The following is a 49,116-nucleotide window of genomic DNA, read 5'->3' on the forward strand; positions in this document are numbered from 1 at the left end:
GGTCGGCGGCCATGGCCGAGCGCATGAACCGTGATCTGGTGTTTGACCACACCGACGCGGCGCGTGACCTGGGCTTCAAGCCCAGGGGTTTTGCGCTGACGGCAGAGGATGTGCCGCAATGAGCCAGATGGCAGTCATAATGGCCTTGATCGTGATGACCGCGCTGATAGCCTGGGGTGTGGCGGCATGGGTGTGCCACCGCGCCGAGGCGCTGGGCCTGGTGCAATTACCCAATCAGCGGTCTTCCCATGTGCAGCCGACGCCGAGTGGCGGCGGCTTGGGTATGGTGGTGGCCGGCAGCCTTGCCGGTGCGTGCTTGGTGCTGTTCTTTGGCTGGGTGCTCGGTGGCCTGGTGCTGGGGCTTGCTGCCGTGCTGGCTGCGCTGGGGCTGCGCGACGATGTTCACCCTCTGCCTGCACGGGTGCGGTTCGGTTTGCAGGTGCTGGTTTGTGCGGGGTTGCTATTGGCGCTGGGTGATGTGCCCGCCTTGTCCTTGCGCATGGGGCTGCAATTTCAGGTGACCGGTTGGGCCTTGTTTGGGCTGTTGCTGCTGATCGGGGGGTGGTGGATCAACCTGTTTAACTTCATGGATGGCATCGACGGCATAGCCGGGGCGCAGGCGGTGTTCATGTTGCTGGGCGGTGCTGCTTTGTCGGCCTGGGTTTATGCAGATGTGATATCTAACCCGGTTTGGGTGTTGATGTTGTGCGTTGCGGCGGCAACGCTGGGTTTTATGCTGCTCAATTGGCCACCTGCCAAAATTTTCATGGGCGACGTGGGCAGCACGTGGCTGGCGTTCATGGTGTTTGCGCTGGCGCTGCTTTGCGTTCAAGCCGGGTGGTTGAGTTACGCCGCCTGGCTGGTGCTGGCGGCGGTATTTGTGGTCGATGCCAGCGTCACGCTGCTGACCCGCTTGCTGCGCGGCGAGCGCTGGTATGAGGCGCATCGCAGCCATGCCTACCAACGCTTGGCTCGCCGATGGCAGGACGACCGCAAGGCAGGCCACCGCTCGGTCACTTTGCTTGTGGCTGCTATTAACGGCTTGTGGCTTGCGCCTTGGGCCTGGGCCTGTGTGCAATGGCCGGCCGGGTCGGTGGCGTTTGTGCTGGCAGCCTATTTGCCACTGGTGTGGGCGGCCTTGTGGTTGGGTGCCGGCCGGCCCGACCCCTGTTTGCCAGACGATGCGCGCGCAAGGAGCTGACCGCATGCTCCACTTAAAGCTGGCTCTTCCTTTGCTGGCGCTGCCGCGCCCGGTCAAGCGCGCGGCCGCACTGGCGCTGGATGTCTGCTTGATTGTCCTGACCGTTTGGATCGCGTTTTACCTGCGCCTGGATGAGTGGGTGCGTTTGTCCGGTGAGGGTCTGTACCAGCCCATGTGGGCGGTGCTGGCGTCGGGTCTCATTGCCTTGCCGTTGTTTATCACCCATGGCTTTTACCGGGTGATTTTCCGTTACTCGGGCATGACGGCAATGAAGATGGTGCTGCGGGCCTTTGCCCTGTATGCCCTGCTGTATGCCACAGTGGTTGGCGCCATTGGTCTGCCCGGGGTGCCGCGCAGCGTAGGCTTTATTCAGCCCATGCTGCTGCTGCTGGCCGTGGCTGCTTCGCGTGCGCTGGCGCGCTATTGGTTGGGTGGCCTGTACCAAAACATTTTCCGACGCATGAATCTGCCCAGCGCGGTGATCTATGGTGCAGGTCGGGCCGGCAGGCAATTGGCTCAGGCCTTGAGCCACAGCCACGAAATGCAGGTGCTGGCCTTTCTGGATGATGACGAGCGCCTGCACGGCCATGTGCTGAATGGTTTGCCCATACACAGCCCAAGGGACTTGCACGGACTGATTGAGACGCGAGGCGTGCGCACCGTTTTGCTGTCCATACCGTCGTTGCCACGGCAGCGGCGCAATGCCATTCTTGCTGACCTGTGTCCCTTGCGTGTGGCGGTGCGCACCCTGCCCAACCTTAGTGATCTGTCCCAGGGCCGCGTGAGCACGGCCGACCTGCACGAACTGGATGTTGACGACCTGCTGGGCCGCGAGCCTGTGGCGCCCATTCACACGCTGTTGGACAAGAACATTGTGGGCAAGGTGGTGCTGGTGACGGGCGCAGGCGGCTCCATTGGCAGCGAGCTGTGCCGGCAAATTCTGGCCTTGGCCCCGGCCAAGCTGCTGCTGATTGAGCAGAGCGAATTCGCGCTGTACAGCATTCACCAGGAACTGGAGCTCAGGCTCGCGGGCCGCACGGTCTTGCTGCCCTTGCTGGCCTCGGTACAAGACGACGAGCGCTTGCGCGAGATCATGTCCACCTGGCACCCGGATACGGTCTACCACGCTGCCGCCTATAAGCACGTGCCGCTGGTAGAGCACAACCCGGCCGCTGGCATCAAGAACAATGTGCTGGGCACGCTGCGCACCGCTCAGGCCGCTGCTGAGCACGGTGTGGCCAACTTTATGCTCGTCAGCACCGACAAGGCCGTGCGCCCGACCAACATGATGGGCGCCAGCAAACGCCTGGCCGAAATGGCCTTGCAGGCCTTGGCAGACACCGGCACCGGCACCAAGTTCAGCATGGTGCGCTTTGGCAACGTGCTGGACTCTTCGGGTTCGGTGGTGCCCAAGTTCCGCCAGCAGATTCGCGATGGGGGGCCTGTCACGCTCACACACCCCGAGGTGACACGCTACTTCATGTCCATTTCCGAGGCGGCGCAACTGGTCATTCAGGCCGGTGCCATGGCCAAGGGCGGCGACGTGTTCGTGCTCGACATGGGCCAGCCCGTCAAGATCATGGACCTGGCCCGGCGCATGGTCGAGCTCTCGGGTCTGACCGTGAAGGACGAGCACCACCCCGAGGGAGACATTGGCCTGGAGGTGACTGGTCTGCGCCCTGGCGAAAAGCTTTTTGAGGAGCTGCTCATCGGCGTTGATCCAAAACCCACCGATCACCCCCGCATCATGAAGGCGCACGAGGAATTCATGCCCTGGGCCGAGTTCAAAGAACATTTAAAGGTTCTGGAATTGGCCCTGAACATGAATGACGTGGGCGCGATCCGCCTGATGATGCGGCGGATGGTGGGCAGCTACACCCCGAGCGACGACATTGTGGACTGGGTGTACCTGGAGCAGAATGCTCAAGCCGCGGCGCTTGCATGAAGGCCGACGTTCATGACGGCGTCTGCCATGAGCGACACGCTGGCTTGGCAGACTCGGCATCTCAAGACGACCAATGTACGCTTGGCGAACCGCTAGGTGCTGTGTTTCGCACGATGTGTGCAGGCACTTGCTTGGTGCGCAAGGCTTGGTGCGGCTGGCGGGGATCACAAATCAAGCTGCAACCCGCATAAATACCAGGTTCTAACAAACTGAATTTACAGACTACCGCCAAAAGTACCGCTTTTTTTCAAAGTGTCGCCCCTTGTGGGAATTTTGACACGCCTTGATTCTAGGTGAAGCATCCCGAATCACCCCAAAACAGAACCAACCCATGCCCGTTTAGCGTAAACTGCAACCTATCATTTTGACAGGAGTCGGTTGGGTAAACCCGTCCAACCACCAGCTTGAACGGCACATCCGGCAATCATCGGCAGAGAGTTCCAACGTGGCCTTTGTCAAACACGCGTGGGGCCAAATGCGTGCTCGCCATGTGAACCAAGCGATGGTGATGGAGGTACTGCGCATGGGGCGCATGCACATACCGCCAGAACCGGACATTCGCTTCAGCGGCCTGAAATGCCGCATGGAACACTTTGTGTCGGGCATGAACGTGGCGGTGGTGGTTGCGGTGGAATACCCGGGACCTGACCTCACGGTGGTGACCGTCATTGATATAACGAAAGGCTAACTATGTACCACTACACCGACGGCGGGCTGCGCAATGTGTGGCTGGCCAATGGCTTTGAAATCAAAAAAACACCGTTTGGCGATGCAGTGACGTTCCACGACAGCGACGGCCTCACACAAGCCATCTGCCAAGCATTGGCGGGAAAAATCGGCATCCTCACGGGCGTTGAGCTGCGCTACATCCGCAGCGCAGGCATGGGACTGTCGCAGCCCGCGCTGGGCAAGCTAATGGGCATCGACGGCCAATCCATCGCCCGTTGGGAAAAATCCGGTAAGGTGCCTCGTTGGGCCGACAAACTGGTGCGACTGCTTTATGCCGGTCACGCCCAAGGCAATGAACCCATTTGCCGCGTGATAGAACGCATCAAGACAGTAGAGCGCATCGTTAAACAGCGCATCGTGGTGCAAGAGGATCGCGGGCACTGGACGCCCAGCGTGCAGGAAAGCGCTGACACCATTGCTGCCTGACTGGTTGGCGTGAAGTAGTGAGCCAGCGTATTCCGGGCGTGAGCAGATACCAAATTTGTAGCAAAAACAAACAACCAAGCCGCGCGGGCTGAGGGAGCCCCCACGGGGGCGGACGGGCAGACCAGCGCGCAGGGCTGATGCCGCGCAGCGGCGAAGCACAAGGGTGGGCGGGGGCACACACCACATGACTGGCCGTAGGCCACTGACCAATGCACAGGTGCCACGACAACCACAAGGGCGCGCAGACGGCGGCGCGTAGGGCGTGCCAACGACCGGGAAGCGCCGACGGCTGTGCGACCGACTCCAGCGAAGGCCACTTTGCATAACGCCTGTCAGTGCCATAGAACTCCTTTTGGCGGTATGTGGGTTTGCAGAATCTGCAAGTACCGCCAAATATGCTACTTCTTTGGCGGTATGTCATGTTACCGCTTGAAACCCTATGAGGCAAAGAAAAACCCGCTGTAGCTCTAAGCAACGCGGGTTTTGAGGTGTAGTGACACGTCCTAAAACGGTCGAATGGTGCGGCTGGCGGGGATCGAACCCACGACCCTTGGCTTCGGAGGCCAATACTCTATCCACTGAGCTACAGCCGCAGCGCTGGATGCAGCCACGCATTCTCGCACAAAGCGGCCCTCAGGCGCCTGGGCGCAGTGCGCGGCGGCACTGCACCGCTTCGGCCACGTGGCCCACGCCGACGCCGTGCGCTGCAGCCAGGTCGGCAATGGTGCGTGCCACGCGCAGCACGCGGTGGGTGCTGCGCGCACTCCAGCCAAACCGGGTTGCGGCGCTGTGGAGAAACTGCAGCGCTGCCGCATCGGCATGCACGTGTTGTTCCAGCAGCAAACCCGCCAGCGCCTGATTGGAATGACCTTGGCGCGCCTGGGCGCGCTGGCGCGCGCTGCACACGCGCTCGCGCACCAGCGCGCTGGACTCTGCGGCGCCGCTGCGCAGCAATTCTTCGGGCTGCAGGGTCGGTACCTCGATGTGCAGGTCGATACGGTCAAGCAGCGGCCCACTGAGCCGGCCCTGGTAGCGCGCAATCTGCTCAGGCGTGTCGCGGCAAGCCTTGCTAGGATGTCCAAGAAAGCCGCAGGGGCAGGGATTCATGGCGGCTATGAGCTGGAAGCGGGCCGGAAATTCGCTTTGCCTGGCCGCGCGCGAAATGCGGATCATCCCGTTTTCCAATGGCTCGCGCAGGGCTTCGAGCGCCGCACGCGCAAATTCGGGAAATTCATCCAGGAACAACACGCCATGGTGCGCAAGCGATATTTCTCCTGGCCGCGGCGGCGAACCACCACCGACCAGAGCCACCGCACTGGCGCTGTGATGGGGTGCGATGGTCGGGCGCTGACCCCAGCGCTCGAGGCTAAAGCGTCCGGCCAGCGAGCTCACGGCTGCTGATTCGAGTGCTTCGCTGCTGCTCATGGCTGGCAGCAAGCCGGCAAAGCGCTGCGCCAGCATCGACTTGCCCGAACCCGGCGGGCCTACCAGCAAGAGGCTGTGGCCGCCGGCAGCGGCAATTTCCAGCGCCCGGCGCGCACCTGCTTGGCCTTTGACGTCGGCCAAGTCGGCATAAACCGGCGCCTGGGCGTTCGGTGCCACTGTCAACTGCTGCCAGCCAGCGTCTGCGCCAGCAGGCGGGTCTGCGGCGCCCGCCTGCTCAGGCAGGAAGCGCGCCACCACGTCGAGCAGGTGGCGCGCACGGTAGACCTGCGCCTGCGGTACCAGCGCGGCTTCTTCGGCGCTGCCACACGGCAGCACCAGGCGCAGCGGCAACGGGTGCGCTTGCTGGTTTTTTTCGGCGTCACGGTGCAAAGCCAGGCTCATCGCCAGCGCTCCACGCACTGGGCGCAATTCGCCGCCCAGTGAGAGTTCGCCGGCAAATTCCCAACCCTGCAGCCGAGCGGTGCTGATTTGGCCACTGGCGGCCAAAATACCGAGCGCAATCGGCAGGTCGAAGCGGCCCGAGTCTTTGGGCAGATCGGCCGGGGCCAGGTTGACGGTGATGCGCTTGTTGTTGGGAAAGTCCAACCCGGCATTGGCAATTGCCGAGCGCACGCGCTCGCGCGCTTCCTTCACCTCGGTGTCGGCCAGTCCTACCAGCGTAAAACTGGGCAAGCCATTGGCTAAGTGCACCTCCACTTGCACCGGCCGCGCCTCCAAGCCAAGCAAGGCCCGGCTGTGTACCCGCGACAGACTCATGCGATCAAGCCCCTTTTTTGGTGCGCATACCCACAGACCAGTTTTTGTCGACCAATGATGCACTTGTTTGGTGCGTCGCACCAAGACGTAACAAACCACCGGTTGCAGCGCTGGTCTTGATCATGACACAGACCGCGTTGACAGTCCGACTTGAGAACTGGGAGCCTGAGGAGCTGACAGACAGGCTTCCCATCTTACGGGGTGGGTTGCAGCAGATGAAAACCAGACGACGCCAATATCTGGCACGGTTCATGCTAACCAAGCCAGTGCTTGCTTTCGTCCCCTCGTCGTAGCAACGGTCTGGGCCTCTGTCTTATTGTTTCAAGGAATCTGAACATGAAAATGGTTACCGCCATCATCAAACCGTTCAAGCTGGACGAGGTGCGCGAAGCACTCTCTGGCATGGGCGTGCAAGGCATCACAGTCACCGAGGTGAAGGGTTTTGGCCGCCAAAAAGGGCACACCGAGTTGTATCGCGGCGCCGAGTACGTGGTCGATTTTCTGCCCAAGGTGAAGATCGAGGCCGCCGTGGGCGAAGAGTTGGTCGAGCGTGTCATAGAGGCCATCGAAGCAGCGGCACGCACCGGCAAAATCGGAGACGGCAAGATTTTTGTCACCTCGCTAGAGCAGGTGGTGCGCATACGCACCGGTGAAACAGGCAAGGATGCGCTTTGAGCGCAGCCCCTGAGTCGCACACGTCAAGAAAGATCAAGATCATGAAAAAATTCTTAGCCAAATTGTTTCTGGGCCTGGGCCTGGCCCTGGGCGGCCTGGGCGCCATGGCACAGACCGTCCCTGCCGAGACCGCGCCGCTTGCCGAGACCGCGCCGCTTGTTGCCGCGCCCGCCGTCGAAGCCACTCCCGCTTTGGCCGCGCCCGACGCCCCTGCCCTTGCAGCACCCACGCTGGTCGTTGAGCCGGCGCCAGCGGAGGCTGCACCCACCGTGGACAAGGGCGATGTGGCCTGGATGATGATTGCCACGGCTTTGGTCATCATGATGATCATTCCCGGCCTGGCCATGTTCTATGGCGGCATGGTGCGCAGCAAGAACATGCTGTCGGTCTTGATGCAGGTAATGACCGTGTTCTCGCTCATCATGGTGCTGTGGGTGCTGTACGGCTACAGCCTGACCTTCAGCGGTGAGGGGCTGATCATCGGCAATCTGGACAAGGTATTCCTGCTGGGAGTCACGCCCGATTCGCTCGCCGCCACCTTCACCGCTGGCGTGATGATTCCCGAATTCATCTTCATCGCTTTTCAAGCCACCTTTGCCGGCGTCACCTGCGCACTGATTGTGGGTGCGTTTGCCGAGCGCATGAAATTCAGTGCCGTGCTGTTGTTTTGCGCTCTGTGGTTCACCTTCAGCTACATCCCAATCGCGCACATGATCTGGGGCGCCGGCGGCTACTTGTTTGAAAAGGGCAAGCTCGACTTTGCCGGTGGTTCGGTGGTTCACATCAACGCGGCCATTGCCGGCTTGGTGGGTGCTTACATGCTGGGCAAACGCATCGGTTATGGCAAGGAAGCCATGACGCCGCACAGCCTGACGCTGACCATGTTGGGTGCTTCGTTGCTGTGGGTGGGTTGGTTTGGCTTCAACGCCGGCTCCAACCTGGAAGCCACGGGGGGTGCCACGCTGGCTTTTATCAACACGCTGGTGGCCACCTCGGCTGCGGTGCTGGCCTGGTGCATCGGTGAGGCCTTGTTCAAAGGCAAGGCCTCGATGTTGGGTGCGGCGTCCGGCGCTGTGGCAGGTCTGGTGGCTATCACGCCGGCTTGTGGTTATGTCGGCCCTATGGGCGCCATTGTGATCGGACTGCTGTCTGGCTTCCTGTGCCTGTGGGGTGTCAATGGATTGAAGAAGATGCTGGGCGCCGATGACTCGCTGGATGTCTTTGGCATCCACGGTATCGGCGGCATTCTCGGCGGCTTGCTGACCGCGGTTTTTTCGGCCGCTTCGCTCGGAGGCATCAAGGGCGGTGATTACGCCATCGGCAGCCAATTGATGGTGCAGGCCGAAGGCATCGTCATCACCTTGGTCTGGTCTGGCGTGGTGGCCTTCGCCGCCTACAAGGTAGTCGATTTGGTACTGGGTCTGCGAGTCTCGGAAGAAGCCGAACGCGAAGGTCTGGACATCAGCTCGCACGGCGAATCGGCCTACTCACGCTGAGTTTTTATGCTCCACGCGGGGCCGTGTGCAAGCTTAGAGCTGCACGCGGCCCAGCGATTCACCCGCGCTACCCAGTGTCGAACTTTGGGAACGCGGGTTTTTTGCTTGCGCCAGCGGCACGAAACCGCGCAGAAAAAGCCTATCGGGCAGTTAATATGGCGGTCATGATTGCAAGCTCAACCGATCGCCCTGAGCCTTTGATTGATCAAGTCCGCGCGGCAGCGGCCAGCCGCTCGCCGCTGCGCATCGTCGGGGGCAACAGCAAATCTTTCTACGGCCAAGCTACGCCGGGTCAGGTGCTCGATACCCGCCTCTGGCGCGGCATCACCAGCTACGAGCCAAGTGAGCTGGTGGTCACAGCGCGCGCCGGCACGCCGCTGGTTGAACTGGAAGCGCTGCTGGCTACACAAGGCCAATATCTGCCCTTCGATCCACCGCATTACGGCCCTGACAGCACCGTTGGCGGTATGGTTGCTGCTGGACTGTCCGGCCCAGCGCGCGCCAGTGTGGGCAGCGTGCGTGACTTCGTGCTCGGGGTGCAACTTATCAACGGCAGCGGCGAGTGGCTGACTTTTGGCGGTCAGGTGATTAAAAATGTCGCCGGCTACGACGTCAGCCGCCTCATGGTCGGCTCAATGGGAACGCTGGGCGTAGTCACCGATGTCTCGCTCAAGGTGCTGCCGCTGCCGCTGGCCGAGGCCACACTGGTGTTTTCTCTACCCCAGCACGAAGCGCTCGAACAGTTGCACCGCTGGGGCGCCCAGCCGCTGCCACTCAACGCCAGTTGCTGGGTCCGGGACGCCAGCCAGCCGGACGCGCCCGAACTCTTGTTCGTGCGCCTGCGCGGTGCACGGGCAGCGGTGCAGTGGGCTGTTGATCGCATCTGCCGTGAAGCCGGTGGTGGGCAGCGCATAGACAATGCCCAGGCTGGGGCCGATTGGGCCGCCTGCGCCGATCAGCGTTTGCCTTTTTTTAGACCTGCGCAGCTTGAGTCAGCCGATCAGACGGATCGCTCGCTGTGCCTGTGGCGCCTGTCGGTGCCGGCCACGGCGCCCGTATTGCACTTGCCCGGTCCGCTGGCGGCAGCGCCGCAGATGATCGAGTGGCACGGTGCGCAACGCTGGCTCTGGGCCTCTTTTTCTGCAGCGGCCGAGTTGCGCGCTGCTGCTGCCGCAGTAGGCGGCCACGCTTGCTTGTTTCGCGCTGGCGCCGACGGCGCAGCCGACGTGCCGCGCTGGGACCGCCAAAGCCCCACACTGGCGGCCATAGAGCAGCGCTTGCGCGCTTGCTTCGACCCATTCAGCATTTTTAACCCGGGCCGCATGATTTGAACCCGGCGCTTTCGCAGGGGCGATAGGCCTGATTTTCACCAGCAGTTTGCACGTACCAGGAGTTTGCATGATCCAGCATATTTTCACCGTTCATGGAATGACCTGCAGCCATTGCGAAAAAGCAGTCATCGACGCCATTCGCAAGCTCGATCCGCAGGCCCAGGTGCGGATCGAGCGCACGCAAAACCGGGTCGAGGTGGATAGCGAGCTCGCGCGCGAGACATTGCTGGCTGCAATTGAGGAGGAAGGCTATCGGGTGGCGGCATGACTGCACGACAGCCTGCCTTTTGTGATATGGTGCCCAAGATTTTCAAGCCAAATGGCTTGATATGCGTCAAAATCTGAACCAAATTTGACCGTAAGCTGCCCTGATATGGAATTCGACCTCATCATCATCGGCGCTGGGCCAGCGGGTCTTGGTCTGGCGCGTGCTTTGCGCGGCAGCGCTTTGCGTATTTGTTTGGTCGAACAACAAGCGCTGCACGCGCTGCAGCAGCCTGATTTCGATGGTCGGGAAATTGCGCTCACCCAGCACAGCGCGTCGCTGTTGCGCCAGTTTGGTATCTGGGCGCTGCTGGGCGCGCAGCACATCGCGCCACTGAAAGACGCGCTTGTAATCGACGGTGACCGCGCCTCGGCGCAGGCGCGCATGTGTATCAGCCAGCGCTTGAGTGCTGCGCCCGAACTCGGTTATCTGGTGGGCAACCACCACATCCGCCGTGCCTCTTTTGCGGCCGCCCTGGCCGCTGCCGACGAGCTTGGCGCGCCACCCGAATTGCGCTGTAATGAACGCGTCTGCCATGTGTACAGCGACGCACAGGCCGCCTACGTCAAGTTGGCCAGTGGGCAAACGCTGCGGGCTCGTTTGGTCGTGGCAGCCGATAGCCGCCACTCCTTGAGCCGGCGTGCGATGGGCATTGCGGCCGACATGCACGACTACGGTCGCAGCATGCTGCTGTGCAACATGACGCACGAGCGGGCGCACGATCAAACCGCCTGGCAGTGGTTTGGCCACGGTCAGACGCTGGCTTTGTTGCCCATGAACCCCTGTCCCGAATCCGGCTTGGCGCGTTCTTCGGTCGTGCTCACCTTGCCTCAGCGTGATCTGACGGCTTTGCTGGACTTGCCTGACGACGCATTCAACGCAGCCATGGTGCAGCGTTTTGAGGGACGCCTAGGAGCCATGACGGTGACGAGCAGCCGCCATGTCTACCCTTTGGTCGGTGTCTGGGCGCGCCACTTGGTGGCACAGCGCTTTGCCGTGGTAGGTGACGCCGCAGTAGGCATGCACCCAGTAACCGCACATGGTTTCAATCTGGGTCTGCGCAGCATTGAAACGCTCTCTGGCTTGCTCATCAAGGCCTTGCGCAAGGGACAAGACATCGCTGCGCCTGTTTTGCTCGAGCGCTACCAGCGCCGCCACCAGTGCGACAGCCGTGGCCTGTTTTTTGCCACCCATGCGGTGGCTACGCTTTACACGCGCGAACAGGCGCCAGCGCGCTTGTTGCGTCAGGCTTTGTTGCACCTGGGCGAGCGCTGCACACCCTTCAAGCGTGCCTTGGCTGCCAGCCTGACTGGTTGAACCGATTTTCATTTTCAAGCGCTAAGCTGGTGCGGTACGCACCACAGCAGATGCAGGCGCTTGTTCTGCCTCGTTCGCTCGCTTTGCAGCAGCGACCATTCATTTTCATTGTTTTTCAGGATTTCTGATGGACAAACACTACCTCAGCCCTTTGTTTCAACCTGAATCGATTGTCATATTTACGGGCAATCCAGATCAAGTCGAACAGCAAACCGCTTGCGCAAACACGCTGTCGCAAGCCTTGCGCGCGCAGCGTTTCAGCGGCACTCTGACTTTTCTGGACATTCATACCAGCGGCACCTTGGCTGATTTGGCCCATACCCGTGCCGATCTGGCCATCATTGCCTTGCCGCCCACGCAAGCAATCGAGGCACTGGAGGTGGCCGGCCGAATCAAATGCCGCGCCGCTTTGGTGTTAGGTGATGGCATTGCGGTTAAGCAGGCAGCGGAACTGCGCCGGGTGGCGCAGTTACACGGCATGTATCTGCTGGGCCCCAACAGCACCGGCTTGCAACGGCCCAGTTGCGGCCTCAACGCCAGTGTGTCCGGGCCCTTGGTCAGCAACGGTTCTTTGGCCCTGGTGTCGCAGTCGGGCGCACTCACGGCTTCCATTCTGGATTGGGCGGGTCAGAACGCGGTGGGTTTTTCCACCGTCGTCACCATTGGCAAAAATGCTGCCGTAGATATCGATCAGGTGCTCGACTTTTTGGCTTCAGACGCCAAAACACACAGCATCGTGATCTATTTGGAAGGTATTTCCAACGCCCGCCGTTTCATGAGTGCTCTGCGTGCTGCCGCCAGTATCAAACCGGTGGTGGTGCTCAAGGCCGGTCGCAAACGGGCCGGTAATCTGGCGGCAAAAACCCATAGTGGGGCCATCGTTGGCAGCGACGATGTGTTCGACGCCGCGCTGCGTCGTGCTGGCGCGGTACGGGTGCGCTCATTCGTCGAATTGTTCTCTGCTGCCAAATGCCTGGCTTCTCGCTACTTGCCGGTGGGTCGGCGCCTGGCCATCATCACCAACGGCGGCGGCCCTGGTGTGCTGGCAGCCGACTGGATCAGCGAAATCGGGCTCGAGCTCGGCCGCCTTTGTGCCGAGAAGGTGCTGGCACTGCAGCCCAAATTGTCTGAGCTTGCTTCCGTGTCCGATCTGATAGACCTCGGTGAAGAAGCCAGCCCGGCACACTACCAAGCCGCTATCGAAGCGGCGACTTCGGATTCGACAATAGACGGTGTGCTGGTGGTGCATTCACCTAAGCCCGGGGTCGATGCGGTAGAAGTTGCGCGTGTCTTGACGAACCAAAAAACCCGTCAGAGCAAACCCTTGTTGTGTTGCTGGATGGGCGATATTTCTGTTCTGCAAGGACGCATTGAACTCAACAACGCCAACATCCCGAGTTTTCGCACCCCGGAAGCTGCTGTGGGGGCATTTGGCAATATAGCCAACTTCTATCAGAACCAACAACTGCTGCAACAAACGCCTTCACCCTTATCGAGTCTGGCGCAACCAGATATTGAGGGTGCACGTCTGCTGATTGAAAACGTCTTGTCCGAGCGGCGCAAGGTGCTGACTGAAATGGAGTCCAAAGCCTTGCTGTCGACTTTTCACATACCCGTGACCCAGACCATTTTGGCGCGTAACTCCAATGAAGCCATGATGATAGCGAGCCAACTGGGTTATCCGGTGGCGCTCAAGATCGACTCACCCGACATCAATCACAAATCTGATGTCGACGGCGTGGTGTTGAACGTTTTGAACGCCGTCGACGTGCGCGACAGTTACAACCAGATGATCCAGTCTGTTGGCCGCTGGCAACCCTCTGCGCGAATCAACGGCATCACGATCCAGAAAATGGCGAACAGCAAACGCGGGCGCGAAATCAACATCGGTCTGGTGACCGACGACATTTTTGGTCCGGTGATTGCTTTTGGTGCCGGCGGCACCATGATAGAGCTCATCAACGACCGTACCATGGAGCTGCCTCCGCTGAATCAATTTTTGGCACGTCGACTGATTGAACGTTCGCGTGTGGCAGAAACACTGGGTGATTGGCGCGGCGCCAACGCCATCAACCGCGAGGCACTCGAGCGCGTGTTGCTGCGGGTTTCAGAGATGGTGTGCGAGCTGCCACAACTGCGCGAAATGGACATCAACCCCATCATCGTTGATCAAAACGGTGCGGTAGCGGTCGATGCACGCATCGTTGTCGACAGCGCACCCACCACGGCGCGCAACTACGCACACCTGGCCATCCTACCCTATCCAGCGCGTTACGAGCAGGTCTGGCCGCTGCGTGGTGGGGGTGCGTACACCATTCGACCGATTCACCCGGACGACGCTCAAATGCTGCAAGAACTCATGCGCAGCCTTTCCTCCGAGACACGTTACTTTCGTTTCATCTCCAGCGCACGAGAACACTCACCTGCCATGCTCTCACGTCTGACACTGATTGACTACGACCGTGAAATGGCCTTGGTGGCGATTTACCGGGAAATCAAGAAAGATGAAAACGCCTCTACCACGACGGTAGATCGCATCGTGGGCGTCTCGCGTTACATCACCAACCCCGATAAAACCAGTTGTGAATTTTCGCTCGTGGTGGCTGATGATTTTGCTGGCAAGGGTTTAGGCGCGCGTCTGATGCTCAGCATCATGGAAGAAGCGCGCGACAAAGGACTTTCAGCGATTGAAGGCCTGGTGTTGGCAAACAACTCCGGCATGTTGAAGTTGATGAAAAGTCTGGGTTTTTCTATCACAACTTATGGTGAAGACCCCGATTTTAAGTGGGTTTCGCGCTATTTGTAAAATGTTACACACTTAATTACACAAATTAAGGTTTTGAAAGTTGTCGCCGTCTGAGGGGCTGCTTCTCTCTCTTTATCTTGATGTCTCTAATTCAAAATAGCAGTAGTAGTAGGCTTCGTCTTTTTTGAGGAAAAGTCTGTTTTTTTGTTTTCTGGCAACAAGTTAGCACCTTACAAAAGCTGTGTTCGAGCGTGCAGTGCGAAGGCGGTGAAATGGGGATAAGATTTGTTTTTCCATTTTTCTGTGGATAACATGAGAGATATCATAAAGTTATCCACATAGTTGTTGAAAATTTTTCGTTTTGCGCCTGTTTGAAGTCTATAAATCAAGCTGTTTTGCTAAAATGCTCCCCTTCACCGCGCTGGGTGCTTGTTTTTCTTGCTGCACAGGCCGGTAGTCACCGGACTGTTTTTTGGTTTTTTGCGTCCACTACCCTATGTCGGTTGCTCTGACTGCCCAAAAGCCTGTCACGTTTGAGATCAAGAGTGCCAACCTGTCGCTGGTGGCGCTGCTGCTTAAGACGTCCGACATCGGTCGCCTGAGTCAAGAATTCAAGCAGCGTTTCAATGACCTGCCCGATTTTTTTGATAACGATCCCCTGCTGATCGATCTGCATTTTTTGCAGGCCGCAGAGCCCGCGGTTCAGATCGACTTCCCCGCTTTGCTAGACTTGTTGCGCCAACACCGGCTCAAGCCACTGGTGGTGCGTTCTGGCAGCCCGGCGCAGATGGCGCAAGCCTTGGCTGGTGGCTTGGTTTGTGCACCCGAAGTCAGCGGCCAGCGGCGTGTTGAGCCGCTGGCTTCGCTTGCACCGTCCAGCATGGCAGACGCGCCGCTTGCAGCGCCCACGCCGCAGCCTGCCATTCCTGCCAGCGCCTTGGTGATTGATAAACCCTTGCGGTCGGGGCAGCAGGTTTATGCGCGCGGGCGCGATCTGGTGCTGCTGTCCATGGTCAATCCAGGCGCCGAAGTGATTGCCGATGGCCATATTCACGTCTACGCGCCGCTGCGCGGCAAGGCGATGGCGGGTGCACGCGGCAACACCGAGGCACGTATTTTTGCGCTGTCCATGGCGCCTGAGTTGCTTTCTATTGCTGGCATTTATCGCACCAGCGAGGTGTCTTTACCGCAGACGGTGTTGGGTTTGGCTGCGCAAGTGCGCTTGCAAAGTGGCCATGAGGGCGACAAGCTGATTGTCGAGCGCCTGAGCACATAAACTCGTTCCGATCGGTTCGACCATACTTTTCTATCGAAAAGAAATTTTTACATGAGCAAAATCGTCGTCGTGACTTCAGGCAAGGGTGGTGTGGGAAAGACCACCACCAGCGCCAGTTTTTCTGCAGGTCTGGCTTTGCGTGGACATAAAACTGCCGTGATCGACTTCGATGTCGGCCTGCGCAACCTCGATCTGATCATGGGTTGCGAGCGCCGCGTGGTGTACGACCTGATCAACGTGATCCAGGGCGAGGCCAATCTGAATCAAGCGCTGATCAAGGACAAACAGTGCGACAAGCTGTTCGTCTTGGCGGCCAGCCAGACCCGAGACAAGGAAGCCTTGAGCCAGCAAGGCGTATACCAGGTGCTGTGCGACTTGGCCGACATGGGGTTTGATTACATTGTTTGTGATTCGCCAGCAGGCATCGAAACCGGTGCCTTGATGGCGATGCACTACGCCGACGAGGCGCTGGTTGTCACCAACCCCGAGGTTTCCAGCGTGCGCGATTCCGACCGCATTCTCGGCATGTTGAGCAGCAAGACCCAGCGTGCGATCGATGGCCGCGAACCGATCCGGGAACACCTGCTCATCACACGCTACAACCCGGCACGCGTGGCCGAAGGGCAGATGCTTTCGCTGCAAGACATACAGGACATTTTGCGCATTAGACTCATCGGTGTGATTCCCGAGAGTGAAAGCGTGCTGACGGCTTCCAACCAGGGTCTGCCGGCGATTCACTTAAAAGGCACCGAAGTGGCCGAGGCTTACGCCGACGTGGTCGAGCGATTTTTGGGTGCAGAAAAACCGCTGCGTTTCATCGATGCGGAAAAAATCGGCTTCTTCCAGCGCGTGTTTGGAAGGAAGTAAGCCGATGTCTTTACTGTCCTTCTTGCTGGGTGAGAAAAAAAAGACGGCCAGCGTTGCCAAAGAGCGCTTGCAGATCATCCTGGCGCACGAGCGCAGCGGGCGCAGCGCCGCGCAGCCCGACTACCTGCCTGCGCTGCAGCGAGAACTGGTTGCCGTGATCAGCAAGTACGTGCGCATCAACCCGGACGACATCAAGGTGCAACTGGATCGCCAGGATAACCTGGAAGTGTTGGAAGTCAAGATCGAGCTGCCGGATCGAAAATAAAGCGCTGCCAGCGCATAGCAGCGTAGCATGCTATATTAGTCGGCTGGTCTTGACTGAGCATTGGCGCCCGAGGTCTCCATTCCAGCGGCACGTGCAAGGGCTCACCGACCGTACCAGTGCTCTGCTTCATGTGCTTGGCGCGCTGGGCAGAGTAGCAAACCCTAATGAACCCTCCCGGTTCAAGGCACCGAAACGGTCAAGCAGGAACAAGGTCGGCCTGACAGGCGGGTATGCAGCCGTTTTTCCGCGCGCCTTCCCCACCCGATTCGTTTTTGCATTCAGATCCCAAGCACAGGAGCCGTACATGGCCAAGGAAGAATTGATAGACATGATGGGCATCGTCAACGAGGTGCTGCCCGATACGCGTTTTCGCGTCACGCTGGACAACGGGCATCAGTTGATTGCTTATTCAGCCGGCAAGATGAAAAAGAACCACATACGCATTTTGGCAGGTGATCGCGTTTCGCTCGAACTCTCGCCCTACGACTTGAGCAAGGGACGGATCAATTTTCGTCACATCGAGGGACGTGGCCCGTCGGCACCGCGCAAGCCGCGCTGAGTGCGACGGGCGCAAGCGCAAGCGCAGCCCGTCCAACCACAAGCCGTCGCAGACTTATGCGCACGCGTTTGTGCCGTGGCACCGATTCAGCAGCGCTTGCGCCGGGCCCGCACCGCAGCGGCCAATTGTTCCAGCACCGGCACGGTTTGCTCGAAGCTGATGCAGGCGTCGGTCACGCTGACGCCGGGCTGCAGCGGCTGGCCTGGCACGATGTCTTGCCGGCCCTCTTGCAAATGGCTCTCTAGCATCAGCCCCATGATGCGGGCGTCTCCTGCGGCCACCTGTGCCGCTACCTGTGCCGCCACCTCGATTTGTTTGCGGTGCTGCTTGCTGCTGTTGGCGTGCGAGACGTCGATCATAAGCTGTTCGCGCAGTCCAGCCGCTTGCAATAGAGCGCAAGCGGCCTGGACATCAGCGGCACTGTAGTTGGGCTGCTTGCCGCCGCGCAGGATAAGGTGGCAGTCTGGGTTGCCTCGGGTCTCGAAAATAGCGGTCTGACCCATCTTGGTCATGCCCATGAAGGAGTGCGCGGCCTGTGCTGCCAGCAGCGCATCGACCGCCACTTTCACGTTGCCGTCGGTGCCGTTTTTGAATCCGACCGGACACGACAAACCGCTGGCCAGTTGGCGGTGGCTTTGGCTTTCGGTGGTGCGCGCGCCGATGGCGCCCCAGCTCACCAAGTCGCTGATGAATTGCGGTGAGAGCAGATCCAAAAACTCGGTCGCTACCGGCAGACCCAGTGCCAGCACCTCGAGCAGCAGCGTGCGCGCCAACTCCAGGCCTTCATTGATGGCAAAGCTTCCGTCCAGGTGTGGGTCGTTGATATAACCTTTCCAGCCCACGGTGGTGCGTGGTTTTTCGAAATAGACCCGCATCACCAGCAGCAAATCGTCTTGCAGCACATCGGCTTGCCATTTGAGCAGCCGTGCGTAATCCATGGCTTGTTGATGTTGGTGGATCGAACACGGCCCGAGTATCACCAGCAGCCGGTCGTCTTGTGCGTGCAACAAGCGGGTGATGGCGGCGCGGCTGTTTTGCACCAGGGTCTGGGTGCTGGCGGGTGCGGGCAGCCATTCCTGCAACAAGGCCGGTGTAATCAGAGGCCGCACGGCGGCAATGCGCAGATCGTCGGTGCGGGTGGCGTCGTCGGTGACGGGTGTTGCGGGGCTGGTGTGAACGTGCGGGCTCATGGTGGGCTGGATTCAGGGGAAAAAATCAGGCGATCTGTACTGTAGCGCGTCGGTGAGCGCGATGTTGTGGCGCAGCCGATTGGCGTAGCATGTGGTCTTCTCCCTCATTGCCCATGCCACCCACACGCTGCACAGGAGTTGTACCCATGTCTGATGCCGGTGACTTGACTTTTGACGGCCGTGCCTTCATCAATGGCGAGCGTGTGCACGCGCGCGACGGCCGCACATTCGACGATATTTCGCCCATAGACGGCCGCTGCTTGACTGCGGTGGCGCGCTGCGCGGCACCCGACATCGACCTTGCCGTCGCGGGCGCGCGCGCCGCCTTTGAAGACCGGCGCTGGCGTGGCATGGCGCCCGCAGCGCGCAAGCGCGTGCTGATCCGGTTTGCCGAGCAGGTCTTGAGCTGCACACAGGAACTGGCGCTGACCGAAACGCTGGACATGGGCAAGCCCTTGCAGTACGCACGCAGTGTGGATGTGAAAAGCGCAGCCCATTGCATACGCTGGTACGGCGAGGCGATCGACAAGGTCTATGGCGAGATCGCGCCCACGCCCGGCAGTGCGCTGGCGCTGATCGAGCGCGAACCGATCGGCGTTGTCGCAGCGGTCGTGCCCTGGAACTACCCTCTCATCATGGCGGCCTGGAAAATTGCGCCGGCGCTGGCAGCAGGCAATTCGGTTGTACTCAAACCGAGCGAGAAGTCGCCGCTGAGTGCCTTGCGCTTGGCCGAACTGGCGCTGGCTGCAGGTGTTCCGCCCGGGGTGTTCAACGTCGTCCCCGGCCTGGGTGTTGAAGCCGGCAGCGCATTGGCGCTGCACATGGACGTGGACTGCATTGCCTTTACTGGCAGCACACGCGTGGGCAAGCAGATTCACGTCATGGCCGCTCAGAGCAACTTGAAACGCGCCTGGACCGAACTGGGCGGCAAGTCGGCCAATATTGTTTTTGCCGACTGCCCCAATCTGGAGCACGCGGTGCAAGCGGCGCTGCAAGGCATTTTCTTCAACCAGGGCCAAAGCTGCAACGCGCCCTCGCGCTTGTTTGTACAGAACTCGATCAAAGACGAATTTTTGGACCAAGCGCTGCGCCTGCTGCCGAACTACCAGCCGGCCAACCCGCTCGATGCGGCCACCGTGATGGGCGCGATCGTCGATGTAGCGCAACTCGATAGCGTGTTGCGCTACATCGATTTGGGGCAGAGCGAAGGCGCGCGCTTGTTGGCCGGTGGCGCACGGGTGCATCCGGTGGCTGGCGGCTGCTACGTGCAACCGACCATTTTCGACGCCGTGACGCCGCAAATGACGATAGCGCGCGAAGAAATTTTTGGTCCGGTGTTGTCGGTGCAAAGTTTTGACGACACAGCCGAGGTGGTGCGACAGGCCAATTGCAGTGACTACGGCCTGGCGGCGGCGGTCTGGACGCGCGACATCAACCGGGCGCTGGGTGTGGCGCGCGCGCTGCGCGCCGGCATGGTGCATGTGAACCAGTTTGACGAGGACGACATCACGGTGCCGTTTGGCGGCTTCAAGCAAAGCGGCATTGGGCGCGACAAATCGCTGCACGCGTTCGATAAATACACCGAGCTCAAGACCACCTGGATCCGGGTCGACAGTCCGCTCTGAGCGCCATCCATTTGCGCCACACGCTTAATTTGAACGGAGAGATGCATGCACACCATTGAGCCACTCGAGACCTTGCACAGCAACGTTGCTTGGCAGCAGCGCCGTTTGGCAGCCACCCCACGCGGTGTGGCCGTGCTGGGCGACTTCTTTATCGAACGGGCTAAAAATGCCGAGTTCTGGGACATCGAGGGCCGGCGCTTCATTGACTTTGCCGGCGGCATTGCGGTGCTCAACACCGGTCACATCCACCCCCGGGTGCAAGCGGCGATTGGAGCGCAATTGGAGCGCTTTACGCACAGTTGTTACCAGGTGGTGCCGTACACTGAATACGTCACGCTGGCTGAGCGCATCAACGCCTTGGTGCCGATTGATGGGCCGGTCAAGACGGCGTTTTTCTCCACCGGTGCCGAGGCGGTAGAAAACGCTGTCAAGATCGCCCGCTACAGCAGCGGGCGCAGCGGCGTGATTGCTTTTGGCGGTGCCTTTCACGGCCGCAGCCTGCTGGCGCTCACGCTGACCGGCAAGGTGTACCCCTATAAAGCCGGCTTTGGCCCGCTGCCACCCGAAATTTACCACCTGCCGTATCCGGCCGAAGGCGTTTCGCTGCCGGCGGTGCAGCAGGCGATGGAGCACCTGTTCCAGTGCGACATCGAAGCGGCGCGTGTGGCCGCCATCGTATTCGAACCGGTGCAGGGCGAAGGCGGCTTCCACGTGATGCAGCCGCCCGCCGTGCAGTGGTTGCGTGATCTGTGCGACCGGCACGGCATCTTGTTGATCGCCGACGAGGTGCAGACCGGCTTTGCGCGCACCGGCAAAATGTTTGCCATGGAGCATTACGGCGTTTCGCCCGACCTGATGACCCTGGCCAAGAGCATGGGTGGAGGCACGCCGCTGTCGGCCGTGTGCGGGCGCGCCGCTTTGATGGACGCGCCGGCGCCGGGCGGTCTGGGCGGCACCTACGCGGGCCACCCGCTGGCCATAGCCGCTGCGCACGCGGTGCTGGACGTGATGGAACAAGAGCAGTTGCCGGCGCGCGCGCACGCACTCGGTGCCCGGTTGCGTATGCAGTTGAACGCCCATGCCAGCCGTCAGCCGCGCATTGGCGCGGTACGCGGCCTAGGCGCCATGTTGGCGTGCGAACTGGTTGACCCGGTTTGCGGCGCGCCCGACGCCGGTGCCGCCAAGCGGGTACAGGCCGCCGCGCTCGAGCGTGGTCTGCTGTTGTTGACCTGCGGCGTACACGGCAATGTGCTGCGTTTTTTATTTCCGCTCACGATCGAAGACAGCGTGTTCGCCGAAGGCCAAGCCGTGCTCGATGCAGCCTTGGCAACGGCGCTGGCCTGAGAGCAGGCGCCCGCTTTACTTCTTCGAACAGGTGTTCCAGCCCAGCAGGCTGTAGGGCGGACACCAGCCTACCAAGCCGGTTAGCAGCGGCACGACGCCCACATAGCCCCAAACGCCGACGCTGCCGGTGGCAGCGGCAGCGATCAGGGCCAAGCCGACGGCGATGCGCAAAATGCGGTCGATGCCACCCACGTTTTTTGTCATGTCGATTCTCCAGAGAAAAACCAAGGCTCATGTCGAGCGGTGCCCAGATTCTGCGGCACGCCTGCATTTAAGCTGTTGCAGCGCGCGCGGTCTGTGACCGAGGTCACCAAGTCAACGACATCAGGGGCGAAAAGACGCGGTTTTATGTTCCAGATAGCGCGCAACACTGCACGGGTGTTTGCGCTGTTGATCGGTTGTGGTTTGTCAAGCGGACGCGGTGGACAGCGCGCGCAAGCCCGCGCTGTTGCGGATGGTGATGCATTCGCGCGAGAGCTCGACCAGACCGTCGCGTTCGAAGCGGTGCAGCAAGCGGGTGATGATTTCGCGTACCGTGCCCAACTCGTCGGCCAGCGCCTGGTGCGTGCGGTGCAGCCGGGGGCCGTGACCGAGCAAGGCGGCGGCCAGACGGGCGTCGAGCCGCTGAAACGCCACCGCTTCGATCAAGGCGGTCAAATCGGCCATGCGCTGGGCAAACAGGCCGAGCACGAAAGCGCGAAACACCGTATCGGCCAGCGCGGCCTGGAAATCGGCTGGCGCCAGCAGCATCAAGCGGGTGGCGCAACTGGTCACGCCGCGCGCACTCAGCGCTTGGGCGGCAAACAGGCTCGACGATGAGACCAGGCACAGCTCGCCCGGCAGCACGCGGTAGAGCTCGAGTTCGCGCCCGTTGGCGCTGCTGCGCGAGACGCGCACCTCTCCACTCAACAGCAGGGGAAAGCCGGCGCAGACGTCTTTCTCGCGGAACAGGGTAACGCCCGCAGGCACCGATTCCAGGGGCAACTGCTGCGCCCGCTGCCCCAGCGCGGCCAGCGCGGGGTAGAGCAACAGAAGCTGGTTCCAGTCGGTGACGTTCATGAGGGCATTGTAAAAGTGCTTCTGACGCAGCGGTCGGCACGCAAAGCCGGCTGGCCTGCTGCGCTGCGCTGGGGCGGCGAAGGTTTAGATGGCCGCCGGCGCCAAGATGCGCGCCGCCCACAGGGTTTGCTGCACCACGGCATGCGCACCGGCACGGTCGGCGGCAAGGGCAAGCGTGCCGGCGGCGTCGAATGCCAAGTCGGCCCGGGCCAGGGAGAACTGGCGTGGCGTTATCCAACACTGCAAATTCAACAGCAGCGGCGCCAGATGCGACAGGCCGCGCAGACCGCCCAGGGCACCCGGTGAGGCGCTGAAAAGGCCGACCACTTTGCCGGCAAAGGCTTTTTCTGCACTGCTCCAAAGCGGATCGCCAGCGATTGGACTGGATACCCAGTCGATGGTGTTTTTCAACAGCGCCGGATAGCTGCCGTTGTATTCGGGCGCACAAATCAACCAAGCCGCATGGGCGTGAAAAATTTCTTTTAGCCGGATCACATCATGCGGTGTGCCGCGCGCTTGCAGATCGGCGTTGTACAGGGGCAGATCGAAATCAGCGAGTTCGAGCCGGCTGACCGACGCTGCGTCGGCTTGAGCCATGTCGGCAACGACCGCCGCCAAGCGTCGGTTCAGGGATTGGGCGCGCGTGCTGCCGGCGAAGACTAGGGTTTTGACTGGGGTGTTCATGCGCTCATTGTGTCGCGCAATCCGAGTCCATGCGCAGCCACAGACAGCAAGGGTTGCACACCGCGCCGCGCCGGGTCGAACACAGCTTGGGTAAAGGTGGGAAAATCGCTCCTTGGCCCGCAGCCTGCAAGCGCTCGGGCACCCCCTTGCATCAGTGGGCCCGCGTCGGCCCGGGAGAGTGGCCGCCATGTTGTATCCGCAAGAGTTTGACGTCATCGTCGTCGGTGGCGGTCATGCCGGGACCGAGGCCGCACTGGCAGCCGCGCGCATGGGCTGCAGCACACTGCTGCTGAGCCACAACATCGAGACTTTGGGTCAGATGAGCTGCAACCCGTCGATAGGCGGCATTGGCAAGGGTCATTTGGTCAAGGAAGTCGATGCGCTGGGCGGCGCGATGGCGCTGGCCACCGACGAGAGCGGAATTCAGTTTCGCATTCTCAACAGCTCCAAGGGCCCGGCGGTGCGTGCCACCCGGGCTCAGGCCGACCGCGTGTTGTACAAAGCGGCGATTCGTCGTCGGCTGGAATACCAGCCGAATTTGTGGCTGTTCCAGCAAGCGGTGGAAGACCTGCTGCTGCAAGGCGAACGCGTGGCCGGCGTGCTGACACAGGTGGGCGTGCAGTTTCGCGGCCGCAGCGTGGTACTGACGGCAGGCACTTTTCTGGACGGGAAAATTCATGTCGGCCTGAACCACTACGGCGCCGGGCGCGCCGGCGATCCGCCGGCGGTTTCTCTTTCGGCGCGACTGAAAGAACTCAAGCTGCCGCAGGGGCGCCTGAAAACCGGAACACCGCCGCGCCTGGACGGCCGCAGCATCGACTATGCACGCTGCAGCGTGCAGCCCGGCGACGGCATGCCCGGCGGCCAGAACGCCGCGCAACCGGTGCCGGTGTTCAGCTTTCTGGGGCGGCCTGAACAGCACCCGCCGCAGTTGCCGTGCTGGGTCACGCACACCAATGCCCGCACGCATGACATCATTCGCAGCGGTTTTGACCGCAGCCCCATGTTCACCGGCAAGATCGAAGGCGTAGGGCCGCGTTACTGTCCGAGCGTGGAAGACAAAATCAATCGCTTTGCCGACAAACCGAGTCATCAGATTTTTCTTGAACCCGAGGGTCTGAGCACGCACGAGGTCTACCCGAACGGCATTTCCACCAGCTTGCCGTTCGACATTCAACTGGCGCTGGTGCGCAGCATGGCTGGGCTGGAGGGCGCTCACATCTTGCGGCCCGGTTACGCGATCGAGTATGACTATTTCGACCCGCGCGCGCTCAAAAGCAGTTTCGAGACCAAACAGATTCAGGGTTTGTTCTTCGCCGGCCAGATCAACGGCACCACCGGCTACGAAGAAGCGGCGGCGCAAGGCCTGTTGGCTGGACTGAATGCCGCGCTGCAGGCCAGGGCCGAGGCGCCCTGGTGCCCCGGGCGCGACCAGGCTTACCTGGGCGTGCTGGTGGACGATTTGGTGACACAGGGCGTGAGCGAGCCTTACCGCATGTTCACCAGCCGGGCCGAATTCCGCTTGCAATTGCGCGAAGACAACGCCGACCTGCGGCTGACCGAGATTGGGCGCCGCCTGGGACTGGTCGATGACGAGCGCTGGGACGCCTTTAGCCGCAAGCGCGACGCGATTGCGCTTGAAACCGAGCGACTCAAGGCCACCTGGGTCAACCCGCGCACGCTGCCGACGGCCGAGTCCGAGCGGGTGCTGGGCAAGGCAATCGAACACGAACACAGTCTGTTCGACCTGCTGCGACGCCCGGGCGTGTCCTACGCCGACTTGATGAGCCTGGACGGCGCAAGGCATGCCAGCGCCATGGTTTCACGTGAAACACTGGGTGATTTGCTGTCGCCGGTGCTGGCGCAGGTGGAGATTGCGGCCAAGTACGCGGGCTACATCGAGCGACAAAAGAGCGAGGTCGAGCGTGCGGCACATTATGAAAACCTGCGTCTGCCGGACCAGTTGGACTATTTTCAGGTCAGCGCACTCTCGATCGAGGCGCGGCAGAAGCTGGCGCAGCACCGGCCGCAGACGCTGGGCCAGGCTGCGCGCATCTCAGGCATCACGCCAGCCAGCATTTCCTTGTTGCTGATTCATCTGAAGAAGGGTGGCGGCAAAGGCTTGGCAGCGCTGTCAGTGGCATCAGATCAGGCGTCGGCATGAGTCGCTCGGCTTTGACGACTGGTTTGCAAAGCCTGGGCTTGACGCTAAGTCCGGCGCAGCAGGCTGGCCTGCTGGAATACCTGGATTTGCTGCAAAAGTGGAACCGGGTTTACAACCTGACGGCGCTGCGCCAGCCGCACGAGATGCTGACGCATCACCTGTTTGACAGTCTGGCAGCGCTGGCGCCGCTGCTGCGCCAGACCGGCGGGCGGCCGCTGCGTTTGCTCGACGTGGGTTCCGGTGGCGGTTTGCCGGGCGTCGTGATTGCCATTGCCTGTGCGCAGACGGATGTGACTTGCGTCGATGCCGTAGCCAAGAAAGCGGCCTTCATTCAACAGGCGGCAAGCACGCTCGGGCTGACGAATTTGCACGGTTTGCATGCACGTGTCGAGAGCTTGCGCCCAGACGAGGGGGCTGGTTTCGACCTGGTGTGTTCGCGCGCTTTTGCCGCGCTGCCAGACTTTGTCACCTGGTCGCGCGCAGCGCTCAATCCGGGTGCGGTCTGGCTGGCCATGAAGGGCAAGTACCCGGCGGATGAATTGCAGGCGCTGGCGGCAGCGGCCCCGTGGGTCGAGGTGTTTCACGTGGAACAGGTGCAGGTGCCTGGCCTGGACGCGCAGCGTTGTCTGGTCTGGCTGCGTGAGCGCGCCTCTGCTGCAAGCATCCCAGCCGCCGACATCGCCAGGGCTTGACGTACACTTCCCCACTCATTGAGAGCCATTGTCCATGCGTGGCGTTGCCGACTGCGGCGTGTTCGTCGTCACCATGATGTTGTTCCTGCCCGTTTCCGGGCCGGGTATTCTGGTGCTCACCACGTTGACCAGCAAGGGCGGCGTGCGCGCGGAACTGGGCGCGGCTGCGGGTGTGATTGCGGGTAAGCCGTTGCTGATTGAACGATTGCGCGCCAGCCCATCCGGCAGCGTGAATTTGAACTGGTTTGCCGGGATCTGTTGGATGGGTTTGGGCGTAAAACTCGCCCTGTTTCGCCGAAATGAGCAAGACCTGATGGGAAAAATATTCTGTGTTGCCAATCAAAAGGGCGGTGTGGGCAAAACCACCACCACCGTCAATCTGGCCGCCGGACTGGCCCAGGTGGGGCAGCGTGTGCTGATGGTGGACTTGGATCCGCAAGGCAATGCCACCATGGGGTCGGGGGTTGACAAGCGCCAGCTCAAACTCAGCCTTTACGATGTGCTGCTGGAATCGGCCACCATCAGCGCGGCGCGCGTCCAGAGCGAAAAGCTGATCGAGGCGGGTTGCAGCTACGATATTTTGGGCGCGAACCGCGAGCTCGCCGGTGCCGAGGTGGAGTTGGTGGACGTGGAGCGGCGCGAGAAGCGGCTCAAGCAGGCCTTGGTCGCGGTGGACAAGGAATACGATTTCGTGCTGATCGACTGCCCGCCCAGTCTCTCTATGCTCACGCTCAACGGCCTGTGCAGTGCAAACGGCGTCATCGTCCCCATGCAGTGCGAGTACTTTGCGCTCGAAGGCCTGACCGATCTGGTCAACACCATCAAGCAGGTGCACGCCAACCTGAACCCCGACCTGCAACTCATCGGACTGCTGCGCGTCATGTTTGATTCGCGCATCACCTTGCAGCAGCAGGTCAGCGAGCAGCTCAAGGACCATTTTGGCGACAAGGTGTTCGACGCCGTCATCCCGCGCAACGTGCGCCTGGCGGAGGCGCCCAGCTACGGCCTGCCCGGCGTGGTGTTCGACCCGTCGGCCAAAGGCAGTCAGGCTTTCGTCGAGTTTGCGCGCGAAATGGTGGCGCGTGTCGGTAAGCTCTGAGGCCTTGTTCCACGTGAAACCAGAAAACGTATTGATCCTGCCCGGCTGGCACGGTAGCGGCCCAAGGCACTGGCAAAGCCGCTGGGAGGCCGCACACGGCTACCGCCGGGTGGAACAGCACGACTGGTTGCATCCCAAACGCGGCGATTGGGTCGCGCGGCTGGAAGAAGTCGTGCTGAGCTGCGATGGCCCGGTGTGGCTGGTGGCGCACAGCCTGGGCTGCATTCTCACGGCGGCCTGGGCGCAGGTTTCGCGCCACCAGCAGCGCGTCCAGGGCGCGCTGCTGGTGGCGCCCGGCGACGCCGAGCGCGAGGCTTTGCGCAGCGTGCTGCCCAGTTGGTCACCCGTCACGCGTGTGCGCCTGCCATTTCCCAGCATCCTGATCGCCAGCCGCAACGACCCGTACTGCCCTTTCGAGCGCGCGCAGGGTTTTGCCAAGGACTGGGGTTCGCAGCTGCTCGACATGGGTCTGGCCGGCCACATCAACGCAGAAACGGGGCTGGGTGACTGGCCACAGGGACACGCTTGCCTGCTGGCGCTGCTGGATCGGCAGAACCCGGCTGGCAGGGTCGATTGGGTTTGCCCTGGCGCAGCCAGTGTGAGCATTCATACGAAATAAGGCCGTCCATGCTGAGCAAAAAACCCAAAGGTCTGGGCCGCGGGCTGGAAGCCTTGCTGGGCCCCGGCGTGGCGCAAGCCGTCTCGCCCGAGGCGCTGGAAAACGAGCGCCTGCAAACGCCAACCAGCCTGGCGCTGGCTGCGCTGGTGCCTGGGCAATACCAGCCGCGCACGCGCATGGACGAGGGCGCACTCTACGAATTGGCCGAGAGCATCAAGGCCCAGGGCATCATGCAGCCGATTCTCGTTCGTCGTCTGAGCGACGGCCAGACGCGGCTGCGCCGCGCGCAAGACGCTACACAGGGGCCGCAGCCCGTGTTGGAGGCTGCGCCGCCGGACGATCCGAAGCAACCCTTGTATGAAATCATTGCCGGCGAACGGCGCTTTCGCGCCGCCCGGCTGGCTGGCCTGGACCGGATTCCGGTGCTGGTGCGCGACGTGCCCGACGAGGCTGCCGCCGCCATGTCGCTGATCGAAAACATTCAGCGCGAAGACCTCAATCCGCTGGAAGAAGCACAGGGATTGCAGCGGCTGGTGCAGGAATTCGGTCTCACGCACGAGCAGGCGGCGCAGGCCGTGGGCCGCTCGCGCAGCGCCACCAGCAACCTGCTGCGCCTGCTGCAACTGGCCGAACCGGTGCAGACCATGTTGCTGGCAGGAGATCTCGACATGGGGCACGCGCGCGCCTTGCTGGCGCTGGACAAGGCGAGCCAGATCACGGCCGGCAACCAGATCGCGGCCAAAGCCATGTCGGTGCGTGAAGCCGAAGTGCTGGTGAAAAAGATCGGCGCCGCCAGCGCCCCGATGCCGCAGAAGTTGCAACAAGAGAAGTCGCGCGACGTCTGCCGGGTCGAAGAGGCGCTGTCCGACGTGCTCGCTGCCGTGGTTGAGGTGCGGGTGAAAAAGCGCGTCCGACGCCACGGTCGCATCGAGGAACTGGGCGAAATCGCGATTCAGTTCGGCTCGCTCGAAGAGCTCAATGGTCTGATCGAGCGGCTTGGCGGCCAGGTCGATTGAAAGCGGTGACAGTCTGCCGCATTGCCCCATGAGCGCACGCCCTGCCCGCTGCCGCTGTGCTGCGCCAGGAATTTGCGCTGGAGCCGATCTTGAACAGGGGTTCGGGTGGAAAAGGCTTGTCCGGCGCGCCGCTAAAAATGGAAAATCTTGCCCGGGTTCAGGATGTTGTTCGGATCGAGCGCGTGCTTGATGGCGCGCATCATCTGAATCGCTCCGGCCCCGGCTTCGCTCAGCAGAAAGTCCATTTTATGCAGGCCCACGCCGTGTTCGCCGCTGCAGGTGCCACCCAGGCGCAGCGCGCGCGCCACCAACTGCTGGTTCAGTTTTTCAGCCAGTTGGCGTTGTTCGGCGCTGGACGGATCGATCAGGTAGCCGAAGTGGAAATTGCCGTCGCCGACGTGTCCGACCAGGAAATAGGGCAGGCCGCTGGCCTGGGCTTCGGCCAGTGAATCGAGCAGGCAGTCGGCCAGGCGGCTGATCGGCACACAGGTGTCGGTGGTGATGGCACGGCAACCCGGCTGGCTCTGGATGGCGGCAAAGTACGCGTTGTGCCGCGCCGTCCACAGGCGGCTGCGCGCTTCGGGCGTGCTGGCCCATTCGAACGCCTGTCCACCCCATTCGTTGGCAATTTCCTGCGCACTGGCGGTCTGCTCTTGCACGCCGGCCGGCGTGCCGTGAAATTCCATCAGCAGCAGCGGCTCTTCGCGCAGCGTGAGCTTGCTGTGCGCGTTGACCGCGCGCACGCTGCCAGCGTCGAGCAGTTCGCAGCGCGCAATGGGAATGCCGAGCTGGATCAACTGGATCACGCTGCGTACCGCGGCTTCGATGCTGGGAAACGAGCAGATCGCGGCCGCCACCGACTCGGGCAGCGGGTACAGGCGCAGCGTGATTTCGGTGAAGATACCCAGCGTGCCCTCACTGCCGACCAGCAAGCGCGTCAGATCGTAACCGGCGCTGGACTTTTTTGCCCGCGTGCCGGTGCGAATCACCTCGCCACTGGCGCTGACCACTTGCAGCGCCAGCACGTTGTCGCGCATGGTGCCGTAGCGCACGGCGTTGGTGCCCGAGGCGCGGGTGGCGGCCATGCCGCCGATGGAGGCGTCGGCTCCGGGGTCGATCGGGAAAAACAGCCCCTCGCTCTTGAGCGCCTCATTCAGCGCCTTGCGCGTCACGCCGGGTTGTACCGTGGCGCTCAGGTCTTCGGCGTTGATGGCCAGCACCTGGTTCATGCGGCCCAGGTCGATGCTGATGCCGCCTTGCACCGCCAACACATGACCCTCGAGCGAGGAGCCGGCACCAAAAGGAATCACCGGCACCCGGTGCCGGGCCGCCAGCGTTACCGCGTCGGCCACGTCTTGCGTGCTCTGGGCAAACAGCACCGCGTCGGGCGGCGTCAGGTCGAACGCCGATTCGTCGCGCCCGTGCTGCTCGCGCACTGCACGGGCGGTGCTGAATGGGGCGCCGAAACGGTTTTCCAGCGCCGTGCGCAGCACCAGCGGCAGCGGGCGCGGCGCGGTGCCGGGGCGCTGCACGCCAGGGTGGACGCAGGTATTCATGGCGGTCTCCAGGTGCGCCGGCGCGCGCTCGCCGGAGGGGTGTAGGCGCAGTGTAGTTCAGCGCCGCTTGCGCCGCCAGGGCCGCAACGAGGCTCAGCTCAAGGCTGTTGCAGCTCGAGCGTGATGCGCCGTGTTTCAAATCCGCCCGGGTCGTCGGGGTCGGGCGCTTCTTGAAAACCCAGCTCGCGCGCCAGTGCCCGCATGGCGGTATTGGCGCACAACACGGTGCCGACCAGCCGCCGGGTGCCGTTGGCGCGCAGGTGATCGATCATTTTCTGCAGCAAGCGCCGACCCAGTCCGGCGCCCTTGAGGTCGGAGCGCACGCTGATGCCAAACTCGGCCACCTGCCGGTCCGGGTCGGCGCTGGCGCTCACCGTGCCCAGGGTTTCTTCGCCGCCGTCGGCCGTGCAGCGGGTGGCGATGAAGGTCATTTCGCGCGCGTAGTCGATCTGCGTGAGGCGCGCGAGTTCGCTGGGTTCGATGCTGCGGCGGCTGTGGAAAACGCGCAGGCGGATGTCTTGCGGGGCCAGTTTTTCCAGGAAGCTGCGGTGCTGCGGCCCGTCTTCCGGACGGATCGGGCGCAGCGTGACCGGCTGTCCCTTCCAGTCCCAGGACTCGACCAGCTCGGTCGGGTAGGGCTGGATGGCGAAGTTCGCCGCTCCGGCCGGTTTGCGGGCCGACACGCGCACCCGCGCATCGAGCGCCACAGTGCTCTCGTGGTTCACCAGCAGCGGGTTGATGTCGAGCTCGGCAATCTCGGGCACCTCGGCCAGCAGCTGCGACACGCTCACCAGCACCTGGGCAATGGCATCGATGTCGGCCGCCGGCTCGTCGCGGTAGCCCCGGAGCAACTGGGCGATGCGCGTGCGCGCGATCTGCGCCAGCGCCAGCGGGGTGTTGAGCGGCGGCAGCGAGAGCGCGCGGTCGGCCAGCACTTCCACCGCCGTGCCACCGGCGCCGAACAGGATGACCGGGCCGAACACCCGGTCCACACTGGCGCCGACGATGAGCTCGTGCGCGTGCTTGAGGCGCACCATGGGCTGCACGGTGAAGCCCTGCACGTCGGCGTCGGGCCGCAGCTTGCGCACGCGCGCCAGCATGCTGGTGCAGACTTCGCGCAGTTCGCTGGCGCTGCCGATGTTCAGGCGCACGCCGCCGACGTCGCTCTTGTGGCTGATGGCGTGCGAGAGGATCTTGATCACCACCGGATAGCCCAGGGCGTCGGCGGCGGCTTGCGCTTCGTCGGCGCTGGCGCCAACCACGCGCGTGGGCACCACCGGCAGGCCGGCGGCGCCGAGCAGGGCCTTGGCCTCGGGCTCGGTCAAGAGTTCACGGCCATCGGCCAGCACCGCGTCCACGATGGCACGGATGGCGCTCAGGTCGGGCGCGTGTGCGGCGTTGCGCCGGGGCGGCGTCTGCAGCAGCTCTTCCTGGTTCAGGCGGTAACTGCGCAAGAAGGAAAAGGCGCGCACCGCGTCTTCGGGCGTGTTGAAGTCGGGCACGCCGGCGTCGCGGAAGGTCTGGCGTGCCTGGGCCACTGCGCCGTCACCGAGCCAGCAGCCGAGCACGCGTTTGGGCGCGGCGGTCACCAGCGGCAACAGGGCCTGGGCAATCTCGGCGCTGGGCACGATGGCGCTGGGCGCGTGGATGAAGAGCACGGCGCTGCCGGTGTCTTGCGCGAGCGCGTCGAGCGCGGCCACGTAGCGCGGAGCGGGCGCGTCGCCGATGATGTCCACCGGGTTGGCGTGCGACCAGTTGGCGGGCAGCACGCCGTTGAGGCGCTGGAGCATGGACGCGTCCAGCTGCGTCAGTGGCACGCCCAGGGCCGAGGCCTCGTCGGCCGCCAGCACGCCCGCACCGCCGCCGTTGGTGAGCACGGTGAGGCTGCCCGAAGGACCGTCGCGAAAACGCGCCAGGGTTTCGGCGGCGAGGAACAGGTCGGGCAGGGTGAGCACGCGCAGCATGCCGGCGCGGGCGATGGCCGCGTCGAACACCGCGTCGGAACCGGCCAGCGCGCCGGTGTGCGAGGCGGCAGCGGCCTGGCCCGCACGGGAGCGCCCGGCCTTGACGACGATCACCGGTTTGTTGCGCGCCGCCGCGCGTGCGGCCGACATGAATTTGCGGCTCTCGTCGATGGACTCGATGTAGAGCAGGATGGCGCGGGTTTTCGGGTCGCTGCCGAGGAAATCGAGCATGTCGCCGAAGTCCACATCGGCGCGCTCGCCGAGCGAGATGAAGTGCGAAAAACCGATACCGCGCGCGGCGGCCCAATCGAGCATGGCGGTGACCAGCGCCCCCGACTGCGAGACGAAGGCAATCTCGCCCGGCTGCGCGCCTATGTGCGCGAAGCTGGCGTTCAGGCCCAGGTGCGGCACCAGCATGCCGATGCAGTTGGGGCCGAGAATGCGCAAGGTGTGGCGGCGCGCGCTGGTCAGCATGGCCTTTTTTTCTGCCGCACCCAGGCCGGCGCTGATGACGATGGCCGCGCGCGTGCCGCGTGCGCCGAGCGCGTCGATCAGATCGACCACGCAGGCGGCCGGGGTGCAGATGACGGCCAGATCAGGTGCTTCGGGCAGCGCGTCCACAGTGGCAAAGCAGGGCATGCCGCTTAGGGTGGCGTGCTTGGGATTGACCGGGTAGAGCCGGCCGCGAAAATCCCCGCTGCGCAGGTTGTGCCAGACGGTCGCACCCACGCTGTGCGGGCGTTCGGAGGCGCCGAACACCGCTACCGAGTTGGGGGCGAACAAGGCGTCGAGGTGGCGTATGCTCATCTTGCGGCTTCTCTCATGATTGGTTTTGTCCGGAGTCTTTGCGCGCCGACGCCATGAAGGCGATCAGGGCCGAGCGCATGGCGGCCTCGACCGACATGTCGATCGGGGTCGTCCAACCGCGCGGGACGAACACAGTGTAGCCGCCGATCATGTAGCCCATGGGCAGGTAAACCGCGACATGATCCGGCAGTTCAGCCAGGCCCTTGGGCAGGCCGCGCATGGACTGGCGCGTGACCAGACCGACGATGGATATCTCATGACCGGGCGGGCGCAGCAGAACCACTTGCTGGCGGTCTTTTTCTTGTGGCGCAAAGTAGTCGGCAAAGTTTTTCAGCGACGAGTAGATGCTCTTGACCACCGGTAGGTTGGTAAACGGCAGTTCGATCCAAGACAGCAGGCGTGCGGCGTAGGGTTGCGAGATCAAAAAGCCCAGCGTGAGAATCAGCGCCGCACCGAGCGCAATGCCGGCACCGGGCAGGTAAAGGTCGCCAATGAGGGGCCGCACCAACCACAGGACGGTGTCTTCGGTCCAGGTCACAAAGAGGTACAGCAGGTAGATTGTCAGTACCAGCGGCAAAAAAGTCACCAGACCGCGGAAAAAATAGAGCGAGAGGCGTTTCATGGCGTATCGGTCAGGTGGCAGGGGAGAGGGGGCACGGGTTGAAGGGCAGCATAGCAGCCCAAGCTGGCGCGCTGCGCTGGGTGCGGCGCAGCGCGTGTTCAGAAACCCGCCAGGGCATTGGGGCGCTAACGGGCATGACTTTAAAAGGCGCCCCAAAAAATGAAAGTCCTGCCCGTTCTCCCTCACCCCCAACCCCTCTCCCGCACGCGGGAGAGGGGAGCGAAGTGAGTCGCGGCCCGACTTTCACGTTAAATATGAAAGACAGGCGTGCCTGACTCGCGCGCAAGCAAAAGATAACGAAGACTTGCATAATGCAGAAAAAGTATTACAATTGAGCTTTAGTTATGAGTAAATTTTTGCGATTTGATTACGTTTAAGGTCTTCCCTTATGCTTTCGGAATCCAAAAAACATCTGTCGGTTCCCGAGTCTGCCGCGGCATCGGCTGCCGGAGAATCCGGCACTTGGTCGCTCGACCAGCACTGGCCGACCCTGGTTTCGGGTCTGGCCGATCAGATCACCGAGGGCGTTAGCGCCTTGCAAAACCAGATCGACCTGTTGCTGGCCAAGGGCAGCATCAGCAAGCTTGAGCACGGCGCACTCGGTGTGCCGCTCGATCGGGTCAAAAACGCCGGCGTCGGTGCGCAGCAGATCAACCGCTTTTATACCGGACGGTTTCGTCAATCACACGAAAAAGTCAACCTGGCCGAGCTGATCGAAGGCGTGTTGCAAGAGCGCAGGAAGGATCTGCTTTTGTTGGGCGTTGCGCTGCGGCGCAAGCTCAAACCGGTTGATGTGCTGATCGACCCGACCCTGGTGCATACCTTCGTCAACGCCGTGCTCGACTGGGGCCTGCCATTTGGCAACCGGATCGACGTGCGCATGGATATGAATACCTGGCCGCATCAGGCGCGACTTTTGCTGCGGGTCTCCAACGACGGCCTGCCGCCGTCGAGCAACGCTGCTGTCGACAGTCCGAGCTGGCTGCTGCTGCGCCAGATCAGGCTGGCAGCGGGCGGGATTGCCGTCGAGCGCCAGATCAACGCTGAGGGCGTCAGTCTGAGTGCGCTGTTCAGTCGCACGGTGCAGGCGGTGGACGGCATTGCGGCGGTGGAGTTCTCCGACGAACAGTCGTCGATGTTCAAGTCCCTCATGGGCACCTATGTGCTGACGGTCTCGTCTAGCCTGCAGGTGCGCGCCAGTGCGCGCGAAGCCCTGCGTGAGATTGGCATTTCATCTGACAGTGTGCTCAATTTCGCGCAGGCGCGCCAGGCCGTCAAGAGCCGCGTGCCGCAACTCATGGTGGTCGACGCCGAGCTGATCGATCTGATGAACGAAGAGTTCGAGGCCTTCCGGCGCGATGTGCTGCGCGAAGTGCTGGACTTGCCCTTCATCGAGATATCGCCCGACGACAACGCGTTCGACATATCTGGCCTAGAGGAGTTTTCCATGGCCAGGGTTGGGCGCGGCAACATCCGCGAAGCGCTGGGGACGGCGGTGATGTTCGAACTCGCCAAGATCATGTAGCACCGCCTGCCGTGGCGCAAGATGCTCGGAAATGCCTGATCGCTGCAGGACAGCCGCAAGCCTTCCATGCCTTGCTCGATGAGTTTTTGACTTTGGTGCGGGGTCTGCTGCTGTTCGATGTACTGGCGAATGACCGCGATGGGCGCTGCACCGCAGCTTTCTGACCCAATGTCGACAAGACGTGCCCAGGTCGCAAGACCCAAGCGCGTACCCTGCTGCACAGCAAGAACCCACCGAAGTGCCTATGCAGCAGGCTTCTCATGCGCGGCTCGGTAGCAATCTCCGGCCTTCAGGCTGGGGAGGATGTCAAAATGCCAGCCATGCAGATTCGATTCACCAAAATGCAGGGCGCAGGCAACGATTTCGTGCTGCTCGACGAGACGCAAGCCCTGCTCGGCCTGAGCGCGGCCCAGTACCGTTGGCTGGCCGATCGGCATTTCGGTGTCGGGGCCGACCAGATTTTGAGCGTGCGGCCCGCGCCCGGCCCGGGGCTCGATTTCGAATACGTGATTCACAACGCCGACGGTGGCGAAGTCGAACACTGCGGCAACGGCGCGCGCTGCTTCGTGCGCTATCTGCGCGACAAAGGCCTGAGCCATGCCAACCCGGTGCGCGTGAAGACAAAGAGCGGCGTGCTCGAACTCTGGCTGGGCGCCGACGGTCTGATCCGCGTCGACATGGGAGCGCCGGTGTTCGAGCCCGCGCGCGTGCCCTTTGACGCGCAGGGACTGATTGCCCAGCCGATGGGCAACTTCGAGCGCTGGCCGCTGGCAGGGCCCGCCGATCCTGCGCCGCTGGCTGCGGTGCTGTCGATGGGCAATCCGCACGCGGTGCTGCTGGTCGACGATGTGGATCAGGCACCGGTGGCGCACTGGGGGCCGCTGATCGAAAACCACCCCCGCTTCCCGGCGCGCGTCAACGTCGGCTTTCTGCAGTTGTTGAGCCGTCAGCAGGTGCGCCTGCGCGTGTTCGAGCGCGGCGCTGGTGAAACCCTGGCCTGCGGCAGTGGCGCCTGTGCCGCTGTGGTGGCCGGCATACGCCTGGGCCTGCTCGAGCAGCGGGTACAGGTGCAGACCCGCGGCGGCACCCTAGGCGTCGAATGGCGCGACAGCCCGGCGCACGAGCAGCCGGTGCGCCTGAGCGGCCCGGCCAGCACGGTGTTCGAAGGCGTGGTCGACGTGCCCGAACACCCCGAGTTGCCCGGCGCGGCACCGCTTCACAGCCCCAGCAGAGCATGAAAAACGAACCCATTGCCCCCATCACCGAAGACGACATTGCCAATTACCTGGCCAATACGCCCGACTTCTTCGAGCGCCACGCCGGCTTGCTGGCAGCGGTACAACTGAGCAACCCGCACGGCCTGCGTGCGGTCAGCCTGCAAGAGCGCCAGGCCGTGCTGCTGCGTGACAAGATCAAGGGCCTGGAGATCAAGGCGGTCGAGATGATTCGCCACGGCCACGAGAACAGCGCGCTGGCCGACAAGCTGCACGCCTGGACCTGCGCGCTGCTGCGCAGCGCCGATGCCAAGGCCTTGCCGGCGTTGCTGGCACGCGAGTTGACGGCGCAGTTCGGTCTGCCGCAGGTGGCGCTCAAGGTCTGGGCGGTGCGGCCCGAGTTTGCCGCCGAACCCTTCGCCCAAGGCGTCAGCGACGACCTGATGACTTTTGCGGCGTCGCTCATGCGTCCGTACTGCGGCGCCAACCCCGGCTTGGAAGCCGCTCAGTGGCTGGCCGAACCACAGGCGGCTGCCTCGCTGGCGCTGATTCCCTTGCGCGCTGCGCCGGCGGCACAAAACCCACAGGCGTTTGGCCTGCTGGTGCTGGCGTCCCCCGACGCGCGGCGTTTCGCCGCCGACATGGGCACCGACTTGCTCGAACGCATCGGTGAACTCGCCAGCGCCGCGCTGCTGCGCCTGTGTCCGGCTTGAGGGCAGCACCGATGAACGCCCTGCCAGGGTCTGGCGTGCAGACACTGTGCGACGCCGACGATGCCGTCCTGGTGCACGCTTACTTGCAGCACGCGCGGGTAGAAAAACGGCTGGCCGAGCGCACGCTGACGCTCTACGGCCTCGATCTGGACAAGCTGCAGCAATATGCGCGTGCGGCCCAGGTCGGTCTGCGTCAGGTGGACGGCGCGCGCTTGCGCCGCTGGGTGGCGCAGATGCACAGCGGCGGGCGCAGCGCGCGCGGCATCGCCTTGATTCTGTCGGGCTGGCGCGGTTTTTACGTTTGGCTCGGCCGCCAGGGCCTGCTCCAGCACAACCCGACGCAGGGCCTGCGCGCGCCCCGGGCGGGCCGCCCGCTGCCCAAGGCGCTGGCGGTGGACGAGGCGGTGCAACTGGCCGCCCACGTGCAGACCGGCGCTGACCCGGTGCGGGAGGCGCGCGACCGCTGCAGCACCGAGCTGCTGTACGGTGCTGGCCTGCGCATCGGTGAATTGGTCGGCTTGGACGTGGCAGCCAGTGCCAGCGCGCGCGGCTGGATCGACGTGCAAGACGAACTGGCCCAGGTGCTGGGCAAGGGCGGCAGGCGGCGCAGCGTGCCGCTCGGGCGCGCCGCGCTGGCCGCGCTGGCCGACTGGTTGGCGCTGCGCCCGGCCTGGGCGCGCACCGACGCCGCGCTATTCATAGGCGCGCGCGGCCAGCGCCTGTCGCCGCAGCAGATTCGCGTGCGCCTCAAGCGCCGCGCGCGACTGGCCGGGTTGAGCACACCGGTGCATCCGCATATGCTGCGCCACTCGTACGCCAGCCACGTGCTGCAATCCAGCGGCGACCTGCGCGCGGTGCAAGAGCTGCTGGGCCACGCCAGCATCAGCAGCACACAGGTGTACACCCGGCTCGACTTTCAGCACCTGGCGCGGGTGTACGACGCAGCGCATCCGCGCGCGCTGTTGCGCCGCAACGGCAAGACCGATTGAACCCATGGCAAAAACACCCCTCATCCAACCTGCGCCAGCCCGCAGCGCCGCCGTCCCGGCAAGCGGACAGCGCCTGTCCAAACGGCTGGCGGCGCAGTTGCCGTGTTCGCGCAGCGACGCCGAGCGCCACATCGCTGCCGGCTCAGTGCGGGTCGATGGGGTACCGGTCGAGCTGCCGCAGGCACGGGTACGCGACGAGCAGACGGTGACGATCGACGCCCAGGCGCGCCCGCCAGCGCTGGCCGGGCTCACCTTGCTGTGGCACAAACCGGCCGGGCAGGCGCTGCCCGCCGGCGCGCCCCTGCCCGAGGCCGTGGCGGCGCTGCTGTTTGCCCCCGAACACCGCTGTCCCGCTGATCGCTCGGGTCTGCGCGTGCTGCAAGCGCAGCACCGCAAGCTGCTGCCGCTGGCTGCGCTGCAGCCCATGGCCAGCGGCTTGATGGCGTTCACCCAGAACCCCGGGGTGGCGCGCAAGCTGCTGGACGAGGCGGCCCCGATCGAGCACGAGTGGCTGCTCGAAGTGGCGGCCGACCCCGGCTTGCAAGACCCGGCCCGGCGCGCGGCAGTGTGCCAATCGCTGGCGCAGCCGCTGTTTTTTAACGGCCGGGCGCTGGCGTGCGCGCGCGCCAGTTGGCAAAGCGAGCTGCGGTTGCGGCTGGCGATCAAGGGCACGCTGGCGGGCCAGGTCGAACACCTGGCCGAGCGCGCCGGCCTGCGCTTGAACGCCGTTCGGCGGCTGCGTCTGGGGCGCGTTGCGCTGGCCGGGCTGGTGCCGGGGCAGTGGCGCTATCTGTGCGACAACGAACGCTTCTGAGCCTAAATCCGGCAGTTGACCGCGCAGTTTGCGCGCCTTTCAAAGTCATGCCCGTTAGGCTGAGTCGGCACAGCCCAGACGATGAGCCGGTTTTGAATCCCATCTGCTGAAAAAACAGGCAGCTACAATGCCACTCCCGTGCGCTTTGCCGGTTCTGCGCGCTGGCACCCGCGCGTCTCCATTCTTCACTGTCATGCACATCGGGGCTTTTATCCTACCCAATGCCTTGTTCGTGGCTCCTATGGCGGGCGTCACGGACCGGCCGTTTCGCAAGCTGTGCAAGCGCCTGGGGGCGGGCTACGCGGTGAGCGAGATGATCACTTCCCGCCCCGATCTGCAATGCAGTCTGAAGACCGCGCGGCGCGCCAACCACGAGGGTGAGGCTGCGCCGATAGCGGTACAAATTGCCGGCACCGACGCAGCCATGATGGCCGATGCAGCGCGTTTGAACATCGACCGGGGCGCACAAATCATAGACATCAACATGGGCTGCCCGGCCAAGAAGGTGTGCAACAAGTGGGCCGGTTCGGCGCTGATGCAAGACCCGGCGCTGGCGCTGCACATCGTGCAGGCGGTGGTGGCGGCCTGCACGCCGCACGGCGTTGCGGTCACGCTCAAAATGCGCACCGGCTGGAGCGCCGAGCAGCGCAACGCACCCGCGCTGGCGCTGGCCGCCGAGGACGCCGGCGTGCAAATGATTACCGTGCACGGTCGCACCCGCGAGCAGGGCTACCGCGGCCAAGCCGAACACGACACCGTAGCGTTGGTCAAGAGCCGCTTGCGCATTCCGGTGGTCGCCAATGGCGACATCGACAGCCCGCAGGTCGCGCGCGAGGTGCTGCGCCGCAGCGGCGCCGACGCCCTGATGATAGGCCGCGCGGCGCAGGGCCGGCCCTGGATTTTTCGGGAGATCGCACACTTTCTGGCCAGCGGCGAGCTGCTGGCGCCCCCCAGCCTGAGCGAAGTCAAGACCTGGCTGCTCGAACACCTGCTCGATCATTACCAGTTGTACGGTGAGTCAGGCGGCGTGCGCAGTGCGCGCAAACACCTGGGCTGGTACGCGCAGTCGTTGCCGCTGCCTGCGGCGGCGGTGCAGCAGTTTCGCGCCCGCATCAACGCCTTGACTGACGCCGAGGCACAACTGCGCTGCGTCAGCGAGAGCTTCGATCACTGGGACAGCGCCTACGCTTCGCATCCCCACCCACCGCAAGACTGGAGAATGGCGGCATGAGCAAGACCCACAATCTGCACGATTGCGTGCGCGCCAGCATGGAAGATTATTTTCGTGACCTCGACGGCACCGACCCGGCCGGTCTGCACGAGATGCTGGTCAAGGCGGTGGAAAAACCGCTGCTCGAAGTGGTGATGGAGCAAGCGCAGCACAACCAGTCGCGCGCGGCGCAGTGGCTGGGCTTGAACCGCAACACGCTGCGCAAAAAACTGCTGGAACACCAGTTGCTTTGATGCAGGCAGCCGCCGTGCTGCGCGCGTGCTTTGCGCCCGACCCGAAACCCCTCAATCGTTGCCCACCCACACCCAAACCCCCATGCGCGCCCTCATTTCCGTCTCCGACAAAACCGGCATCGTCGAACTGGCCCAAGCCCTGCACGCCCTGGGCGTGACCCTGATCTCTACCGGCGGCACCGCCAGGCTGCTGGCCGAGAAGGGCCTGCCCGTGACCGAAGTGGCCGAGGTGACGGCTGTTCCCGAAATGCTCGACGGCCGCGTGAAAACCCTGCACCCCAAGGTGCACGGCGGCCTGCTGGCGCGCCGCGATGTGCCCGAGCACATGGCCGCCTTGAAGGCGCACGGCATCGACACCATCGACCTGCTGATCGTCAACCTCTACCCGTTTGAGGCCACCGTGGCGCAGCCCGGTTGCACGCTGCAAGACGCGATCGAGAACATCGACATCGGCGGCCCGGCCATGGTGCGCAGCGCGGCCAAGAACTGGAACGACGTGGCGGTGCTGACCGACGCGGCCCAGTACCCGGCCGTGATCGACGAACTCAAAGCCAAGGGCAAGCTGAGCGACAAGACGCGCTTTGCCCTGTCGGTCGCCGCGTTCAACCGCATCAGCCAGTACGACGGTGCGATCAGCGATTACCTCGCGTCGATCGAATTCGACGAGGGCGCCCGCGTGCCAAAGCGCGCTGAATTCCCGGGCCAGGTCAATGGCCGCTTCGTCAAGCTGCAAGACCTGCGCTACGGCGAGAACCCGCACCAGAGCGCCGCCTTCTACCGCGACCTGTACCCGGCTCCGGGCTCGCTGGTCACGGCTAGGCAGCTGCAAGGCAAGGAGCTGAGCTATAACAACATCGCCGACGCCGACGCGGCCTGGGAATGTGTCAAGAGCTTCGATGTGCCTGCCTGCGTGATCGTCAAGCACGCCAACCCCTGCGGCGTGGCGCTCGGTTCAGATGCGCTGGCGGCCTACGACAAGGCCTTCCAGACCGACCCGACCAGCGCCTTCGGCGGCATCATCGCCTTTAACTGCCCGGTCGATCTGGCAGCCGCGCAAGCGCTTGGCAAGCAGTTCGTCGAGGTGCTGCTGGCGCCGGGCTACACGCCCGAGGCACTGGCGTTTTTCCAGGCCAAAGCCAATTTGCGGGTGCTTGAAATCGCGCTGCCGCCGGGCGGCCCGAGCGTCTGGGCGCAGGGTCAAAACCGCAGTGACATCAAGCGCGTGGGTTCGGGCTTGCTGATGCAAAGCGCCGACAGCCGCGTGTTGCAGCGTGCTGATCTGAAGGTCGTGACCCGGCTGCAGCCCACCGAGCAACAGCTCGACGATCTGCTGTTCGCTTGGAAGGTGGCCAAGTTTGTCAAGAGCAACGCCATCGTGTTCTGCAAGAACGGCATGACCATGGGCGTGGGCGCGGGCCAGATGAGCCGGCTCGATTCGGCCCGCATCGCCAGCATCAAGGCCGGCCACGCCCATTTGTCCTTGCAGGGCACGGCTGTTGCCAGCGACGCCTTCTTCCCGTTTCGCGACGGACTCGACGTGGTGCTGGACGCGGGCGCATGCTGTGTCATCCAGCCCGGCGGCTCGCTGCGCGACAGGGAAGTGATCGACGCCGCCGACGAACGCAGCGTGGTGATGGTGTTGACCGGCGTGCGCCACTTCCGGCACTAACGGGCATGACTTTGAAAGCCACCCCGGAAAATGAAAGTCATGCCCGTTCTCCCTCACCCCCAACCCCTCTCCCGCACGCGGGAGAGGGGAGCGAAGTGAGTCGCGGCCCGACTCTCACGTTAAGAGGCGGCCGGCTGCTCAGCCCGCCATCCCGCTTCGGGCCGCGCGGCATTCGCTGGGACTTTGACCGCTCCAGCCGCGAAACGCGCGGCTGAAACTCTTTTCGTTCTCAAAACCGACCGCCTGCGCCACCTGCTTGATCGGACGTTGCGTGCGTTGCAGCAGTTCGGTGGCGCGCTGCTGGCGCACCTCGTCTTTGAGCGACTGCAGGGACGCGCCTTCTTGCTTCAGTTGACGGTGCAGGGTGCGGGCCGAGGTGTGGAGCAAGGCGGCCAGAGCGTGTGCGTTGTGGGCCGCCAGCGGCTGGTGGCGCAGCACCTGGCGCACCCGCTGCACCAGCAGGCGGTCGCGCCGGTAGGCGTGCACGGTCAATGGCAGGGCGCGCTGCAGCATCTGGTTCATGGCCGCTTCGTCGCGCTGGATCGGCAGGGCCAGGTAGCGCGCATCGAAGTGGATGGCAGCCTGCTGCGCTTCAAACAGCGTGGGGCCGGCGAACAGCACCAGGTAGGCCCTGACGTGCGGCGGCGCGGCGAACGGGAAGCTCGCGCCGAGCAGCGGAATGCGCGAGTCGATGAGCCAACTGGCGAGGCCGTGGACGTTGCGCAGCACCGAGACCAGGCAGAACTCGCGCAACACGCCGTCGGGGCCGAGCTGGCGGTGTTCGTCGATGCCGATGCTCGCCGTGTCGACCTCGGTGCGCAACGACAGGGTGATGTCGTCGGCCAGCAGGTGGTGGTGGCGGCACCAGCGCTTGAGCGCCACACCCAGCGTGGGGGCCGACAGCGAGGCCCGTGCCAGCATGCCGTAGCTGCCCCAGGGCAGGGCGCGGCCAAACCAGCCCAGGGCCTCGTCGTCGAGTTCCTGCATGGCGGCGCCGCAGAGGGCTTCCATCTGCGCGGCGCTGATGCTTGCTGCAGCATGGGACACATGCGCTGGCGCAATCTGTGCCTGCGCCAGCACCTGCGCGGGGTTCAGTCCGCGCTGCCGGTAGGCGGTCACGATGGCTTGCACGAACGCCATGGGGGTGAGCGCCCGGTCGCTACGGCAGTCGGACCGGCTGGCGGGTGTTGCACGCAGGCTGGGCATGCCTGGAGTGTGCCCGAGTGGTGGCGTGATTTGCAACCATTCTGGCAAGCGCTGGCGGTGCAAGACGCCTATGCTTGCGCATGCAGTCCGGTGCGAGCAGAACGCCGCAACCCCAGGAGACACACCCATGGACATCTCGCTGAGCCACGCGAAGGGCCGCACCGACGTGCCGCTGGTGAGCGTGCACCAGGGACGGCGCTACAGCTACGCCGCGCTGGCGGCCGAGGTGGACCGGCTGGCCAGCGCGCTGCTGGGGCTGGGCCTGCGACCGGGCGAACGCATCGGCATCTGGTCGCACAACAACGTCGAGTGGGTGCTGATGCAGTTGGCGACGGCCAGGGTCGGCCTGGTGCTGGTCAACATCAACCCGGCCTACCGCACAGCCGAACGAACAAAAAACCGCCTGAACGACCGCCTGAACCAGAGAACACCATGCCCGCACTCGAGACGAAACTCAACGCCCGCTCCGCCGACTTCCAGGCCAATGCCGCCGCCATGCGCGCCGTGGTGGACGACCTGAAGGCGCAGGTTGAAAAGGCCACGCTCGGCGGTGGCGAGGCCGCCCGCGCCAAGCACAGCGCGCGCGGCAAGCTGCTGCCGCGCGAGCGGGTGCAGATGCTGCTGGACCCGGGCACGCCCTTCCTCGAACTCAGCCCGCTGGCCGCGATGGGCCTGTACCCGGACCGCGACGGCAGCGACAGCGCGCCTTGCGCCGGCGTCATTGCCGGCATCGGCCGCGTCAGCGGCGTGGACTGCATGGTCGTCTGCAACGACGCCACGGTGAAGGGCGGCACCTACTACCCGCTCACCGTGAAGAAGCACCTGCGCGCACAAGAGGTGGCGCAGCAGAACCGGCTGCCCTGCATCTACCTGGTGGACTCGGGCGGCGCCAACCTGCCGAACCAGGACGAGGTGTTCCCCGACCGCGACCATTTCGGCCGCATCTTCTTCAACCAGGCCCACATGAGCGCGCAGGGCATCGCACAGATTGCGGTGGTCATGGGCTCGTGCACGGCGGGTGGCGCCTATGTGCCGGCCATGAGCGACGAGACCATCATCGTCAAGAACCAGGGCACCATCTTCCTGGGCGGCCCGCCGCTAGTCAAAGCCGCCACCGGCGAGGTGGTGAGCACCGAAGACCTGGGCGGCGGCGACGTGCACACGCGCCTATCGGGCGTGGCCGACCACCTGGCGCAGAACGACCTGCACGCGCTCGCGCTGGCGCGCCAGGCGGTGAAGAACCTCAATGCGCGCAAGCTGCTGCCGATTGCGACGATGGCCCCGGTGGCGCCGCTGTACCCGGCCGAAGAGCTGTACGGTGTGATCCCGACCGACACCCGAAAGCCGTTTGACGTGCGCGAGATCATCGCGCGCCTTGTCGACGGCAGCGATTTCGACGAGTTCAAGGCGCGCTTTGGCACCACCCTGGTCTGCGGCTTCGCGCGCATCGAAGGCATGCCGGTCGGCATCATCGCCAACAACGGCATCCTGTTCAGCGAGTCTGCCCTCAAGGGCGCGCACTTCATCGAACTCTGCTGCCAGCGCAAGACACCGCTGGTGTTTTTGCAGAACATCACCGGCTTCATGGTCGGGCGCAAGGTCGAAAACGAAGGCATCGCCCGCCACGGCGCCAAGATGGTGACCGCCGTGGCCACCGCCGCGGTGCCGAAGTTCACCGTCATCATCGGCGGCAGCTTCGGCGCCGGCAACTACGGCATGTGCGGCCGCGCCTTCAGCCCGCGTTTCTTGTGGATGTGGCCGAACGCGCGCATCAGCGTCATGGGCGGCGAGCAGGCCGCCAGCGTGCTGGCCACCGTCAGGCGCGACGGCATCGAGGCCAAGGGCGGACAGTGGAGCGCCGAGGAAGAGGCGGCGTTCAAGGCCCCGATCAAGGCGCAGTACGAGGTGCAGGGCCACCCCTACTACGCCACCGCCCGGCTGTGGGACGACGGCGTGATCGACCCGGCCGACACCCGCCGCGTGCTGGCGCTGGGCCTCTCGGCTTCGCTGAACGCGCCGATTCCCGAGACGAAGTTTGGACTTTTTCGCATGTGATGTGTATGATTCTATTGATTCATACACATTGAGAGGTTTCTCCATGCGGACCAACATCGTGATCGACGACAAGCTCATGGCCGATGTCATGGCCAGCGGCGATTTCAAGACCAAGAAAGAGGCGGTCGAAGAGGGACTTAGGCTGCTCAAACGGCGCAAGGTCTATGAGGGTTTGCTGGCCCTGCGCGGCAAGCTTCAGTGGGACGACTCGGACGAAGCTTGGGCGAAAGCGCGCGAAGAAGGCGCGCTGCTGGAAGTCGCCGCGCAGGAGCCTGCTGTCAGCTACGAGGTCAAGTCCGCTGCCAAGACAAGACAGCCCCGCGCCATCGAGAGTCGCGCCAAGCCTGGCAAGCGGAGTAAGTCCCCATGATTCTGGTGGACAGCAGTGTCTGGATCGACTTCTTTCGCGGTGAGCGGGGTGCAGCGAGTGTCGCCCTCGCTCAATGTCTGGGCGACTCCAGCTTCGAAGTCGGCATGGCCGACCTGGTGCTGTTTGAGGTCATGCGCGGATTTCGAGAGGGCCCACTGATGTGGGAGGCTCAAGCGCTGATGGGCGCCCTGCCGCAAGTGGCCATTGGTGGCGCAACGCATGCGCTGCAAGCCGCTGAGCGTTACCGCCGACTGCGCGAATCGGGTCGCACCGTGCGCAGCCCCATCGACGTGCTGCTCGCCAGCTACTGCATCACCCACGGCCACAGGCTGCTGCACCGCGACGCCGATTTTGAATCGCTCAAAACCCTGGGAGGGCTGGACACATGGCCGCAATGAGCAGCGCAGGGAGCCAAGCCCTCACCGTCACGGTGCAAGACCGCATCGCCCGCATCACGCTGACCCGCCCCGAGCTGCGCAACGCCTTCAACGACGAGGTCATCCAGCAACTCAAGGCCGCGTTCGAATCCGTCGGCGCACGCGACGACGTGCGCGCCGTCGTGCTGGCCGCCGTGGGACCGGCCTTCTGCGCCGGGGCCGACCTGAACTGGATGCGCCGCATGGCCGACTACACACGCGAAGAAAACGTGGTCGATGCGGGCCATCTGGCCGAGATGCTGCGGGTGATCTACGCCTGTCCCAAGCCCACCGTGGCGCGTGTGCAGGGCGATGCGGTCGCCGGTGGCATGGGTCTGGTGGCCTGTTGCGACATGGCGGTGAGCGTGGACACGGCCGGCTACTGCCTGAGCGAGGTGAAGCTGGGCCTGATACCGGCCACCATTGGCCCCTACGTGGCGCGGGCCATGGGGGCGCGCGCCGCGCACCGCTACTTCCTCACGGCCGAGCGTTTCAGTGCCGCCGAGGCGCACCGCATCGGCTTCGTGCACGAGGTGGTGCCGGTCGAGCAACTCGACGCCAAGGTGGACGAACTGGTGAAAGCGCTAGCCAGCGCCGGCCCGGTGGCCGTGCGTGCCTGCAAGCAACTGGTGCAGGACGTGGCCGAGCAAGAGATTGACGCGGTGCTGATCCACCGTACGGTGCAAGGCATAGCGGACATCCGCGCCAGCACCGAGGGCAAGGAAGGCGTTCAGTCCTTCCTGCAAAAACGCAAACCGAACTGGCTGGGTTAACGGGCATGACTTTGAAAGGCGCCCCAAAAAATGAAAGTCCTGCCCGTTCTCCCTCACCCCCAACCCCTCCCCCGCACACGGGAGAGGGGAGCGAAGTGAGTCGCGGCCCGACTCTCACGTTAAGGAGGCACACCATGTTTAAAAAAATCCTGATCGCCAACCGCGGTGAAATCGCCTGCCGCGTCGCCGCCACCGCCCGCCGCATGGGCCTGCGCACCGTGGCCGTGTATTCCGACGCCGACGCCAGCGCCAAACACGTGGCGGCCTGCGACGAGGCGGTGCACATCGGCGCCAGCGCGCCGAAAGACAGCTACCTGCAGTGGCAGCGCATCCTCGATGCCGCCCAGGCCACCGGCGCGCAGGCCATCCACCCCGGCTACGGTTTCCTGAGCGAGAACGAAGCCTTTGCCAACGCCTGCGCCGAGGCCGGTCTGGTGTTCATCGGCCCGCCCGCGAGCGCCATCCAGGCCATGGGCCTGAAGGCCGAGTCCAAGCGATTGATGGAGCGCGCTGGCGTGCCGCTGGTGCCGGGCTACCACGGCGCGGATCAAGACCCCGCCTTGCTGCAGTGCGAGGCCGACCGCATCGGTTACCCGGTGCTGATCAAGGCCAGCGCCGGCGGCGGCGGCAAGGGCATGCGCGCGGTGGAGAAGGCTGAGGACTTTGCCGCCGCGCTCGCTTCGTGCCAACGTGAGGCCATCAACAGCTTCGGCAGCGACGCCGTGCTGGTGGAGAAATACGCCCAGCGCCCGCGCCACATCGAGATCCAGGTGTTTGGCGACACGCACGGCAACTGCGTGTATTTGTTCGAGCGCGACTGCTCGGTGCAGCGGCGCCACCAGAAGGTGCTGGAAGAAGCGCCCGCGCCGGGCATGACGCCCGAGCTGCGCGCGCAGATGGGCGCCGCTGCGGTGGCGGCGGCCAGGGCGGTGAACTACGTGGGCGCCGGTACCGTGGAGTTCATCGTGGAGGGCTTGCACGAGGCGCATGGGAGCGCCACCGCCGGGCCGCCCCAAGGTGGCGCAGCCCCCTCGGGGGGCAGCGAACCACGCGCAGCGGGGAGCGTGGGGGTCAGGTTTTATTTCATGGAGATGAACACGCGGCTGCAGGTCGAGCACCCGGTGACCGAAGCCATCACCGGCCTCGATCTGGTGGAGTGGCAGCTGCGCGTGGCCAGCGGCGAACCGCTGCCACTGACGCAGGAGCAACTGCACATGCACGGCCACGCCATCGAGGCGCGCATCTGCGCCGAAACGCCGGACAAGCAGTTCCTGCCCGCCACCGGTCGGCTCGATGTCTACCGCCTGCCAGCGTGCACCGAATTCTTGCCCCCTCTCCCTCTGGGAGAGGGCTCGCGCGCCGCTCCGCTGCCGGTGCGCGTGGACTCAGGCGTGCGCGAAGGCGACGCCATCAGCCCGTTCTACGACTCCATGGTCGCCAAGCTGATCGTGCACGGCCGCACCCGCGCCGAGGCGCTGGCCAAGCTCGATGCCGCGCTGGCGGCCACGCGCATCGTCGGCCTGTCCACCAACGTGCAGTTCCTGCGCCACGTCGTGGCCAGCCCCTCGTTTGCGCAGGCGAATCTGGACACCGCGCTGATCCCGCGCGAAGCGGGCGTGCTGTTCCACCAGGACAAGGTGGGGCTGAACCTGGCCGTGGCCGCCGCCGTGGCCCAGACCCTGGTGCACGAAAAGGCCGGGGAGGGCCAGGACCCGTTTTCGCGCACCGACGGCTGGCGCCCGTTTGGCCTGGCGCAGCGCCGCTTCGACTTTGAATACCAGGCCGAATCGCTGACCGCCACGCTGACCTACCTGCACGACGGTGCCCTGAAACTGACCGTGGGCAAGACCAGCGCGACGCTCGAATTCAAACCACTGCCAGCCGACAGCGGCATCCAGATCGACCTGCAATTCAACGGCCAGCGCCAGACGGTGCAGACCTGGCAGCGCGGCGAAACCGTGCACCTGTTCTGCGACCTCGGCGCGGCCGTGATCACCGAGCTCGACGCACTGGCCCACGCGGGAGAAACCGCGGCCGAAGGCGGGCGCCTGACCGCGCCCATGCCGGGCAAGGTGGTGTCGTTTTCGGTGAAAGCCGGTGACGCGGTCAAGAAAGGCCAGCCGCTGGCGGTGATGGAAGCCATGAAGATGGAACACACCATCGCCGC

Annotated in this window: 43 protein-coding genes, 1 tRNA gene and 1 pseudogene; 35 read left to right on the top strand and 10 right to left on the bottom strand. The window is 63.6% G+C overall.

Annotated elements, in window-relative coordinates; all coding sequences use genetic code 11:
• The first annotated feature begins 127 nt into the window (after positions 1-127).
• The 4 genes from EST26_RS09705 (at position 128) to EST26_RS09720 (ending at position 4,301) form a co-directional block, all read left to right on the top strand.
• A complete protein-coding gene (locus EST26_RS09705; protein ID WP_291067418.1) occupies positions 128-1,201 on the top strand; it encodes a glycosyltransferase family 4 protein in 1,074 nt (357 codons plus the stop codon).
• A gap of 4 nt (positions 1,202-1,205) precedes the next feature.
• The gene (locus EST26_RS09710; RefSeq protein WP_291067420.1) at positions 1,206-3,146 is read left to right on the top strand and encodes a nucleoside-diphosphate sugar epimerase/dehydratase; all 1,941 of its coding nucleotides are present in this window, start codon (positions 1,206-1,208) and stop codon (positions 3,144-3,146) included.
• Between the two features lie 445 nt (positions 3,147-3,591).
• The gene (locus EST26_RS09715; protein ID WP_291067421.1) at positions 3,592-3,834 is read left to right on the top strand and encodes a hypothetical protein; all 243 of its coding nucleotides are present in this window, start codon (positions 3,592-3,594) and stop codon (positions 3,832-3,834) included.
• A 35-nt stretch (positions 3,835-3,869) separates the two neighbouring features.
• Positions 3,870-4,301 (top strand): hypothetical protein, encoded by a 432-nt coding sequence (locus EST26_RS09720; protein ID WP_291067422.1) that lies wholly within the window; start codon positions 3,870-3,872, stop codon positions 4,299-4,301.
• A gap of 517 nt (positions 4,302-4,818) precedes the next feature.
• On the opposite strand, the gene EST26_RS09725 is transcribed toward EST26_RS09720, so the two are convergent.
• Positions 4,819-4,894 (bottom strand) — tRNA-Arg (locus tag EST26_RS09725).
• 40 nt (positions 4,895-4,934) lie between these two features.
• Positions 4,935-6,503 carry a YifB family Mg chelatase-like AAA ATPase gene (locus EST26_RS09730; RefSeq protein ID WP_291067423.1) on the bottom strand — a complete coding sequence of 523 codons (1,569 nt, stop codon included), beginning with the start codon at positions 6,501-6,503 and terminating at the stop codon, positions 4,935-4,937.
• Between the two features lie 336 nt (positions 6,504-6,839).
• Here EST26_RS09730 and EST26_RS09735 point away from each other — a divergent pair, with 336 nt between their 5' ends.
• The 10 genes from EST26_RS09735 (at position 6,840) to infA (ending at position 17,300) form a co-directional block, all read left to right on the top strand.
• Positions 6,840-7,178 (top strand): P-II family nitrogen regulator, encoded by a 339-nt coding sequence (locus EST26_RS09735; RefSeq protein ID WP_291067424.1) that lies wholly within the window; start codon positions 6,840-6,842, stop codon positions 7,176-7,178.
• Between the two features lie 41 nt (positions 7,179-7,219).
• Positions 7,220-8,674, top strand: coding sequence for an ammonium transporter (locus EST26_RS09740; RefSeq protein ID WP_291067426.1), 1,455 nt, complete (start codon positions 7,220-7,222; stop codon positions 8,672-8,674).
• Between the two features lie 164 nt (positions 8,675-8,838).
• The gene (glcE, locus tag EST26_RS09745) at positions 8,839-10,005 is read left to right on the top strand and encodes a glycolate oxidase subunit GlcE (protein WP_291067427.1); all 1,167 of its coding nucleotides are present in this window, start codon (positions 8,839-8,841) and stop codon (positions 10,003-10,005) included.
• Between the two features lie 70 nt (positions 10,006-10,075).
• A complete protein-coding gene (locus EST26_RS09750; RefSeq protein WP_291067485.1) occupies positions 10,076-10,273 on the top strand; it encodes a cation transporter in 198 nt (65 codons plus the stop codon).
• Positions 10,274-10,378: 105 nt separating this feature from the next.
• On the top strand, positions 10,379-11,587 hold the full coding sequence (gene ubiM / locus EST26_RS09755) for a 5-demethoxyubiquinol-8 5-hydroxylase UbiM (RefSeq protein ID WP_291067428.1): 1,209 nt from the start codon (positions 10,379-10,381) through the stop codon (positions 11,585-11,587).
• A gap of 127 nt (positions 11,588-11,714) precedes the next feature.
• A complete protein-coding gene (locus EST26_RS09760; protein ID WP_291067429.1) occupies positions 11,715-14,393 on the top strand; it encodes a bifunctional acetate--CoA ligase family protein/GNAT family N-acetyltransferase in 2,679 nt (892 codons plus the stop codon).
• 436 nt (positions 14,394-14,829) lie between these two features.
• Positions 14,830-15,609, top strand: a complete 780-nt coding sequence (minC, locus tag EST26_RS09765; protein ID WP_291067432.1) for a septum site-determining protein MinC — start codon at positions 14,830-14,832, stop codon at positions 15,607-15,609.
• A 51-nt stretch (positions 15,610-15,660) separates the two neighbouring features.
• Complete coding sequence (gene minD, locus EST26_RS09770; RefSeq protein ID WP_291067433.1) at positions 15,661-16,476, top strand: septum site-determining protein MinD; 816 nt, start codon at positions 15,661-15,663, stop codon at positions 16,474-16,476.
• A gap of 4 nt (positions 16,477-16,480) precedes the next feature.
• Positions 16,481-16,741 (top strand): cell division topological specificity factor MinE, encoded by a 261-nt coding sequence (gene minE / locus EST26_RS09775; protein WP_291067435.1) that lies wholly within the window; start codon positions 16,481-16,483, stop codon positions 16,739-16,741.
• A 304-nt stretch (positions 16,742-17,045) separates the two neighbouring features.
• Positions 17,046-17,300 (top strand): translation initiation factor IF-1, encoded by a 255-nt coding sequence (gene infA, locus EST26_RS09780; RefSeq protein ID WP_291067437.1) that lies wholly within the window; start codon positions 17,046-17,048, stop codon positions 17,298-17,300.
• Positions 17,301-17,386: 86 nt separating this feature from the next.
• Here infA and EST26_RS09785 read toward each other — a convergent pair whose 3' ends face one another.
• On the bottom strand, positions 17,387-18,490 hold the full coding sequence (locus EST26_RS09785; RefSeq protein WP_291067439.1) for a 3-deoxy-7-phosphoheptulonate synthase: 1,104 nt from the start codon (positions 18,488-18,490) through the stop codon (positions 17,387-17,389).
• Between the two features lie 146 nt (positions 18,491-18,636).
• Between EST26_RS09785 and EST26_RS09790 the strand changes: the two genes are divergently transcribed.
• Complete coding sequence (locus EST26_RS09790; RefSeq protein ID WP_291067441.1) at positions 18,637-20,115, top strand: aldehyde dehydrogenase; 1,479 nt, start codon at positions 18,637-18,639, stop codon at positions 20,113-20,115.
• A 45-nt stretch (positions 20,116-20,160) separates the two neighbouring features.
• Positions 20,161-21,459, top strand: a complete 1,299-nt coding sequence (gene gabT, locus EST26_RS09795; RefSeq protein ID WP_291067443.1) for a 4-aminobutyrate--2-oxoglutarate transaminase — start codon at positions 20,161-20,163, stop codon at positions 21,457-21,459.
• A gap of 15 nt (positions 21,460-21,474) precedes the next feature.
• On the opposite strand, the gene EST26_RS09800 is transcribed toward gabT, so the two are convergent.
• From EST26_RS09800 to EST26_RS09810, 3 genes are all read right to left on the bottom strand, one after another.
• A complete protein-coding gene (locus tag EST26_RS09800) occupies positions 21,475-21,663 on the bottom strand; it encodes a DUF2892 domain-containing protein (RefSeq protein ID WP_291067445.1) in 189 nt (62 codons plus the stop codon).
• A gap of 204 nt (positions 21,664-21,867) precedes the next feature.
• Positions 21,868-22,518 (bottom strand): Crp/Fnr family transcriptional regulator, encoded by a 651-nt coding sequence (locus EST26_RS09805; protein WP_291067447.1) that lies wholly within the window; start codon positions 22,516-22,518, stop codon positions 21,868-21,870.
• Between the two features lie 84 nt (positions 22,519-22,602).
• Positions 22,603-23,202 (bottom strand): NAD(P)H-dependent oxidoreductase, encoded by a 600-nt coding sequence (locus EST26_RS09810; protein WP_291067449.1) that lies wholly within the window; start codon positions 23,200-23,202, stop codon positions 22,603-22,605.
• Positions 23,203-23,389: 187 nt separating this feature from the next.
• On the opposite strand from EST26_RS09810, the gene mnmG reads away from it, so the two are divergent.
• The 5 genes from mnmG to EST26_RS09835 all read left to right on the top strand — a co-directional run bounded on the left by mnmG (position 23,390) and on the right by EST26_RS09835 (position 28,792).
• The gene (mnmG, locus tag EST26_RS09815) at positions 23,390-25,366 is read left to right on the top strand and encodes a tRNA uridine-5-carboxymethylaminomethyl(34) synthesis enzyme MnmG (RefSeq protein ID WP_291067451.1); all 1,977 of its coding nucleotides are present in this window, start codon (positions 23,390-23,392) and stop codon (positions 25,364-25,366) included.
• Positions 25,363-26,058, top strand: a complete 696-nt coding sequence (gene rsmG, locus EST26_RS09820; RefSeq protein ID WP_291067453.1) for a 16S rRNA (guanine(527)-N(7))-methyltransferase RsmG — start codon at positions 25,363-25,365, stop codon at positions 26,056-26,058. Before mnmG ends, rsmG begins: the two co-directional genes overlap by 4 nt.
• A 313-nt stretch (positions 26,059-26,371) precedes the next feature.
• Entirely contained in the window at positions 26,372-27,157 is a 786-nt protein-coding gene (locus tag EST26_RS09825) for an AAA family ATPase (RefSeq protein ID WP_291067487.1), read from the top strand.
• Positions 27,158-27,170: 13 nt separating this feature from the next.
• Positions 27,171-27,776, top strand: coding sequence for an alpha/beta hydrolase (locus EST26_RS09830; protein WP_291067456.1), 606 nt, complete (start codon positions 27,171-27,173; stop codon positions 27,774-27,776).
• An 8-nt stretch (positions 27,777-27,784) separates the two neighbouring features.
• Positions 27,785-28,792, top strand: a complete 1,008-nt coding sequence (locus EST26_RS09835; RefSeq protein WP_291067458.1) for a ParB/RepB/Spo0J family partition protein — start codon at positions 27,785-27,787, stop codon at positions 28,790-28,792.
• A gap of 131 nt (positions 28,793-28,923) precedes the next feature.
• Here the strand turns inward: EST26_RS09835 and EST26_RS09840 are convergent, their stop codons facing one another.
• From EST26_RS09840 to EST26_RS09850, 3 genes are all read right to left on the bottom strand, one after another.
• Positions 28,924-30,348: an FAD-linked oxidase C-terminal domain-containing protein gene (locus EST26_RS09840; RefSeq protein WP_291067460.1), complete on the bottom strand. Its 1,425-nt coding sequence runs from the start codon at positions 30,346-30,348 to the stop codon at positions 28,924-28,926.
• A 98-nt stretch (positions 30,349-30,446) separates the two neighbouring features.
• Positions 30,447-33,119: a GNAT family N-acetyltransferase gene (locus EST26_RS09845; protein WP_291067462.1), complete on the bottom strand. Its 2,673-nt coding sequence runs from the start codon at positions 33,117-33,119 to the stop codon at positions 30,447-30,449.
• A gap of 13 nt (positions 33,120-33,132) precedes the next feature.
• Entirely contained in the window at positions 33,133-33,741 is a 609-nt protein-coding gene (locus tag EST26_RS09850; protein ID WP_291067463.1) for a DUF502 domain-containing protein, read from the bottom strand.
• A 388-nt stretch (positions 33,742-34,129) separates the two neighbouring features.
• On the opposite strand from EST26_RS09850, the gene EST26_RS09855 reads away from it, so the two are divergent.
• The 8 genes from EST26_RS09855 (at position 34,130) to purH (ending at position 42,129) form a co-directional block, all read left to right on the top strand.
• On the top strand, positions 34,130-35,266 hold the full coding sequence (locus tag EST26_RS09855; RefSeq protein ID WP_291067465.1) for a hypothetical protein: 1,137 nt from the start codon (positions 34,130-34,132) through the stop codon (positions 35,264-35,266).
• 320 nt (positions 35,267-35,586) lie between these two features.
• A complete protein-coding gene (gene dapF, locus EST26_RS09860; protein ID WP_291067489.1) occupies positions 35,587-36,504 on the top strand; it encodes a diaminopimelate epimerase in 918 nt (305 codons plus the stop codon).
• Entirely contained in the window at positions 36,501-37,193 is a 693-nt protein-coding gene (locus EST26_RS09865; protein WP_291067467.1) for a DUF484 family protein, read from the top strand. Before dapF ends, EST26_RS09865 begins: the two co-directional genes overlap by 4 nt.
• A gap of 11 nt (positions 37,194-37,204) precedes the next feature.
• A complete protein-coding gene (locus EST26_RS09870; RefSeq protein ID WP_291067469.1) occupies positions 37,205-38,182 on the top strand; it encodes a tyrosine recombinase XerC in 978 nt (325 codons plus the stop codon).
• A 4-nt stretch (positions 38,183-38,186) separates the two neighbouring features.
• Positions 38,187-38,996 carry an RNA pseudouridine synthase gene (locus tag EST26_RS09875; protein WP_291067471.1) on the top strand — a complete coding sequence of 270 codons (810 nt, stop codon included), beginning with the start codon at positions 38,187-38,189 and terminating at the stop codon, positions 38,994-38,996.
• A 193-nt stretch (positions 38,997-39,189) separates the two neighbouring features.
• Positions 39,190-40,227, top strand: a complete 1,038-nt coding sequence (gene dusB / locus EST26_RS09880) for a tRNA dihydrouridine synthase DusB (RefSeq protein ID WP_291067473.1) — start codon at positions 39,190-39,192, stop codon at positions 40,225-40,227.
• The gene (locus EST26_RS09885; RefSeq protein WP_291067475.1) at positions 40,224-40,460 is read left to right on the top strand and encodes a helix-turn-helix domain-containing protein; all 237 of its coding nucleotides are present in this window, start codon (positions 40,224-40,226) and stop codon (positions 40,458-40,460) included. Before dusB ends, EST26_RS09885 begins: the two co-directional genes overlap by 4 nt.
• 82 nt (positions 40,461-40,542) lie before the next feature.
• Entirely contained in the window at positions 40,543-42,129 is a 1,587-nt protein-coding gene (gene purH / locus EST26_RS09890) for a bifunctional phosphoribosylaminoimidazolecarboxamide formyltransferase/IMP cyclohydrolase (protein ID WP_291067476.1), read from the top strand.
• A gap of 138 nt (positions 42,130-42,267) precedes the next feature.
• Here the strand turns inward: purH and EST26_RS09895 are convergent, their stop codons facing one another.
• Positions 42,268-43,335 (bottom strand): AraC family transcriptional regulator, encoded by a 1,068-nt coding sequence (locus EST26_RS09895; protein WP_291067477.1) that lies wholly within the window; start codon positions 43,333-43,335, stop codon positions 42,268-42,270.
• Positions 43,336-43,462: 127 nt separating this feature from the next.
• On the opposite strand from EST26_RS09895, the pseudogene EST26_RS09900 reads away from it, so the two are divergent.
• From EST26_RS09900 to EST26_RS09925, 6 genes and pseudogenes are all read left to right on the top strand, one after another.
• Positions 43,463-43,723, top strand: a pseudogene (locus tag EST26_RS09900) (AMP-binding protein); the annotation flags it as partial.
• 44 nt (positions 43,724-43,767) lie between these two features.
• Complete coding sequence (locus EST26_RS09905) at positions 43,768-45,390, top strand: carboxyl transferase domain-containing protein (protein WP_291067479.1); 1,623 nt, start codon at positions 43,768-43,770, stop codon at positions 45,388-45,390.
• 43 nt (positions 45,391-45,433) lie between these two features.
• Positions 45,434-45,760, top strand: coding sequence for a type II toxin-antitoxin system VapB family antitoxin (locus EST26_RS09910; protein WP_291067481.1), 327 nt, complete (start codon positions 45,434-45,436; stop codon positions 45,758-45,760).
• Positions 45,757-46,158 (top strand): PIN domain-containing protein, encoded by a 402-nt coding sequence (locus EST26_RS09915; protein ID WP_291067482.1) that lies wholly within the window; start codon positions 45,757-45,759, stop codon positions 46,156-46,158. The genes EST26_RS09910 and EST26_RS09915 overlap by 4 nt, the downstream gene beginning before the upstream one ends.
• A complete protein-coding gene (locus tag EST26_RS09920) occupies positions 46,155-46,949 on the top strand; it encodes an enoyl-CoA hydratase/isomerase family protein (protein ID WP_291067491.1) in 795 nt (264 codons plus the stop codon). The genes EST26_RS09915 and EST26_RS09920 overlap by 4 nt, the downstream gene beginning before the upstream one ends.
• A gap of 134 nt (positions 46,950-47,083) precedes the next feature.
• Positions 47,084-49,116 (top strand): biotin carboxylase N-terminal domain-containing protein (locus EST26_RS09925; RefSeq protein WP_291067483.1); only part of this gene is annotated, 2,033 nt, incomplete at its 3' end.

Origin of the sequence: Hydrogenophaga sp., from assembly GCF_014773545.1 — a bacterium.
Taxonomy (GTDB): domain Bacteria; phylum Pseudomonadota; class Gammaproteobacteria; order Burkholderiales; family Burkholderiaceae_C; genus Hydrogenophaga.

Excerpts from the sequence above, each read along its gene's own strand:
- EST26_RS09705 (WP_291067418.1), top strand. The coding sequence starts at position 128 with ATGGCAGTCATAATGGCCTTGATCGTGATGACCGCGCTGATAGCCTGG.
- EST26_RS09710 (WP_291067420.1), top strand. The coding sequence starts at position 1,206 with ATGCTCCACTTAAAGCTGGCTCTTCCTTTGCTGGCGCTGCCGCGCCCG.
- EST26_RS09730 (WP_291067423.1), bottom strand. The coding sequence starts at position 6,503 with ATGAGTCTGTCGCGGGTACACAGCCGGGCCTTGCTTGGCTTGGAGGCG.
- EST26_RS09735 (WP_291067424.1), top strand. The coding sequence starts at position 6,840 with ATGAAAATGGTTACCGCCATCATCAAACCGTTCAAGCTGGACGAGGTG.
- EST26_RS09740 (WP_291067426.1), top strand. The coding sequence starts at position 7,220 with ATGAAAAAATTCTTAGCCAAATTGTTTCTGGGCCTGGGCCTGGCCCTG.
- glcE (WP_291067427.1), top strand. The coding sequence starts at position 8,839 with ATGATTGCAAGCTCAACCGATCGCCCTGAGCCTTTGATTGATCAAGTC.
- ubiM (WP_291067428.1), top strand. The coding sequence starts at position 10,379 with ATGGAATTCGACCTCATCATCATCGGCGCTGGGCCAGCGGGTCTTGGT.
- EST26_RS09760 (WP_291067429.1), top strand. The coding sequence starts at position 11,715 with ATGGACAAACACTACCTCAGCCCTTTGTTTCAACCTGAATCGATTGTC.
- minC (WP_291067432.1), top strand. The coding sequence starts at position 14,830 with ATGTCGGTTGCTCTGACTGCCCAAAAGCCTGTCACGTTTGAGATCAAG.
- minD (WP_291067433.1), top strand. The coding sequence starts at position 15,661 with ATGAGCAAAATCGTCGTCGTGACTTCAGGCAAGGGTGGTGTGGGAAAG.
- minE (WP_291067435.1), top strand. The coding sequence starts at position 16,481 with ATGTCTTTACTGTCCTTCTTGCTGGGTGAGAAAAAAAAGACGGCCAGC.
- infA (WP_291067437.1), top strand. The coding sequence starts at position 17,046 with ATGGCCAAGGAAGAATTGATAGACATGATGGGCATCGTCAACGAGGTG.
- EST26_RS09785 (WP_291067439.1), bottom strand. The coding sequence starts at position 18,490 with ATGAGCCCGCACGTTCACACCAGCCCCGCAACACCCGTCACCGACGAC.
- EST26_RS09790 (WP_291067441.1), top strand. The coding sequence starts at position 18,637 with ATGTCTGATGCCGGTGACTTGACTTTTGACGGCCGTGCCTTCATCAAT.
- gabT (WP_291067443.1), top strand. The coding sequence starts at position 20,161 with ATGCACACCATTGAGCCACTCGAGACCTTGCACAGCAACGTTGCTTGG.
- EST26_RS09800 (WP_291067445.1), bottom strand. The coding sequence starts at position 21,663 with ATGACAAAAAACGTGGGTGGCATCGACCGCATTTTGCGCATCGCCGTC.
- EST26_RS09805 (WP_291067447.1), bottom strand. The coding sequence starts at position 22,518 with ATGAACGTCACCGACTGGAACCAGCTTCTGTTGCTCTACCCCGCGCTG.
- EST26_RS09810 (WP_291067449.1), bottom strand. The coding sequence starts at position 23,202 with ATGAACACCCCAGTCAAAACCCTAGTCTTCGCCGGCAGCACGCGCGCC.
- mnmG (WP_291067451.1), top strand. The coding sequence starts at position 23,390 with ATGTTGTATCCGCAAGAGTTTGACGTCATCGTCGTCGGTGGCGGTCAT.
- rsmG (WP_291067453.1), top strand. The coding sequence starts at position 25,363 with ATGAGTCGCTCGGCTTTGACGACTGGTTTGCAAAGCCTGGGCTTGACG.
- EST26_RS09825 (WP_291067487.1), top strand. The coding sequence starts at position 26,372 with ATGGGAAAAATATTCTGTGTTGCCAATCAAAAGGGCGGTGTGGGCAAA.
- EST26_RS09835 (WP_291067458.1), top strand. The coding sequence starts at position 27,785 with ATGCTGAGCAAAAAACCCAAAGGTCTGGGCCGCGGGCTGGAAGCCTTG.
- EST26_RS09840 (WP_291067460.1), bottom strand. The coding sequence starts at position 30,348 with ATGAATACCTGCGTCCACCCTGGCGTGCAGCGCCCCGGCACCGCGCCG.
- EST26_RS09845 (WP_291067462.1), bottom strand. The coding sequence starts at position 33,119 with ATGAGCATACGCCACCTCGACGCCTTGTTCGCCCCCAACTCGGTAGCG.
- EST26_RS09850 (WP_291067463.1), bottom strand. The coding sequence starts at position 33,741 with ATGAAACGCCTCTCGCTCTATTTTTTCCGCGGTCTGGTGACTTTTTTG.
- EST26_RS09855 (WP_291067465.1), top strand. The coding sequence starts at position 34,130 with ATGCTTTCGGAATCCAAAAAACATCTGTCGGTTCCCGAGTCTGCCGCG.
- dapF (WP_291067489.1), top strand. The coding sequence starts at position 35,587 with ATGCAGATTCGATTCACCAAAATGCAGGGCGCAGGCAACGATTTCGTG.
- EST26_RS09865 (WP_291067467.1), top strand. The coding sequence starts at position 36,501 with ATGAAAAACGAACCCATTGCCCCCATCACCGAAGACGACATTGCCAAT.
- EST26_RS09870 (WP_291067469.1), top strand. The coding sequence starts at position 37,205 with ATGAACGCCCTGCCAGGGTCTGGCGTGCAGACACTGTGCGACGCCGAC.
- EST26_RS09875 (WP_291067471.1), top strand. The coding sequence starts at position 38,187 with ATGGCAAAAACACCCCTCATCCAACCTGCGCCAGCCCGCAGCGCCGCC.
- dusB (WP_291067473.1), top strand. The coding sequence starts at position 39,190 with ATGCACATCGGGGCTTTTATCCTACCCAATGCCTTGTTCGTGGCTCCT.
- EST26_RS09885 (WP_291067475.1), top strand. The coding sequence starts at position 40,224 with ATGAGCAAGACCCACAATCTGCACGATTGCGTGCGCGCCAGCATGGAA.
- purH (WP_291067476.1), top strand. The coding sequence starts at position 40,543 with ATGCGCGCCCTCATTTCCGTCTCCGACAAAACCGGCATCGTCGAACTG.
- EST26_RS09895 (WP_291067477.1), bottom strand. The coding sequence starts at position 43,335 with ATGCCCAGCCTGCGTGCAACACCCGCCAGCCGGTCCGACTGCCGTAGC.
- EST26_RS09905 (WP_291067479.1), top strand. The coding sequence starts at position 43,768 with ATGCCCGCACTCGAGACGAAACTCAACGCCCGCTCCGCCGACTTCCAG.
- EST26_RS09910 (WP_291067481.1), top strand. The coding sequence starts at position 45,434 with ATGCGGACCAACATCGTGATCGACGACAAGCTCATGGCCGATGTCATG.
- EST26_RS09915 (WP_291067482.1), top strand. The coding sequence starts at position 45,757 with ATGATTCTGGTGGACAGCAGTGTCTGGATCGACTTCTTTCGCGGTGAG.
- EST26_RS09920 (WP_291067491.1), top strand. The coding sequence starts at position 46,155 with ATGAGCAGCGCAGGGAGCCAAGCCCTCACCGTCACGGTGCAAGACCGC.